This window comes from Streptomyces sp. NPDC058279, assembly GCF_042881255.1.
Taxonomy (GTDB): Bacteria; Actinomycetota; Actinomycetes; order Streptomycetales; family Streptomycetaceae; genus Streptomyces.
Genome location: NZ_JBHVYA010000026.1, coordinates 1 through 57,671 on the forward strand (window position 1 = coordinate 1; position 57,671 = coordinate 57,671).

The 57,671-nt window shown below is 70.4% G+C and carries 40 protein-coding genes and 5 pseudogenes; 38 read left to right on the forward strand and 7 right to left on the reverse strand.

The window, feature by feature from the left end; genetic code table 11:
- The first annotated feature begins 373 nt into the window (after positions 1 to 373).
- Together ACFVXJ_RS29725 and ACFVXJ_RS29730 are read left to right on the forward strand one after the other, a co-directional pair.
- Positions 374 to 1,276, forward strand: coding sequence for an LLM class flavin-dependent oxidoreductase (locus ACFVXJ_RS29725; RefSeq protein WP_389666379.1), 903 nt, complete (start codon positions 374 to 376; stop codon positions 1,274 to 1,276).
- Positions 1,277 to 1,428: 152 nt separating this feature from the next.
- Positions 1,429 to 1,929, forward strand: a complete 501-nt coding sequence (locus ACFVXJ_RS29730; protein ID WP_389666471.1) for a GNAT family N-acetyltransferase — start codon at positions 1,429 to 1,431, stop codon at positions 1,927 to 1,929.
- 28 nt (positions 1,930 to 1,957) lie between these two features.
- Here ACFVXJ_RS29730 and ACFVXJ_RS29735 read toward each other — a convergent pair.
- Positions 1,958 to 2,641 (reverse strand): annotated as a pseudogene (locus tag ACFVXJ_RS29735) (transposase); the annotation flags it as partial.
- A pseudogene (locus ACFVXJ_RS29740) lies at positions 2,633 to 3,297 on the reverse strand (IS5 family transposase); the annotation flags it as partial. The pseudogenes ACFVXJ_RS29740 and ACFVXJ_RS29735, both read right to left, overlap by 9 nt.
- Positions 3,298 to 3,649: 352 nt before the next feature.
- Between ACFVXJ_RS29740 and ACFVXJ_RS29745 the strand changes: the two are divergent.
- The 10 genes from ACFVXJ_RS29745 to ACFVXJ_RS29790 all read left to right on the forward strand — a co-directional run bounded on the left by ACFVXJ_RS29745 (position 3,650) and on the right by ACFVXJ_RS29790 (position 15,692).
- A complete protein-coding gene (locus ACFVXJ_RS29745; RefSeq protein ID WP_389666381.1) occupies positions 3,650 to 3,844 on the forward strand; it encodes a hypothetical protein in 195 nt (64 codons plus the stop codon).
- 117 nt (positions 3,845 to 3,961) lie between these two features.
- Positions 3,962 to 4,168 carry a hypothetical protein gene (locus tag ACFVXJ_RS29750; protein WP_389666383.1) on the forward strand — a complete coding sequence of 69 codons (207 nt, stop codon included), beginning with the start codon at positions 3,962 to 3,964 and terminating at the stop codon, positions 4,166 to 4,168.
- Between the two features lie 77 nt (positions 4,169 to 4,245).
- Positions 4,246 to 5,277 (forward strand): winged helix-turn-helix transcriptional regulator, encoded by a 1,032-nt coding sequence (locus tag ACFVXJ_RS29755; protein ID WP_389666385.1) that lies wholly within the window; start codon positions 4,246 to 4,248, stop codon positions 5,275 to 5,277.
- A 106-nt stretch (positions 5,278 to 5,383) separates the two neighbouring features.
- Positions 5,384 to 6,487, forward strand: a complete 1,104-nt coding sequence (locus tag ACFVXJ_RS29760) for a DUF6421 family protein (protein ID WP_389666387.1) — start codon at positions 5,384 to 5,386, stop codon at positions 6,485 to 6,487.
- A 119-nt stretch (positions 6,488 to 6,606) separates the two neighbouring features.
- Positions 6,607 to 8,721, forward strand: coding sequence for a SidA/IucD/PvdA family monooxygenase (locus ACFVXJ_RS29765; RefSeq protein WP_389666389.1), 2,115 nt, complete (start codon positions 6,607 to 6,609; stop codon positions 8,719 to 8,721).
- Positions 8,714 to 8,935, forward strand: a complete 222-nt coding sequence (locus ACFVXJ_RS29770; RefSeq protein WP_389666391.1) for an MbtH family protein — start codon at positions 8,714 to 8,716, stop codon at positions 8,933 to 8,935. The genes ACFVXJ_RS29765 and ACFVXJ_RS29770 overlap by 8 nt, the downstream gene beginning before the upstream one ends.
- A complete protein-coding gene (locus ACFVXJ_RS29775) occupies positions 8,928 to 9,752 on the forward strand; it encodes a putative 2OG-Fe(II) oxygenase (protein ID WP_389666392.1) in 825 nt (274 codons plus the stop codon). The genes ACFVXJ_RS29770 and ACFVXJ_RS29775 overlap by 8 nt, the downstream gene beginning before the upstream one ends.
- A gap of 29 nt (positions 9,753 to 9,781) precedes the next feature.
- Positions 9,782 to 10,594 (forward strand): phytanoyl-CoA dioxygenase family protein, encoded by an 813-nt coding sequence (locus tag ACFVXJ_RS29780; RefSeq protein WP_389666394.1) that lies wholly within the window; start codon positions 9,782 to 9,784, stop codon positions 10,592 to 10,594.
- Positions 10,591 to 11,694: a zinc-binding dehydrogenase gene (locus ACFVXJ_RS29785; RefSeq protein WP_389666396.1), complete on the forward strand. Its 1,104-nt coding sequence runs from the start codon at positions 10,591 to 10,593 to the stop codon at positions 11,692 to 11,694. The genes ACFVXJ_RS29780 and ACFVXJ_RS29785 overlap by 4 nt, the downstream gene beginning before the upstream one ends.
- 104 nt (positions 11,695 to 11,798) lie before the next feature.
- Entirely contained in the window at positions 11,799 to 15,692 is a 3,894-nt protein-coding gene (locus ACFVXJ_RS29790) for an amino acid adenylation domain-containing protein (protein WP_389666398.1), read from the forward strand.
- A gap of 92 nt (positions 15,693 to 15,784) precedes the next feature.
- Here ACFVXJ_RS29790 and ACFVXJ_RS29795 read toward each other — a convergent pair whose 3' ends face one another.
- Positions 15,785 to 16,705 (reverse strand): thioesterase II family protein, encoded by a 921-nt coding sequence (locus ACFVXJ_RS29795; RefSeq protein WP_389666400.1) that lies wholly within the window; start codon positions 16,703 to 16,705, stop codon positions 15,785 to 15,787.
- A gap of 46 nt (positions 16,706 to 16,751) precedes the next feature.
- The gene (locus ACFVXJ_RS29800) at positions 16,752 to 18,005 is read right to left on the reverse strand and encodes an MFS transporter (protein ID WP_389666401.1); all 1,254 of its coding nucleotides are present in this window, start codon (positions 18,003 to 18,005) and stop codon (positions 16,752 to 16,754) included.
- A gap of 184 nt (positions 18,006 to 18,189) precedes the next feature.
- On the opposite strand from ACFVXJ_RS29800, the gene ACFVXJ_RS29805 reads away from it, so the two are divergent.
- The 20 genes and pseudogenes from ACFVXJ_RS29805 to ACFVXJ_RS29900 all read left to right on the forward strand — a co-directional run bounded on the left by ACFVXJ_RS29805 (position 18,190) and on the right by ACFVXJ_RS29900 (position 49,172).
- Entirely contained in the window at positions 18,190 to 19,383 is a 1,194-nt protein-coding gene (locus tag ACFVXJ_RS29805; protein WP_389666403.1) for a cytochrome P450, read from the forward strand.
- A gap of 32 nt (positions 19,384 to 19,415) precedes the next feature.
- A complete protein-coding gene (locus ACFVXJ_RS29810) occupies positions 19,416 to 25,964 on the forward strand; it encodes an amino acid adenylation domain-containing protein (protein WP_389666405.1) in 6,549 nt (2,182 codons plus the stop codon).
- Between the two features lie 50 nt (positions 25,965 to 26,014).
- A complete protein-coding gene (locus tag ACFVXJ_RS29815) occupies positions 26,015 to 28,429 on the forward strand; it encodes an amino acid adenylation domain-containing protein (RefSeq protein ID WP_389666407.1) in 2,415 nt (804 codons plus the stop codon).
- Between the two features lie 57 nt (positions 28,430 to 28,486).
- Positions 28,487 to 33,235, forward strand: a complete 4,749-nt coding sequence (locus ACFVXJ_RS29820) for a hypothetical protein (RefSeq protein WP_389666408.1) — start codon at positions 28,487 to 28,489, stop codon at positions 33,233 to 33,235.
- A complete protein-coding gene (locus ACFVXJ_RS29825; RefSeq protein ID WP_389666410.1) occupies positions 33,232 to 34,203 on the forward strand; it encodes a hypothetical protein in 972 nt (323 codons plus the stop codon). Before ACFVXJ_RS29820 ends, ACFVXJ_RS29825 begins: the two co-directional genes overlap by 4 nt.
- Positions 34,204 to 34,421: 218 nt before the next feature.
- A complete protein-coding gene (locus ACFVXJ_RS29830; RefSeq protein ID WP_389666411.1) occupies positions 34,422 to 38,309 on the forward strand; it encodes an amino acid adenylation domain-containing protein in 3,888 nt (1,295 codons plus the stop codon).
- A gap of 15 nt (positions 38,310 to 38,324) precedes the next feature.
- Complete coding sequence (locus tag ACFVXJ_RS29835; protein WP_389666413.1) at positions 38,325 to 39,167, forward strand: DUF6202 family protein; 843 nt, start codon at positions 38,325 to 38,327, stop codon at positions 39,165 to 39,167.
- A gap of 2 nt (positions 39,168 to 39,169) precedes the next feature.
- Positions 39,170 to 39,994 (forward strand): aspartyl/asparaginyl beta-hydroxylase domain-containing protein, encoded by an 825-nt coding sequence (locus tag ACFVXJ_RS29840; RefSeq protein WP_389666415.1) that lies wholly within the window; start codon positions 39,170 to 39,172, stop codon positions 39,992 to 39,994.
- 46 nt (positions 39,995 to 40,040) lie between these two features.
- Positions 40,041 to 41,087, forward strand: coding sequence for a ketoacyl-ACP synthase III family protein (locus tag ACFVXJ_RS29845; RefSeq protein ID WP_389666417.1), 1,047 nt, complete (start codon positions 40,041 to 40,043; stop codon positions 41,085 to 41,087).
- Positions 41,066 to 43,027: an HAD-IIIC family phosphatase gene (locus ACFVXJ_RS29850; protein ID WP_389666419.1), complete on the forward strand. Its 1,962-nt coding sequence runs from the start codon at positions 41,066 to 41,068 to the stop codon at positions 43,025 to 43,027. The genes ACFVXJ_RS29845 and ACFVXJ_RS29850 overlap by 22 nt, the downstream gene beginning before the upstream one ends.
- A complete protein-coding gene (locus tag ACFVXJ_RS29855; protein WP_389666421.1) occupies positions 43,015 to 43,275 on the forward strand; it encodes an acyl carrier protein in 261 nt (86 codons plus the stop codon). Before ACFVXJ_RS29850 ends, ACFVXJ_RS29855 begins: the two co-directional genes overlap by 13 nt.
- 30 nt (positions 43,276 to 43,305) lie before the next feature.
- Positions 43,306 to 43,755, forward strand: a complete 450-nt coding sequence (locus ACFVXJ_RS29860) for a VOC family protein (protein WP_389666422.1) — start codon at positions 43,306 to 43,308, stop codon at positions 43,753 to 43,755.
- A gap of 41 nt (positions 43,756 to 43,796) precedes the next feature.
- Positions 43,797 to 44,636, forward strand: coding sequence for a dimethylargininase (gene ddaH, locus ACFVXJ_RS29865; RefSeq protein ID WP_389666423.1), 840 nt, complete (start codon positions 43,797 to 43,799; stop codon positions 44,634 to 44,636).
- A 41-nt stretch (positions 44,637 to 44,677) separates the two neighbouring features.
- Entirely contained in the window at positions 44,678 to 45,265 is a 588-nt protein-coding gene (locus ACFVXJ_RS29870) for a nitroreductase (RefSeq protein ID WP_389666473.1), read from the forward strand.
- Positions 45,266 to 45,286: 21 nt separating this feature from the next.
- A complete protein-coding gene (locus tag ACFVXJ_RS29875; protein WP_389666424.1) occupies positions 45,287 to 46,000 on the forward strand; it encodes a 4'-phosphopantetheinyl transferase family protein in 714 nt (237 codons plus the stop codon).
- Between the two features lie 172 nt (positions 46,001 to 46,172).
- Positions 46,173 to 47,150 (forward strand): LuxR C-terminal-related transcriptional regulator, encoded by a 978-nt coding sequence (locus tag ACFVXJ_RS29880; protein WP_389666426.1) that lies wholly within the window; start codon positions 46,173 to 46,175, stop codon positions 47,148 to 47,150.
- 410 nt (positions 47,151 to 47,560) lie between these two features.
- Positions 47,561 to 47,812, forward strand: a pseudogene (locus tag ACFVXJ_RS29885) (IS1380 family transposase); the annotation flags it as partial.
- Positions 47,809 to 48,024, forward strand: a pseudogene (locus tag ACFVXJ_RS29890) (YnfA family protein); the annotation flags it as partial. The pseudogenes ACFVXJ_RS29885 and ACFVXJ_RS29890, both read left to right, overlap by 4 nt.
- 323 nt (positions 48,025 to 48,347) lie before the next feature.
- Positions 48,348 to 48,557 (forward strand): cold-shock protein, encoded by a 210-nt coding sequence (locus ACFVXJ_RS29895; protein WP_389666475.1) that lies wholly within the window; start codon positions 48,348 to 48,350, stop codon positions 48,555 to 48,557.
- A gap of 180 nt (positions 48,558 to 48,737) precedes the next feature.
- Positions 48,738 to 49,172 (forward strand): hypothetical protein, encoded by a 435-nt coding sequence (locus tag ACFVXJ_RS29900; protein WP_389666428.1) that lies wholly within the window; start codon positions 48,738 to 48,740, stop codon positions 49,170 to 49,172.
- A 99-nt stretch (positions 49,173 to 49,271) separates the two neighbouring features.
- On the opposite strand, the gene ACFVXJ_RS29905 is transcribed toward ACFVXJ_RS29900, so the two are convergent.
- On the reverse strand, positions 49,272 to 50,603 hold the full coding sequence (locus ACFVXJ_RS29905; protein ID WP_389666430.1) for a hypothetical protein: 1,332 nt from the start codon (positions 50,601 to 50,603) through the stop codon (positions 49,272 to 49,274).
- Between the two features lie 253 nt (positions 50,604 to 50,856).
- Between ACFVXJ_RS29905 and ACFVXJ_RS29910 the strand changes: the two genes are divergently transcribed.
- From ACFVXJ_RS29910 to ACFVXJ_RS29925, 4 genes are all read left to right on the forward strand, one after another.
- Positions 50,857 to 51,888 (forward strand): RNA ligase family protein, encoded by a 1,032-nt coding sequence (locus ACFVXJ_RS29910; RefSeq protein WP_389666432.1) that lies wholly within the window; start codon positions 50,857 to 50,859, stop codon positions 51,886 to 51,888.
- Between the two features lie 38 nt (positions 51,889 to 51,926).
- Complete coding sequence (locus tag ACFVXJ_RS29915; RefSeq protein WP_355414658.1) at positions 51,927 to 52,184, forward strand: hypothetical protein; 258 nt, start codon at positions 51,927 to 51,929, stop codon at positions 52,182 to 52,184.
- Between the two features lie 304 nt (positions 52,185 to 52,488).
- Positions 52,489 to 53,229 carry a hypothetical protein gene (locus ACFVXJ_RS29920; RefSeq protein ID WP_389666434.1) on the forward strand — a complete coding sequence of 247 codons (741 nt, stop codon included), beginning with the start codon at positions 52,489 to 52,491 and terminating at the stop codon, positions 53,227 to 53,229.
- Positions 53,175 to 53,855, forward strand: coding sequence for a hypothetical protein (locus ACFVXJ_RS29925; protein ID WP_389666435.1), 681 nt, complete (start codon positions 53,175 to 53,177; stop codon positions 53,853 to 53,855). Before ACFVXJ_RS29920 ends, ACFVXJ_RS29925 begins: the two co-directional genes overlap by 55 nt.
- Before the next feature lie 228 nt (positions 53,856 to 54,083).
- On the opposite strand, the gene ACFVXJ_RS29930 is transcribed toward ACFVXJ_RS29925, so the two are convergent.
- Together ACFVXJ_RS29930 and ACFVXJ_RS29935 are read right to left on the reverse strand one after the other, a co-directional pair.
- Entirely contained in the window at positions 54,084 to 54,389 is a 306-nt protein-coding gene (locus ACFVXJ_RS29930) for a chaplin (RefSeq protein WP_389666437.1), read from the reverse strand.
- Positions 54,390 to 54,498: 109 nt separating this feature from the next.
- A pseudogene (locus ACFVXJ_RS29935) lies at positions 54,499 to 54,795 on the reverse strand (helix-turn-helix domain-containing protein); the annotation flags it as partial.
- Positions 54,796 to 56,362: 1,567 nt separating this feature from the next.
- Between ACFVXJ_RS29935 and ACFVXJ_RS29940 the strand changes: the two are divergent.
- Both ACFVXJ_RS29940 and ACFVXJ_RS29945 read left to right on the forward strand, forming a co-directional pair.
- A complete protein-coding gene (locus ACFVXJ_RS29940) occupies positions 56,363 to 56,533 on the forward strand; it encodes a hypothetical protein (protein ID WP_389666439.1) in 171 nt (56 codons plus the stop codon).
- A gap of 402 nt (positions 56,534 to 56,935) precedes the next feature.
- Positions 56,936 to 57,169: a hypothetical protein gene (locus ACFVXJ_RS29945; protein ID WP_389666441.1), complete on the forward strand. Its 234-nt coding sequence runs from the start codon at positions 56,936 to 56,938 to the stop codon at positions 57,167 to 57,169.
- Positions 57,170 to 57,671: the final 502 nt, after the last annotated feature.

Sequence of the window (57,671 nt, forward strand, 5' to 3'; positions counted from 1 at the left end):
AAACCCCCGCAACTACCTGGCCTTTCTCGGCCTCGCCGCCGCCCTCTGCTGCTACAAACGACTCGTCCGCCTCACCACATAGGACACGGTCTTAGAGACGTAAAACGCCGGTTCCTCGCGTACTCCTCTCCATCACGCTTGCCGGACCCGCCCCATCTGGCGGTTCTGGGTACGTCCCGGCTTTGTCAGGGCCGCTCTCGCCCTCCCCGGCATCACCCGGATCAGACTGCCCTCAGCTTCAACCCGACTGCTGCGACAGCGGGTTGGTGCAGGTCTTCCACCTCCACTCGAACCAACAGCGCCTCACGGCGCAAACGAAAATCTTGCCAGAGCCAGAGAAGTCCGTACGCCGACACCCTCTAGAGTCAGGCGCATGCGACTGAGTACTGTGATCCTTCCTGTCCGCCGGTGGAACGATGGCGGCCGTGACCAGTGGGTGCGGGCCGAACGGCTCGGCTTCCACGCCGCGTACACCTATGACCACCTGTCCTGGCGCAACCTGCGCGACCGCACCTGGTTCGGTGCGATACCGACTCTGACCGCCGCTGCGGGCGTTACCGAGCGGCTGCGGCTCGGCACGATGGTGACCTCGCCCAACTTCCGTCACCCGGTGACCATGGCCAAGGAACTGCTCACCCTGGACGACGTTTCTGGGGGCCGGGTCACGCTCGGCGTCGGCGCCGGCGCCGCCGGGTTCGATGCGACCGTGCTGGGCCAGGAGCCGTGGTCGCCGAAGGAACGGGCGGACCGTTTCGCCGAGTTCGTGCCGCTACTCGAACGGCTCCTCACGGAGGACGCCGTCAGTCACGAAGGCACCTTCTACTCCGCCTTTGAGGCGCGTAACATCCCCGGCTGCCTGCAGCGCCCGCGCATTCCCTTCGCGGTCGCCGCCACGGGGCCGCAGGCCATGCGCGTCGCGGCCCGCCACGGTCAGGCGTGGGTCACCTTCGGCGACATGAAGCTCTGGCAGAACGGCGGCACGCCCGAGCAGTCGCTGGAGGCGATCCGTGAGCAGATGGCCCGGTTTGACGACGCGTGCGTGGCGGAGGGACGTGACGTGGCGGCACTCAACCGGATCCTGCTCACCGGAGTCACGCCGGACAGGCCGCTGGAGTCCCTTGATGCGTTCGTGGACTTCGCGGGCAAGTACTACGCCCTCGGGTTCACAGAGATCGTGATCCACGCACCCGTGCCAGACTCGATGTTCGAAGCCTCGGAGGAGGTCTTCGAGCGGATCGCGACCGAGGGTATGGCCCAGCTGACGGGGCATCGCTAGGCCGTGACCGGATTGGTTCACCGAGGTCTCGTGGTCTGCGGGTGCGTGAGTCACCGTTGCTCCCCGGTTTCGGTTGGTCGCAGGGCTGAGCGACCTCGTTTGCATGGTTGTAATCAACTTGCTGTCCGCCCCGGCGGGCGGGCAGGGTCTGGATCACGCTTGAACTGCGCACTTTGGAATCAGACGACTGGCCCCTTTGGCGGGAGTTGCGACTGGCCGCGCTTGCTGAGGCGCCCTACGCGTTCGGGTCGACGCTGGCCCAGTGGCAGGGCTCCGGCGACCGAGAGGAACGCTGGCGTGCCCGTCTGTCGATTCCTGGCGCGCACGATCTCGTCGCGCTCCTCGACGGCTTTCCGGTGGGCATGGCCAGCGGAGTGCCGGGCGAGGGAGCAGGGAACGTGGAGTTGATCTCGATGTGGGTCAATCCCACGGCTCGGGGCAAGGGCGTGGGTGACTGCCTGATCCAGGCGGTCGAGCGGTGGGCGGCGGAGGGCGGTGCCACGATGCTGCGGTTGTCCGTCATGCCGGACAACCGCGAGGCGACCGCGCTCTATGAGCGGCACGGTTTCACGGACACGGGTGAGCCCGGCGATCTTCTGCCCGATGGCGTTGGCAGGAAGCGGGTCATGGCGAAGAGCCTGGCCGCTGTCTGATCTCCACATCCGGGCACGGCGGGATCCCTCACTTGGGTCGGGCTGTGGCGGCGAGGGGGCGTCCGCCCCAGCGAATGCCCTTCTCGATGCGGATGCGGGCGCGTTCGCGGCGCTGTGCGGCCAGGGCGTCGGGGTGGAGGGGGTTCTGGTTGCGCCAGCGCAGATAGCGGTGCAACTGGCGGGCCTGGACGGTGTGGTTGGGGTGGTGGGAGTTGGCCAGGGTGAATTGCCGCAGCGGCCCGAAGTGTGCCTCGATCGGGTTGGCCCAGGACGCGTTCGTCGGGGTGAAGCACAGCTCGACCTTGTTCCTCGTCCCCCAGCGGCGCATACGCCCGTTCTTGTGGGCGGAGAGATTGTCCAGGATCACATAGACCGGGGCGCCGTCCGGCCGGGCCGCACGGATGCTCTTGAGCGCGGCCCAAGTCGGGCCGATGCCCTTGCGGCGTCTGTTGACGCCCCACAGGGTGTCGTCGCCGACCGAGCAGCAGCCATGGAAGTAGCGGGTGCCGTGACCGTGAGTGCGGTGATAGGTCGCCGGCAACCGGTCCGGCCTGCCAGGCTCGGCCCAGCAGGCCCCGGCGGTCGGGCGGATGCCCAGCGGCCCGAACTCGTCGAAGGCGAAGGTCCGGTCCGGGCGCTCGTGGAGCACGTACTCGATGCGGTCCAGCTTGGCGTCGAAGTCCGGGTCAGTGGACTCCTTCCAGGTCTGGCTGTAGGCCTTGTCGGCCGCGACGCTGTCCGGCTTCTTACGGGGCCTTCCAGGCCCGGGCTTCGGGACGCGGATCTTCTCCAGCACCGGCTCGAACTGGGTGCAGTCCGCCCGCTGCCCTGGCGTGACAATCAGAGACAGTGGCCGGCAGCGGCCGTCGGCGCTCAGGTGGAGCTTGGTGGTGAACCCGCCGCGCGAGCGGCCCAGGCCCTCGCCTCGCGCACCACCTCCACCAGGCGGGCGTGCAGGCTCTGCCACGGTGTTTCGTCCTGATGTTCTGGTCCTTCGGCCCCCTTTGATGCGGGAGCCGGCGGTGGGTCGGTGCGGGCACCCGCTGCATGCTGGTGCGCCCGCACGATGGTGGAGTCGACCGAGATGTCCCAGTCGATCTCACCCGCCGCGTCCGCGGCGGCCTGGACCTGCTGGAGCAGGCGCTCCCACGTCCCGTCGGCCGACCACAGCCGGTGGCGTTCGTAGACGGTCTTCCACGGGCCGAACCGTTCGGGCAGATCACGCCACTGCACGCCGGTCCGCACCCGGTGCAAAATCCCGTCGATCACCTGCCGGTGATCCCGCCACCTGCCACAACGCCTGTTGCTGACCGGCAGGAACGGTCGCAGCCGTTCCCACCCAGCATCTGTCAGATCACCCCGCCCCATGTCCACATCAACGACCCGGACACGGAGTAGTCACATGATCGGCCGGACAACTCCTAGCCGAGGACGCCGAGGGCCGGGCCGCTTCGTGCGGCCCGGCCCTCGGCGGAGCGCCCTCAGGGGGTGGCACGAATGTGCATGGCCGGGTGTGGCCAGCCCCGCAACATGCAAGGTCGGCAGGGGGATGCCCCCTGTCTCGGTGCGGCCCGATCCGGCCTGGCCTCATGCTGCAACCTGTCATGTACTGACAGCAGCGTGGGCGGCGGACAAGATTCTTCACGAGCGGACGTCAGAGCGGCTGAATTTCCCGGCGGCCGACTGTTCATTGGACCGTCAGAACCCCAGAAGGAAAATCGTGAAGAGCTTGCAGCCCATCGCCGTCCGTGCCCTCGTCGCCGCCGCCGCGGTCGCCGGAACCCTGGTTCCCACCGTGGCCGCCGTGGCCGCCGTCGACGTTGTCGCCGCCGGCACAGTCCCGGCGGCCGTCGTCGCCGACGGCAAGGGCATAGCGACCGTGACGTCCCCCGAGCCCGGCTTCGGCTGGGGCTGAGCGACCCCGCCGCTGATCGAAGACCACCCCATGTACGCGGTCATGGTCGTCTTCAAAGAAGGCGCTGAACAGGTAAAACCCTCCGTTGACAGTGCCTCGCTGACTGATGCGTTCTGGGTGCACGCGCAGGTGGGCGAGGGCTTGGAGCACGTGCGGATCGCCGACACAGCGGACGGCTTCTCGGCGGTCCTCTTCATGGGCGCGGGCGACGAGACACAGGCGGCGACATCCGCGCTAGTCCTGTGCTGGCGCCTCGTGCTGGTCGTGCCGTACCTGGCGGGCTGGCACGTCGACTCCTGCTTCGTGCACGGCGCCAAGCGATAAACGGCACCAAACGAGCTGCGAAATTGCATCTACAGGTGCGTGATGTCGCAGTGGAATTGCCCGGAAGAACGGAACACGTGAGCATCTCCCTGAACCTGCCGGAATCCCTGTCAGACGACGTCCTCGATGCGGACACGGATGACACCCCGACCGTCTCCGTCCCGATCTGTTCGCTGCGCTTTGGCGACTCGCCGCGCGGCGGCGGCCTCAACGAGGCGCACTGTCGCATGCTGGCGACCGCCGCCGACAGCCTGCCCCCGATCGTTGTGGACGCGCGCACCATGCAAGTCGTGGACGGAAACCACCGGGTGCGCGCCGCCATCCTCCGCGGCCGCTCCGAGATCACCGCCCGACTGTTCGAGGGCAGTACCGACGAGGCGTTCGTGCTCGCGGTCCGGCTGAACACCATGCACGGCTGCGGACTGCTGCTCTCGCATGCCGACCGCACCGCCGCGGCCGCGCGGCTCGTCGTCTCCCACGCCCACTGGTCGAACCGCGTGATCGCTTCCGTGACCGGTCTGTCGGCCGGCACCATCGGGCGGATTCGGGGCCCGCTGACGGCGGAGACGGGATCGGTCGGCGTCCGGGTCGGCAAGGACGGCCGCGCACGGCCCGTCGACGGCTCCAGCGGCCGGATGAAGGTGTACGAGCTGCTGAAGAGCGACCCGACCGCGTCCATACGTGAGATCGCGCAGCGGGTTGGGGTGTCGCCGTCGACCGTGCACGACGTGCGCAAGCGGGTCCTGGCGGGCCAGGAACCGGTGTCCCGGCGTCGTCGGGTACAGGCGGAGACGGACTTCGAGACCGGCGTGCCGGACCGCATGGTCCCGCCACGGCAGCTGCCCGAACCGGAACGGGAGGCTCCCGCCGATCCCGCCGCGATCATCGCGACCCTGACCAAGGACCCGTCGCTGCGCTATAACAACATCGGCCGGCGGCTGATCCGCTGGCTCGACGGCTGCCGGCGTGGCGTGGCCGCATGCCCCGAGGTCGCCGAGCGGATCCCCTTCCACAACATTGACCCGGTGGCGGCGCTCGCCCGTGAGTACGCCTACGCCTGGCTGGACTTCGCCACCGCGTTGGAAGAGCGCAACCGCGACGCCTGCTGATTCCGTGCCGTACGCGCAACAGCTGCGGAAGCCATTCACCATCCCCGTGGTCGGTCCGTTCGGGAGACCGCTGGGGTGCATTCCCGGAAGGTTTTTCATGGGTGACATGACCGAGGTATTCGCCGAAGTAGAGGGCATCAGGGCGACCTTGCCCGAACGACAGTTCCTGCGGGACGAGAGAGAGATCAAGGAACTCTCGCGCAAGCTCGGTGCCAGCCGGGCATTGCGCAGCCTGCCGGCGGTCCAGGCCCTTCTCGACGACTTGGACGTCTTCGTTCCGGGAAACCGTATCGAGGCCACCAAGGCTCACATTAATAAGCAGCGGGACAACGTCATATTCTCACTGTTCGACGCGTCTTACTTCCCGAGGCTGAACCTCGACTGCCTAACGTACGAAACGCTGCCGACGGACCCGTACCTGGCGGAGCGCTACGCGAGTAACACCATGCCTGTGAACATCACGGGGAAGACTAGCGGATTCGATTCCCGGGTCGTCGTGGCGCTCTTCCCGGAGAACCACATCGACGGCATCCAGCAGCCGGACGACCTCATCTTCTACTTCATCGACAAGTTCCTGGAGCGGCACAACCGGATCACCCGCCTCCTCATCGACGAGGTGATGGAGCCGGGCAGCTTCCCACTGATCCAGGGTGCTTCCGACACGAAGGTCGAGCAGGCCTCGTCCTGGTGGGTGCGGCTGCACGAGTACCACCACCGGCAGGGCGACATGCCGATTCCGGATTACCTGGCGGCGAAGAAGCTGAAGCCGCTGGCCGGCCTGGAGGAGCTGCGGGTCGACGTTTCCGGCATGCTCGTGTGCCTCAACGACATGAAGCTGCCACGCGAAGAGGCGAAGGCTGCGTACGAGTTCATTCTCGCCGAGCGGCTGCTCCGTTACGCAGTGGAGGGAATTCCGCGGCCGAACTACGACGCGGTTGCCTCCCAGCTGCTTTTCAACTACCTCGAAGGAAACGGCGGCATCGGGATCGTGAACGGCCGGATCCAGCTCGCCGAGAGGCTGCCGGAAGTGCTGCGCGACTTCCTTTCGGAGATCGAGAGCATCGAATCCAGAATCCATCAGGATCCGGTGGACGTCATAAAGCAGCGCCTTCTCGAATTCACGAACCGGTACACCGACTATGACGCCGAGTCCCGCGACTACCGGCACATTCCCTATTTCGCCGAGGTGAAGAGCCGCCTAGGCGTCTGAGAACGGCAGTCAGTTGTGGTGTTCGACCATGCAGCACAGTCGAACACGCCGGCCGAGTGGTGCGGGCATCATCAGGAAATCGCTCCCTGTGTAAGCGGACTGGTCTAGAGGAGAAAGTTGTGAGAAATGAAGGCACGACCCACGGGGGCGAGGCGCTGGTGGGAACCAGCGCGGAACGCCCCTACGATCTCCTGGGCATAGGTTTCGGCCCTTCGAACCTGGCTCTCGCCGTGTGCGCGCGGGAGCAGAAGCTGCCTCTGTCGTGCCTGTTCCTGGAGCGCCGCGAGGGTGTCGCCTGGCACCCGGGCATGCTCATTGACGGTGCGCGGATGCAGATCTCGTTCCTCAAGGACCTCGTGTCGCTGCGGAACCCTGCCAGCCCGTACTCGTTCCTCCAGTACACCAAGGCGAAGGGCCGCTTGGAGCGGTTCGTCAACCTCAACGAGTTCCGCCCGACCCGGATCGAGTACGACGACTACCTGAAGTGGGTCGCCGAGGACTTCACCGACCAGGTCCGCTTCGGCACGCAGGTGAACAAGGTGACGCCGGTGACGGCGGGCGGCAGCACCCTGTCGCTGTTCCGTGTCGACACGCGGGACGTAGTCACCGGTGACTGCGTGACCTACTACGCCCGCAACGTGGTACACGCCGGCGGCGGCCGGGCCGGCCGCCCCGACGGTGTCGTCGACGTGCCGGAGGTCATCCACTCCAGCGAGTTCCTCACCCGCTTCCCCGAGCAGTTCAAGGACCGGGACGCGCCGCACCGCTTCGTGATCGTCGGCGGCGGGCAGAGCGCGGGCGAGATCGCCGAGTACATCCTCGGCCAATACGACCGGGCCGAGGTGCACGTTGTCGTCTCCGGCTACGCCCTCGAACCGACAGACAACAGCCCATTTGTGAACGAGCAGTTCTACTCCGGCAGCGCCGACACGTTCTACCGGATGGCACCGGAGCAGCGTGCGATCGTCACGAAGCAACTGCGGGACGCGAACTACGGCGTGGTCCGCGAGGACCTGCTGGAGCGCCTCTTCAACACCGACTATCTTGACGCGGTCAAGGGCCGGCGCCGGCTGCACATGCACTCTTTCTCCCGGCTCGGCTCGGTTCGGGAGGACGCCGAGGGCCTGGTCGCTACCCTCGAAGGGCGGCTCGACGAGCGTCCGGACGAGCTGCTGTACTGCGACGGCGTGGTGCTCGCGACCGGTTACGACCGCTCGCTCGACCCCGAGATCTTCGCCGACGTTCTGCCGTACCTGGTGGGTGAGCAGGGCGGCTCCGGCGTCTCCCTCAACCGCGCCTACCGGGCGCGTACCACCTCTGACCTGCGGGCCGGGCTCTACCTGCAGGGCTTTGGCGAGGCACAGTTCGGCCTCGGCGACACGTTGCTGTCGTTGCTGCCGTTCCGGTCCAAGGAGATCGTGGACGACATCGCCGACCGTGTACCGACCCGCATCGGCGGCTGCCCGGTGATGTCGCCGCCCACGGCAGATCCGGTCGACGCCTCGGCCGCGCACGGCGTGCAGGCCGCGCACGTCGCATCCGGTGTTGCCGTGTATCCGCCGAGCTGGTATCTGGAGCACGACCAGGAGAAGCTCTACGCGCTGATGGAACGCTTCCGGTTCGCCACGCTGATCTCGGCGCGCTCCGGCGACGAGCCCTTCGCCACCCACCTCCCGCTGATCCTGGACCGGTCCCGCGGCTCGAAGGGCGTCCTCTTTGGCCACCTGGACCGGTTGAACGAGCATGCCGCGCTCATCGACGGCCGTCGTATGCTCGCCGTCTTCCACGGCCCCAATGCCTACATGCCGCCAGCCCTGTTCGAGAGCGACCCGCTGCCCACCTGGAACTCCATGTCGGTGCATGTCCGCGGCCGGGTCCGGGTGATCGAGGACCGCGCCGAGCTAGTCCGCGGCCTGATCGGGATCGCCGAGCACTCCGAACCGGACAACCGGCTGCGCGCCGAGGACCCGCGCATCGACCGGATCATCGGCGGCATCGTCGGGTTCGAGTTCGAGATCGACGAGATCGTGGGCCGCTTCAAGCTGTCGCAGGACCGCGACGACACCGACCGCAGGAACGCCGCCGTGGCCCTGGCCCGCGCGACGGAGCACGGCGAGCGCGACTTTATCGAGTACGTGGCAGGGCTCAGCCTGATCACCGAGGACGACCCCCGCGGCCTCTCCGACGCCGACCGTCCCCTCTTCCCCCTTTCCATTGGAGCCATTCATGAGTGACACGACCCTGACGCAAGAGCAGTATTTCGTGGTCCTCAACCACGAGGAGCAGTACTCGATCTGGCGGGCCGACCGCGAGCTCCCGCCCGGCTGGGAGTCCGTCGGCGAGGCCGCCGCGAAGGAGGAGTGCCTGAGCCGGATCGAGGCACTGTGGACGGACATGCGTCCGCTCAGCCTCCGTACCTTCATGCAGAAGCAGGTGCAGGATGCCTGACCTCGACCTCCAGGACGTCAGCACCAACGCGTCGCCGATCTTCACCCTCTTCGACGCCGAGACGGTCGACGAGCTGACCCGTGACCACATCCTCCGCCTAGCCGTCGGCGTGCTCGGTGCGGTCCGGATCCGCGGCTTCTCCACGCGGGAGGAGTGTGTCGACATCATGGAGGGCCTGGACCACCGCGAGTTCGGCGCCTACGACGAGAACCTGATCTTCCCGCCCATCGCCAAGATTGGCCCGGCTGCTTACGACTTCTACGGCGCGCACACGCTGACTGAGGACTACTGGAAGATCGCAGACGAGGCGCGCAGGTTGCGCGGCAAGCTCTACCACGGGTCCGACCCGATGGACCTGGCCGTGGACCGGGTCGGCTGGGCCTGGGGCGACGAGATCGTGCCCGCCCGTTCGAAGGGCCGCGACATGTTCGCCGGCATGATCCGCGAGATCCCGAACGGCGCCAAGCTCCACTTCGACGAGATCGTCCGGGAGTTCCCGGATATCCTCGACGAGACCCCGGCCAGCTTCCTGACCCTCAACTGGTACCTCTCCATGCCCGAGCAGGGCGGCGAGACCAGGGTCTACCGGCGCCGCTGGCGGCCGGCCGACGAGTCCTTCCGTGACGGCTACGGCTATGACGAGAAGGTCGTCGAGGAGGAGCCGGTGGCGGTGGTCCGCCCGCAGACCGGTGACGCGGTGATCTTCGACTCCCGCAACCTTCACGCGGTCAACGAGATCGGCGGCGAGGGCCGCCGGGTGAGTCTTTCGTTCTTCCTGGGCGTGACCGGGCGCGGCCCGCTCCAGATCTGGTCCTGACACCCCCAACCCGTGAGCAGAGTGATCACATGCAACTCAGCCAAGAGCAGGTACAGCAATTCCGGACTCAGGGTTATCTGATTCTCGACCAGCTGTTCACCCCGGAGGAGACCGAGGCCCTGCAGGACGCCTTCCAGCGGGACGCTCTCGTACCGGGTGAGCAGCGCGTGGTTGAGCGGGACGGCGGCGAGGTCCGAGCCGTGTACGCCTCCCACGTGCGCCAGCCCGAGTTCGCCGCCCTGATCCGTTCCCCGAGGGTCCTGGGGCCGGTGCGGCAGCTCCTCGGCAGCGAGGCATACATCTACCAGTTCAAGATCAATTCCAAGGCGGCCTTCTCCGGCGCCGGCTGGTCCTGGCACCAGGACTTCGCCGCGTGGCAGATGGCCGACAACCTCCAAGAGCCGCGGCTTGTCAACGTCGGCGTCTTCCTCGACGAGGTCAACGAGTTCAACGGGCCTGTGATCTTCTGCCCCGGCTCGCACCGCGACGGTCTGCTGAAGAAGGGCCGCGGCGACAGCCCGGCCGCCTCCGAGCAGCACGTCGACCCGGAGGACATCGCCCTCACCCAGGCGGACATGACCGGCCTGGTGGACCGCCATGGCCTGATCAGCGCCAAGGGCACGGCCGGCACGGTCGTCCTGTTCGACCCGGAGATCGTGCACGGCTCCGCGCCCAACATGGCCCCGTTCCGGCGGCGGCTGCTGATCGTGACGTACAACGCTGTCGACAACACGCCGCAGCCGCTGGGAGAGCCCCGCCCCGAGTACGTGGTCGGGCGGGACACCGCGCCACTGGAGATGACCTCCCAGGTGATCATCCCGGCCGTGGAGGTGATGGCGTGAGCGCCACCGGACGCGCCGTCGTCCTCACCGAGTTCGCCCGGCCGCTGGAACTGCAGAAGTTCCCGGTCCCGCCGGCACCGGAGGGCGGGATGATCGTCGCGAGCCGTTACGGCGGGGTCTGCGGCACGGACCTCCACCTGCAGCAGGGGCACTTGGACGTGCCCACGCCGCTGGTGCTCGGCCACGAGGGCCTCGGCACTGTGCACGAGCTGGGGGCGCGGGCCGGATACGACGTCCACGGCGCGCCTCTGAAGGCCGGCGACACAGTGATGTGGGCCTCCTCGATCGCCTGCGGCGAGTGCGTGCCCTGCCGGATCCACCGTGAGCCCACCCTGTGCGAGCGCCGCCGCACGTACGGCGTGAACCGGCCCACGGACCAGGAACCGGGTCTGTCGGGCTCCTGGGCGGAGTACATCTGCCTGCGGCCTGGCACGACCGTGGTGAAGGTCCCGGATGGGATCGACCCGGTGGCCGCGATGGCCTTCGCCTGCGCGGGCCCGACCATGGTCCACGCCCTGTACGAGCGCCGCCCGGTCCGGGTCGGCGAGACGGTTGTGGTCCAGGGCAGCGGGCCGGTCGGCCTGGCCGCGGCGGCCCTCGCCCAGCTCTCCGGCGCCGCTCGGGTGATCCTGGTCGGCGGCCCCGAGCCGAGGCTCCAGGCCGCGGCCGAGGCGGGCATCGGCGACCACCACGTCAACATCGTGGCGGCGGCCGACCAGGCCGCCGTCCTGGCAGAGGTCACCGAGTTGACCGGCGGCCGGGGCGCCGACCTGGTCATCGAGGCCACCGGGGTGCCCGGCGCGATCGATCAGGGCCTCCGCTTGGCCCGGCGGGGCGGCTCGTACCTGGTCGTCGGCCAGTACACCGACAGCGGTGACACCACGATCAACCCGCACCAGATCGTCCTGCGCCAGCTGGACGTGGTCGGTTCCTGGGCGTTCACCGGCGCCCACTTGGTGCAGTACGTCTCGCTGCTGGCCGCCCTGACGAAGCGGTTCGACCTGGCGAGCCTGGTGACTAGCTACCCGCTGGAGGACCACGGCCAGGCGCTGGCCGACGTCGCCGCCGGCGACGTGATGAAGGCCGTCCTCGTCAGCTGAGCCGGCCCCGGTGATCCGGCCCCCGAGCCGGGCCGCACCCACCCACACGCAGCCCACCCACGGCCGCGGCGCGGTGCCGCGGCCCGGAACGAGGGAAGTACCGCATGGCGACCCCGCCGAGTCACCCCCAACCCTGGCACGAGGCCCTGGCCGACCTGCCGGAGAAGAGCGAGATACCCGGCCTGCGCCGGTCCGGCGAGACCGACCCGCCGGGGACGGCCACCGTCGAATGCCGGCTCGACCACTTTGCGGGCGGCGCCATGGCCAGCCTCGTGGAGAACGCGGAGCCCGACGAGGACATCACCGTCGCCACCGTGTTCACGGCCAGCGTCGCCGCACTGCTCACCCTGCTGCGCGCCGGCGCCGACCTGCCGCTCGGCACCGCGGTACCGGGCACGCCCACCGGCGTGCGGGTGCTGCGGGTCGCCGGCTCGGCGGACCTCGACTTCCACGCGCTCGTGGCGACGGTCCGCTCCGCCGAGCGGGCCGCCGCCGACCAGGACGGCATCCCGTTCGAGGAGCTCGCGGCCACCGTTAACACCGCCCGCGGCACGCACCGCCTGCCGCTCTTCCAGGTCGGCGCGGCCGTGGACAGCGTGCCGTCGCCAGCCCCGGGACGTGGCGAGGAACTGTGGTTCTCTCTGCACCCGGCGCCGGCCGCCGGCGCCGAGGCGCAACGGTCCCTGGTGCGGCTCACCTACCCCGCCGCTGCGCTCGACTGCGACAATGCCCAGGCCCTGTGTGACCGCTTGGTGCGGGTGCTCACCCGCGCGGTGCGCACGCCGGACGCCCGGCTCGACACCATCGACTGCCTGCTGCCCGGCGAGGCCGCCGGCCTGATCGGCGAAGGCTTCGCGGGCGCCGTACCGGAGGGCACCCTCGCCGAGTGGTTCGAGAGGCGGGCGGCGCTGTCAGCCGACGCCGTCGCCGTCGTCGACGGCCCGCGGCGGCGGACGTACGCGAAGCTGAACGCGCGGGCCAACCGGCTGGCGCGCACGCTGACGGCGGCCGGAGCGGGGCCCGAGCGCGTGGTCGCGATCGTGCTTCCGCGTTCGGAGCTGTCGGTGACGGCGTTCCTCGCCGTCCTCAAGACCGGCGCCACCTATCTGCCGATCGACCCGGAACTCCCGCCCGAGCGGGTGGCCCTGATGCTAGCCGACGCCGCACCGGTGGTGACGGTCGTGGACGCCCCGAGCGCGGAGCTCCTGCCCGCCGGTAGCCCCGCGCCGCTCGTGCTCGACGAGGGCCTGTCGGCCTGCGCCGGGCAGAGCCCGGAGAACCTGTCCGCCGCTGAGCTGACGGCCCCGGTGGGCGGTGGCACACCGGCGTATCTGCTCTACACATCGGGATCCACGGGCCGCCCCAAGGGCGTCCTCATGACGCAGGCCGCCGTCCTCAACCTGATGGCCTGGCACCTCGATGAGCTGCCCAGCGAACCCGGCCGCGTCACCGTCCAGTTCACTTCCGTCAGTTTCGACATCTCCGTGCAGGAGCTGCTGTCCGCGCTGCTGTCCGGCGCGACGCTGGCCATCGCCCCCGAGGATGTGCGACGCAGCCCGCAGGACTTCGTGCCGTGGCTGGAGGAGTACGGGGTCACCGACCTGTTCGCGCCGAACGTCGTCATCGAGCTGATCTGCCAGGCCGCGCTGGAGCAGGGCCGCGCCCTGCCGGCGCTCACCCATGTCGCGCAGGCCGGCGAGGCGCTCGTGCTGAGCGAGGCGCTCCGGGAGTTCTTCCGGCTGAGGCCCGGGCGCCGGCTGCACAATCACTACGGCCCCACCGAGACGCACGCCGTGACCTCCTATGTCCTGCCGGAGGACGTGGCCGCCTGGCCGGCGACCGCCCCGGTCGGACAGGCGGTGTGGAACACATCCGTGTACGTGATGGACGAGGCGCTCCGGCTGGTCCCGTCCGGCGTCGCGGGGGAGCTGTACGCCTCCGGCGTTTGCCTGGCGCGCGGCTACTTCGACCGCCCCGGCCTCACGGCCGACCGTTTCCTGCCCGACCCGTACGGTCCGCCCGGCAGTCGGATGTATCGGACCGGAGACCTGGTGCGCCGACGGGCCGACGGGGCCATCGAGTACCTCGGCCGCACCGACCACCAGATCAAGATCCGCGGGATGCGCGTCGAACTCGGCGAGATCGAGGCGGCCCTGCGTGCCGCGCCCGGCGTCCGCGACGTCGTCCTGGTCACCGCCGGAGAGGCCGGCAACCGGCGCATTGACGCCTATCTGGTCCCCGCGCCCGGCGCGGACGCCGGGGTCCTCGGCGCCGCGGCCCGCGCCGAGCTGCGCAGGACGCTGCCGCCCGCGATGGTCCCAGCCTCCTTCACGGTGGTTCCGGAGTTCCCGCTCAACTCCAACGGCAAAGTGGACCGACGGGCGCTCCCCGAACCGGTGTTCACCGGCCCCGACGATGCCGACCGGCCTCGTACCGCCGAACAGGAGCGGCTCGCCCGGATCTTCGCGGAGGTGCTCGGCGTGCCCGCCGTGGGCGTCCGCGACAACTTCTACGACGTCGGCGGACACTCCCTGCTGGCCGCCGAACTCACCGTCCGCGTCCGCAAGGAGTTCCAGGTCGAGCTGCCCCTCGGCGACGTCCTCGGAAACCCATCGGTCGAGGAACTCGATGCGCTGCTGACTCGGGTCGAGCCGGCCCGCCCGCCGGTCGCCCCGCGCGTCGGCGACGAGCCCGCGCCCGCCTCCTTCGCCCAGCAGAGCCTTTGGGTCCTCGACCAGTTGGAGGGACCGAGCCCCCGCTACAACGAGCCGCTCGCGCTGCGCCTGACCGGGGACGTCCACGTCCCCGCGCTGCGCGCCGCCCTCGCCGACGTCCTCGACCGCCACCAGGTGCTGCGCACCGTCCTCGCCATGGAGGACGGGCAGATCCGGCAGCGGGTGCTCGACGGCCCGGACGCGGTGCCGCGGTTCGACGAGACCACCGTGGCGCCAGCCAACCTGGATGCCGCGCTGTGCGCCGCCGCCCGGGTGCCGTTCGACCTGGCGACAGACCTGCCGGTGCGGGGCACACTGTTCCACCTCGGCGACGACACGCATGTCCTGCTCGTCGTCATCCACCACATCGCCTGCGACGGCGTCTCTCTCGCCCCGTTCCTGCGCGACCTGGCCGCCGCATACAGCGCCCGGAGGGCCGGCCGCGCCCCCGACCGGGCGCCGCTGCCCGTGCAGTACGCCGACTACGCCGTCTGGCAGCGCGACCTCTTCGCGTCGCCGGAGACCGGGCCCGATGGGCTGCTGCGTCGGCAGTACCGCTACTGGGAGGAGAAGCTCGCCGGTCTGCCGGCCGCGATCCCGCTGCCGATGGACCGTGAACGCCCCGGCATCCGCTCGGGGGCCGGGGCAGCCGTGCCGTTCTCGGTGAGCCCCGCCCTGCACGGCGCCGTCCGCGCCCTCGCGCAGAGCCGGCGCACCACGACCTTCACCGTCGTGCACGCCGCCCTGAGCGCGCTGCTCGCGGACCGGGGCGCAGGGGACGACATCGTGGTGGCGGCGGTGGTGTCCGACCGGGGCGACCCGGCGCTGGACGAACTCGTGGGCTTCTTCGTCAGGACGCTGGTGCTGCGCGTCGACGCCTCGGGCGACCCGGACTTCACGACGCTGCTGGACCGGGCGCGGGAGACCGACCTGGGCGCCTTCGCGCACCAAGACCTGCCTTTCGAGCACGTGGTGGAACTGGTCAATCCGGCCCGTTCCCTCAACTGTCACCCGCTGGCCCAGGTGATGCTGGCCTTCCAGGTGGAGGAGGCGGAGCCGCCTCTGCTGGACGGCCTGACCGTCCAGAACGTGCCGGTGGAGCTAGGCGTTGCCAAGTTCGACCTGTGCTACAAGATGGTCGAGCGGTTCACTCCGGCGGGAGAACCCGCCGGAGTGGAGGGGCTCCTGGAGTACGCGACCGACGTCTTCGACGCGGGTACGGCCGAGGCACTGGTGGCGGACCTCGTGGGCTTCCTAGAGACGGGCGCGGCGCGGCCGGCCTGAAGCATCGGCAGGGCATGACAGAGGGCCACGGTTACAAGCCGTGGCCCTCTTCTCTGTGCCTCGGGGGAGGCGGTACGCGCCTCCGGGCGGGCTCAGCCCGCGGGGACGCCGAGCTCGCGGGAGACCTCCGCGAGGACCTCCGGGGCAGCGGTGACGGGGAAGAAGTGGCCGCCCTCCACCATCCGTACGGAGAACCGGCCGGTCACCCAGGGCCGCCATGCCTCGCAGTGACCTGGGGGTGCCGTCTCGTCCTGGAGCCCGCCGAACGCCGTCATCGGTACGGCGACCCGCTCGGCCGGGGAGACCGTGCGGCGGCACGAGTGGAACAGCCGCAGGTCCGCGCGCAGGGTGGGCAGGAAGGTCCGGAGGAAGGCGGGGTCGGCGAGGAGTTCGGGAGGGGTGCCCTGCCAGGCGTTCAGGTAGCCGAGCAGTTCCTCCTCGGACGGCTCGGGTCCCGGTTCGTCCACCATGTGCGGGGGCAGCGCCCCGGCCACGAACAGTGCCCGCTGCCCGGTGGTGGAGCCGACGAGCCGGCGGGTGACCTCGCGGGCGACCAACGCGCCGGTGCTGTGTCCGAAGATGCCGAAGGGGCGGTCCGCGTGCCCGAGGATCCGCTCGGCGATCCGGTCGGCGAGGGCGGCGACATCCGTGAACGGCGCCTCGGCGAAGCGTTCCTCGCGACCGGGGGTGAGGACGGCCTCGATCCGCAGCCCGGCTGGGGCCTCAGCGGACCAGGGTCGGTAGCTGTTCGGGCCGGCGCCTGCGGCCGGGATCAGGTAGAGCAGCGCGTTGCCGTCGTCGCCGTGGTCGGTGAGGCGCCGGAACCAGCGATCCTGGCGCCCGACGCCTATCTTGGCGGCGATGGGCTGAGCCTGCGTGCGCAGCAGCATGACGAACCGGTCGTCCAGTGCCGGGGCGTCCCCGGCGAACTGGAGCCGGCCTGTCGAGTCCACCCAGAGCCGCACCTGACGGCGCCGGGCTTCGCCGATCAGCTGGTCGGCGAGGAATGACATGAGGGCCCCTCTTCTCGTTCGGTTGTCGCGGTTCGCTGGTTGCCGTTCACTCGGCTTGGTCGGGCAGCTCGCGCATCCGGGCCAGGGGAGCGAACAGCAGCGGAATGCAGCTCAGTACGCCGCCAATGACGGCCAGCCAGAGCGCGGGCCGTAGGCCTACAAGGGTGCCGAGGCCGCCGGCGACGAGCGCGCCGGCCGTCCGTACGCCGTTGATGAGGCCCAGGTAGGCGCCCTGCACACGGGAGCGGAAACGATCCGGTGTCAGGGCCTGCTGGATCGACGAGCCGGAGATGTCGCACAGCATCAGGCCCATTCCGGAGAGGAACTCGGCCGCGACGACCAGGCCGAAGGCCACCCACTTGTCGTCGGTCGCGAACGGGACCAGCGCCAGCGCCCCGGGGAATACGACCGAGCCGAGCAGGAAGGTCGGACCGATGCCGATACGCCGGTTGATCCGGCCGGTGACGAAGGAACCCGCCAGCGCGCCCACCGCGCCGAGCCCGAGCGCGACGCCGATCATTCCGGGCGTCAGCTTCAGCTCACGGGCGATGAAGAGCAGGAAGAGCGTGAAGTAGACCGTATAGAACAGGTTGAGAAGTCCGCCGCCGAGGAACTTTGCACGCAGCACCGGCGTACGGCGGACGAAGTTCACCCCGTCCCTGATGTGAGACTTCGACGCGTGCGGTTCCGGCTTCGGCTCCTCGACCGAGACCGACCGCAGCAGGAACGCCGAGCCGAGGAAGGACACCACGTCGATGACGAGGGCCACGGGCGCGGAAAGGATCTGCACCAACGTGCCACCGATGCCCGGGCCGGCCACCCAGGAAAAGGAGAAGCTGCCCCGAGTCAGCGAGGTGGCCTGGACGTAGTCGTCGCGGCGCACGATCGCGGCGAACAGGCTGTTGCTGGACACGTTGAACACCATGGCCAGGGTGCCTGTCGCGAAGGCCACCACCCACAGGTGGGTGAGCGTCAGCGCGTCGAGTGAGTAGGCGATTGGCACGGTCACGAGCACGGCGGCCCGCCCTAGGTCACACAGGATCATCGTGCGGCGGAGCCGGCCGTGGCGGTCGACGAAGCCGCCCACGTGCAGCGCGAAGAGCAGGTTCGGCAGTGAGGCCAGGGCACCGAGGAAGCCCATCTCGGCGGCGGACGCGTCAAGGGCGAGCACCGCGGTCAGCGGGAGCGCGATGGTGGAGACCTGGTCGCCGAGGTAGGAGATGGTCTGTGCGGTCCAGAACCTACGAAACGTAACCTGGTGCAGCAGCCGTGGTATACGGCCTATCAGCTGAGTGGCCATCGATAACCATTTCGGTCGTGGGGGTGGCGGCCACCTCGTCGTCGGTACGGCCGCGCCGGCTCGGTCAATCTACCGGCAGGGAACTTGCCGTACATCCTGGCGTTCGACTGCGCAGATTGCGTCATCGAACAGCGGATATTGTATTTCTGGAGGCAGATGGAACACCGACGAATTTGAGGCGCTCGTGCTGCAGAACATGCCCGCACTTACAGATCCGCTGCTCTACTCCGAGGGCGACCCGTACGAGGTGTGGCGGCGGCTGCGGCAGGAAAGCCCGGTCTCCTGGCACGAGTATGGCGAGCACGGCGGCTACTGGGCCGTCACCACGCATGCCGCAGGACTCGAAGTGCTCACCGACTGGGAGCGTTTCACGTCCACCAAGGGAATCTTCCTGCGGTCAAATTTCAAGGACCCGTACCCGGGCGCCGGCAAGATGATGGCGCTCAGCGACCCGCCGCGGCATGACCAGTTGCGCAAGGCGCTCATGGGTCTTTTCACCGTACGGGCCATCGCGAAAATGGAGGAGCGGACCCGGGACGTCGTCAGGTCCGCGCTGCACGGTGTGGTCGAGGCTGGCCACTGCGACTTCGTCAAGGACATCGCGGCACGCATACCGCTGGCCGTTTCCGCAGAACTCCTCAGTATTTCAATGGGTGATGTGGAAATGTTGGCGAAGGTCACCACGGAAGCCGCCGAGAATTCCAGTGATATCGATGGGATCGAAGCGCAGCAGGCGCATTTCGAGATTCTCAACCACTATTCGCAGATCATCGACGAGAAGCGCCGCAATCCCGGCCGCGACATCGTGTCGGCCCTGACCACCGCGCAGGCCGATGGCCTCGACATCACCGACGACGAGGTGATCCTCACCTGTGACAACGTCATCGTGGCGGCGAACGAGACCACCCGGCAGGCAGTCGGCGCTGGCATGCTCGCGCTCCTGCAGAGCCCGGAGCAGTGGCAGGCGCTGCGGGTCGGCGACCTCAAGCTCAAGACCGCCGTCGAGGAGTTCCTGCGCTGGACCGCGCCGGTCACCCACATCCTGCGCACCGCCCAGCACGACACGGTGCTCGAAAGCGTCGAGATCCGCGCGGGCGACGCCGTCACGGTCTGGCTGCCCTCTCTCAACCGCGACGAGAAGGTCTTCGACCAGCCCGAACGCTTCCTGCTCGACCGCCAGTCCAACCACCACGTGTCATTCGGCGGCGGCGGACACTTCTGCATCGGCGCGAACCTGGCGCGCCTGACCATCCGGATCATGCTCGAGGAACTGGCCCAGCTGCCCGTGGAGATCGAGGTGAGCGGACAACCCAAGCGGATCGCTTCCTACATCCTCGGGGGTCTCACCTCGCTCCCGCTTGAGTTCCGTCCGCACTGACCACAGACGCCATTGGGGAGATTGGGCCGAACATGACCGCAGCGCGAGAACTGCTGGACCGGCTGACCACGGACGGCATACAACTCTGGGTTCAGGACGGACGCTTGCGCTTCCGGCCCTCGGGAGCCCTGACACCCGACAAGGTCGCCGAACTACGCACCCATAAGGACGAGGTTGTCCGCCTCCTGTCGCAGCCGGCCGACGCCGAGCCCGACGAGCTCTTCGACGGCCCGCGCCCAGACACCCTGCCGCTGTCCTACGGGCAGGAGAGCCTCTGGTTCCTCGACCGGCTCGGGCTCCAGGACAGCTACAACGTCGGCACGACGTTCCGCATCGAGGGCGAGCTCGACGTCCACGCCCTGCTGCGAGCCCTCGACGAGGTCGTGCGCCGGCACGAGGTGCTCCGCACCCGCTTCCGGGAGACCGACGGAGTGGTCGCGCAGATCGTCGACCCCCCCGAGCGGGTCCAAGTGAACCGGGTCGACCTGAGCACGGTGCCCGCCGAGGAGCGGGAGGCACGGACCAAGGAACACCTCGCCCGGCACTTCGCCACGCACTTCGACCTGGCCGAGGACCGGCTCGTCGCCGTCCAGTTGCTGAAGCTGGGCGCCACTTCGCACGTCCTCGCCGTTAACGCCCAGCACATCGTTGTGGACGGCCCGTCCATCGGCAGGATCTTCGAGGAGATCAAAGCCCTGTACGAGGCGTTCCGGGCCGGTCTGCCCTCCCCGCTGCCCGAACCGGCCGCCCACTTCGCCGACTACGCGGTGTGGCAGCGCGGACCCGCCGCCGCCGAGGAGCACGCCCGCCAGCTGGAGTACTGGCGCGAACGGCTCGCTGGCGCCGCCGAGGGCCTCGACCTGCCGCTCGACCGGCCCCGGGGCGAGGCCCTCGACTTCGCTGGCGGCAACGTGAGCTTCACCCTCCCCCCCGGGCTCTTCGAGGACCTGCGCGAGGTCGCCGCCCGCTGCTCGGCCACCCCGTTCATGGTCGTCCTCGCCGCCTTCCACGTCCTCATGGGCCGCTGGTCCCGGCAGGACGACGTGTCCGTGGGCACGCCCGTCGACTGCCGCGCCCACGAAGAGACCGCCGACATGATCGGCTACTTCGCCAACACCGTGGTGATCCGCGCTGACCTCTCCGGTAACCCCGCCTTCACCCGGCTGCTCGACCGGCTGCGCGAGACCGTCATCAGCGCCTACGACCACCGCCAGCTGCCGTTCGACCGGTTGGTGGCCGCGCTGCGGCCAGGCCGCAGCCAGGTCCGCCAGCCACTGTTCGACGTCATGTTCTCGTACCAGGGCAAGCAGAACTTCACCCTGGAGGGCCTCGACGTCAGCTTCGTCGACGAGCCCAGCACCACCGCAAAGTTCGACCTCTCGCTCTTCGTGTCTGAGACCGAGGACGGCCTCTACGGGAGTTTCGAGTACGCCACCGCTCTGTTCGACGCCACGACCGTCCAGGAGCTGTCCCGGCTGTTCGTGCGCCTCCTCGAAGGCATCGCCGCCGACCCGAAGGCGCGCATCCTCGACCTCCCGCTGCTCACCCCCGCCGACCGGCCCGAGCTGGTGACCGGCGGCGTCACCGGTCTGCTGCGCGAGGGCTCACTGGCCGGCTGGTTTGAGGAGCGGGCCGCCGCTGCGCACTCCGCGCCCGCCGTTCTGGACGGCGAGCTGACCCGTACGTACGGCGAACTGAACGAGCGGGCCAACCGGCTCGCACACGCGCTGATCCGGCGCGGTGTCGGCCCCGAGCAGGTCGGCGCCGTGTTGCTGCCCCGCTCGGACCTGGCCGTGACCGCTTTTCTAGCGGTGCTCAAAACCGGCGGCGTCTACCTGCCGGTCGACCCCGTCCTGCCCGTCGAGCGCTGCCTCCTGCTCCTCGCCGACGCGCGGCCCGCCGTCGTGGTCACCGACGCGGCCGGCGCGGAGCTGCTGGCCGACCGCGACGACCTCCAGGTGTTGGTTCTCGACGACGAGCTGTCGGCCTGCGTGGAGGAGAGCACGGCGAACCCGTCCGCCACGGGCCACGCCGCCCCGGTCACCGCCGCTACCCCGGCCTACCTGCTCTACACCTCGGGCTCGACCGGACGCCCCAAGGGCGTCGTCATGACCACCGGCGTCATGCTGAACATGATGGAGTGGCACTTCACGACGCTCCCGACCGGACCCGGCCGGGTTACCGCCCAGTTCACCGCCCTCAGCTTCGACGTCTCCGTCCAGGAGATGCTCTTCACTCTGCTTTCCGGCGCGGCCCTGGCGATCGTCCCCGAGGACCTGCGGCGCAGCCCCGAGCACTTCGTGGTCTGGCTCGACGAGCGCGGTGTCACGGACCTGTTCGCGCCGAACGTTGTCGTCGAGCTGACCGTCCGCGCCGCGCTCGAGACCGGCCGCACCCTGCCCGCCCTCGTCCACGTCGTCCAGGTCGGCGAGGCCCTCGTCCTCAGCGACGCCCTGCGCCGCTTCACCGGCGCCGCCCCCGGACGCCGGCTGCACAACCACTACGGATCCACCGAGGTCCAGGTCGTCACCTCGTACGACATGGCCCCCGGCATCGACGGCTGGCCGGAGGTCGCCCCGCTCGGCCAGTCCGTGCGGAACACCGCCGCCTACGTGCTCGACGAGGGGCTCAACCTCGTACCCCACGGCGTGCCCGGCGAGCTGTACGTCTCCGGCGCCTGCCTGGCCCGCGGCTACTTCGGCCGCCCCGATCTGACCGCCGATCGCTTCCTGCCCGACCCGTACGGCCCGCCCGGGACGCGCATGTACCGGACCGGGGACCTGGTCCGCCGCCGCCGCGACGGCAGCCTCGACTACCTCGGCAGGACCGACCACCTGGTTAAGATCCGCGGCATGCGCGTGGAGCTCGGCGAGACCGAGTCGACCCTGCGGCTGCACGAGTCGATCGCCGACGCCGTGGTCCTCGCGCACCCCGACGCGCTGGGCTCCTCGCAACTCACTGCCTATGTCGTCCCGACTGTCCCGGGCGGCGCGCGCTCCTCGGCGGAGCTGCGCGACTGGCTGCTGGAGCGGCTGCCCTCGCACGCCGTGCCCTCCCGTTACGCGTTCCTCGACGCCCTGCCCGTCAACCGGCACGGCAAGACCGACCGAGCAGCCCTGCCGTCTCCGCAGGACCTCGCCGTCGATTCGGGTGCCGAGTACGTCGCGCGGCGCACGGGCGGGGAGCAGGTCGTCGCCGCGATCTGGCAGGAGGTCCTGCGCGTCGAGCGGGTCGGCGCCCTCGACGACTTCTTCACGCTCGGCGGCCACTCGCTGCTCGTCGCCCAGGTCCTGGCCCGGATCCGGCAGCGCACCGGGGCGGAGATCTCGGTGCGTGAGTTCTACGGGCGGCCGACCGTCGCCCGGCTCGCCGAGCTGATCGCCGAGAGCGACGCCGTGTCAGACACGGTCGCCCCGCGCCCGGCCGGCGCGCCCGCCGAGGCATCGTACGCACAACAGCGCATGGTCTTCCTGCACCTCCTCCAGCCCGAGGGCGGCCTCTACAACGTCCAGATCCCGCTGGCCCTTAGCGGGCCGCTGGACCGCGAGGTCCTCGGCGCCGCGCTCGACGAGATCGCCCGGCGGCACGAGGTGCTGCGCACCACCTTCGACCTGATGGGCGAGAACATCGTCCCGGTCCTCTCCGACAAGGCCGTTTTCCCGCTGGAGTTCCTCGACCTCAGCGGCGCGGCGGACCCGGACGACGAGGTGCGGGCCCTGCTGCTCAGCGAGGGCCGGACCGACTTCGACATCATGACCGGCCCCGTCGTGCGCGCCATCGCCGCCCGGACGGCACCCGACGAGCACGTCCTCGTCCTCACGGCGCACCACATCGTCATAGACGGCTACTCCGTGGCCGTCCTGATCGAGGAACTCGGCGCCCTGTACGAGGCGTTCCTGCGCGGTGAGCCCTCGCCGCTGCCGGAGCCGGAGCTGCAGTACGCCGACTACGCGGCCTGGCAGCGCCGCCGTCTTGAAGGCCCCGTGCTGCGTGACCACCTCTTCTACTGGAAGCAGTACCTGGCCGGCACTCCCCACACCATCGAGCTGCCCGCTGACCGGCCGCGGCCGACCGTCCCGGACTTCGCCGGCGACGCCGTCGGATTCACCGTGGGCACCGCGCTGACCGCGAAGCTGCGCGCCCTCTCGGGCCGCGAGCGGTCCACACTGTTCATGACCACAATGGCCGCGTACAGCGCCTTGATGCACCGGCTCAGCGGCCAGGACGACGTGTGCGTCGGCTACTTCTCGGGCTCCCGGCCGACCGTGGAGACCGAGCCTCTGATCGGGCTCTTCGTGAACACGGTCCCGGTCCGGTCCCGCGTTGTCAGCGGCCAGACCTTCGGCGACCACCTGAAGCGCGTCCGCGAGTCCGTGCTGCTCGGCGACGCCCACCGCGAGCTGCCGTTCGAGCTGCTCGTGGACGAGGTCCAGCCCGAACGCGACGTGTCCCGGCACCCGATCTTCCAGGTGGCCTTCAGCTACTACGCGGCGGCCCCGCAGGAGACCGTCGACACCGAGGCCGGTCTGCGGATCTCCCCGTCCTCCGCATCGTCGGGTACCTGGGCGGCCAAGTTCGACCTGACCCTGTACCTGCGGGAGTCCGAGGACGGGCAGCTCCTCGGCGACCTGGAGTACTCCACCGCCCTCTTCGACCGCGCCACCGTCGAGCGCTTCGCCGAGTACTACGTACGGCTCCTCGAAGGCATCGCCGAGGCACCGGGCACCGCCCTGGAGGCCCTGCCCATGCTCGGTGACACCGAGCGGCGGCGGGTGCTGGAGGACTGGAACGACACCACCGCCCCGGTCTCCGAAGCCACCCTGCCCGCGCTGTTCCAGAAGCGGGCCGCCCTCGCACCGGCCGCCTCAGCCGTCCACTTCGCTGACACGACCCTCGCCTACGGCGAGCTGAACGCGGCCGCCAACCGGCTGGCCCATCACCTGGTGGCGCTCGGCGTCGGCCCCGGTGACTTCGCCGCCATCGCCCTGCCGCGCACCGAGCGGATCATGGTCGCCGTCCTTGCCGTCCTGAAGGCGGGCGCCGCCTATGTGCCGGTCGACCCCGGCTACCCGGCCGACCGGATCGCGCTGATGCTGGACGACGCCGAGCCGGCGATCGTGCTCACCTCGACGCGGGTCCAGGACCGGATCCCGGACGGCGGCCCGGCCCACCTCGTCCTGGACGCCCCCGACACGCTCGCCGCCGTCGCCGCGCGGCCCGCGCACGACCCGACCGACGCGGACCGCACCGCCCCGCTGGACCAGCTGCACCCCGCGTACGCCATCTACACCTCCGGTTCCACGGGACGGCCCAAGGGCGTCGTCGTCGCCCACCGCAGCGTCGCCAACCTGGCGGCCTGGGCGGGCGAGACCTTCGCACCCGAGCAGCTGTCCCGGCTGCTGGCCGCGACCTCGCTCAACTTCGACGTTTCCGTCTTCGAGATGTTCGGCCCGCTCCTCAACGGCGGCTCCGTCGAGATCGTGCCCTCACTGCTCAGCCTCGCCGACCCGCCTGCGGGCCGGCAGTACACCGGCTCGCTGCTCAGCGGCGTGCCCTCGGCCCTGGCTCAGATTCACGGCACCGGCGGCCTGCACGCCGAAGCCGGCACGGTGGTCATGGCCGGTGAGCCGCTGTCCGCGAAGGCCGCCAACGACATCTCCGGCGCCGTCGGCGCCGGGCTCGTCGGCAATCTCTACGGACCCACCGAGTCCACCGTGTACGCCACCGCGTGGTTCACCCGGGAGCCCATCGAAGGACTCCCGCCGATCGGCCGCCCGATGCGCAACACCCGAACCTACGTCCTGGATGCGGCGCACCAGCCGGTGCCGGTGGGCGTGGTGGGCGAGCTGTACCTGGCCGGTGAGGGCCTGGCCCACGGCTATCTGAACCGTCCCGACCTCACCGCCGACCGCTTCGTGCCCGACCCGTACGGTCGGGCCGGCGGCCGCATGTACCGCACCGGCGACCTGGTCCGCTGGACCTCCGAGGGCGAGCTGGTCTGCCTCGGCCGCGCCGACGACCAGGTGAAGGTGCGCGGCCACCGCATCGAACTCGGCGAGATCGAGGCACATCTGACCGCCCACCCCGACGTGGAGCAGGCCGTCGTCGGCGTGCAGGTCCTGGGCTCCGGCGACAAGCGGCTCGTCGCCCACCTGGTGTGCCGCGTGCCGGTGTTCGCCGACGCGCTGCGTGAGCACCTGGAGGGCAGGCTGCCGGGCTACATGGTCCCCGGCGCGTTCGTCCCCGTCGACGCCCTCCCGCTGAACGTCAACGGCAAGGTGGACCGCTCCGCCCTGCCGGAACCCGAGGACGACGGCGGCCCGGACGGCGACCACGTGCCCCCGGTCACCCCGCTGGAGAAGGAACTGGCCCAGATCTGGGCCGACGTCCTGTCGTGCGACCGGGTCGGCCTGAACGACAACTTCTTCGCCCTCGGCGGCCACTCTCTCCTCGTCACCCAGATGAGCATCCGCATCAGGCAGCGCCTGGGCGTGGAGATCAGCCTGCTCGACGTCTACACCACCGAGAACCTGGGCGAACTCGCCCTGACCATCGCCCGCCTGAACGGCATGACGCAGTGACTCACCCGTCACGAAAGGGGAACGCAGTGTCCAATGAAGGAACTCCGGATGTGACGCCCGGCGACGACCTCGCCGCGGTGGCCTTCCGGCTCCGCACGGAGCTCCGCGAGCAGGTGGCGGAGACGGCGCACCGTTACGGAACGGGCGAGCGTGCCGTCCTGCTCACGGCCCTGCTGGCCGCGCGGTTCCGGCACGTCCGTCGGGAGAGCGCCGAGATCCTCCTGTCGCCCGGCGACGAGCGGATCGTCCCGCTGACCGTCAGCGGCGACCTGAGCTTCGCGGAGCTGCTCCGCGCGGCCGACAAGGGCCTCGTCGACGGGCCCGTGGCCGAGCCGGCCGATGACACCGCGTCCGACGGCTCCGTCGAGCGCTTCGTCTTCCGGTATGCCGAAGGCGAGGACGGCCCGGGGCCGGCCGCGCCCCCGGGTGCGGCCGGCCGCGTCCACTGCGTCGTTGAGTCCATGGACCCGGAGGTCACCGGTCGGCTCTCGGCGGGCTCGCTCCCCTCCGGGTGCACCGCCGAGGAGTGGACCGCGCGCTTCCTGACCCTCCTGGAGGACGCCGTCCTGCGTCCGGAGACTGCGGTCGACGAACTGGCCCTTCTGCCGCGCGAGCGGCAGGCGGAGCTGGCCGCCGCAGTCAACGCGGAGTACGAGGAGTACCGCGAACTGCGCACCCTGCACGGAGCCTTCGAGGATACCGTCCGCCACCACCCCGGCGCGGTGGCGATCGAGGCGGGGGGTCGCGCGACGACCTACGCCGAGCTCGACGGCCGGGCCAACCTGCTCGCCCACACGTTGGCCGAGGCCGGTGTCGGTGCCGAGAGCCTGGTCGCCGTCTGCGTCGAGCGCTCTGCAAACCTGGTGGTGGCCCTGCTCGCCGTACTCAAGCTAGGGGCCGCTTTCGTCCCGCTGGAGCCCTCCCTGCCGGCCGAGCGGGTGGCCGTGATCACCGGCGACGCGCGGGTGGCGGCCGTGGTCGTCCAGGAGTCCCGTACCGAACGCCTCGAAGGGCTCGGCGTCCCACTGGTCCCGGTGCCGGCCGACGGCTCGGCGCCGTCCGCGCCGGAGGCGGCCGTCACCCTGGATCACGCGGCGTACGTCTACTACACGTCGGGATCGACCGGCACCCCGAAGGGCGTGGTCATCGACCACCGCTGTGCGGCTGGCCGCCTGGAGTGGCTGGGCCGCCGCTACGGCCTCACGCCGGGCGACCGGGTCATCCACAAGACGCCCCTCATCTTCGACGTGGCGATCTGGGAGATCTTCGGCCCGCTGAGCGCCGGGGCGACGGTCCTGATGGCCGACCCGGGAGCCGAGTCCGACGTGGTGCACCTGAGCCGGCTGCTCTCCACCGAGCGGACCGTCTTCGTGCACTTCGTCCCCTCGATGCTGAACGCCTATCTCAACCTCGCCCCCGAGGTGGAGTGCCCCGACCTGCGCTGGGTGCAGCTGTCCGGCGAGGCGGCCGGGGTCCGACTGCTGGAACGATTCGCCGAGCGCTTCCCGGCCGAGCTCCACAACCTGTACGGGCAGACCGAGACCTCCGAGGTGGCTGGCTGGGAGGGCCGCTCCTACGACGGCCAGGGCGGCCTGCCCATCGGGCGCCAGATCGGCATCTACCGCCTCTTCGTGCTCGACGAGGCCCTGCGGCCCGTACCGCCCGGGGTCCCCGGAGAGCTGTGCGTGTCCGGTGACGGCGGCCTGTCCCGCGGCTACCTCGGCCGCTCGAGCCTCACCGCCGAGCGCTTCATCCCGCACCCCTACCCGGTGGCACCGGGCGAGCGGCTTTACCGTACCGGCGACCTGGTCTCCGTCGACGCCGACGGGCAGATCCAGTACCTGGGGCGGGTCGACAACCAGGTCAAGATCCGCGGCTGCCGCGTCGAGACCGGCGAGGTCGAGGCCGTGCTCGCTAACCACCCCGGCGTCCGCGAGTGCGCCGTCACCGTCTTCAAGGGCGAAGAGGGCGACAACCAGCTCGCCGCCTACGCCGTGGGCGACGCCTGGAACGTCGACGCGCTGGGCGCCTATGCCGAGGAGAGGCTGCCCGGCTTCATGCTGCCCGCCGTCTACATCCGGCTCGACGAACTGCCCCACACACCCTCTGGCAAGCTCGATCGGCTTCGGCTGCCCGCGCCGAGCCTCGACGACCTCCAGGCCCGGGCCGGCGGCGACGCGCCGCAGGGCCCGCTGGAGGAGCAGGTCGCCGAACTGTGGCGGGAGCTCCTCGGCGTGGACCGGATCGGCCGTGCCGACGCCTTCTTCGCCGTCGGCGGCAACTCGCTGAAGTCTCTACAGCTGCTGAACCGGGTCCAGGCGACCTTCGGCGTGCAGGTCTCCGTACGTGACTTCTTCGCCATGCCGACCATCGAGGGCGTGGCCGGAGCCGTCGAGAGGGCTCTGACCGACCTCGTCGCCGGGCTGTCCGACGAGGAGGCGGCTAGGCTGCTCGCCAGGCTCTGAGCCGCCCCGGCGGGCAGACGGAAGAGCAGCGGACGGGACGGCCGGGAGGGCTTTGTCGTGACGGCACAGGGGATCGGGGTGCGCATCGAGGGCGCGACGGAGAACAATCTCCGCGACGTCGACGCGACCCTGTCAGAAGGCATCACCGCGGTGGTCGGGGCATCCGGCTCCGGCAAGTCCTCCCTGGTCTTCGACACCCTGCACAGGGAGGCCAGGCACCGTTTCCTGGCCACCCTCGCGGGCGCCCCGGCCACCGTGCGGGCGGCCCGGGTCAGGGCCGTCCACGGCCTGCGTCCGGCCGTCGCCATCGGCCAGAACGTGCTCAACCGCAACCCGCACTCCACCGTCGCGAGCGCCGCCGGAGTTCACCCCTTCCTGCGCGTGCTCTTCGCCCGGTTCGCCGTGCTGCGCTGTACGCGCTGCGCGGAGGTGACAGAGTCGGTGTCGGCCGAGGGACAGCTGTCCGCGCTGCGGGCGGCCGCCGCGGCCGGCCCCGTCGACGTCATCGCTCCGCTGGTGCGCGGGGCCCTCGGCACCCACGGACGCCTGCTCGCCCGGCTCGGCGAGCGGTTCGGTCACGGCGCCGTCACCGTGGACGGCGGGCCCTGGTCCGGCCAGCCCCTGGACCCGGACCGGCCACACACCGTCGCGGTCCTGGTCGGCGCCCTCACCGTCGGGGGCGACGTGAAGGCGGCCCGCCGACTGCTCGACGAGGTCGCCGCCCTCGGCTGCGCCCAAGTCGAGTTCCGTACGGAGTCGGGCTCGCGGGTGCTGTCCCGGGCCCGGCTGTGCACCGCCTGCGGCGCGCCGCTGCCGTCGGTCCGGCCGCAGGACTTCCGCACCGAGAGCCCCGACACCGCTGGCCACGAACTGGCCGGGCTGAACCTGCCCGCGTTGCTCCGGCACGACGTGAGCCGGGCCCGGGAAGTGCTGGCCGGCGCCGAACTCCCCCCGCACGCCGGCACCCCGCTGCGCAACGTCCTGCGCAGGCTCGACGCGCTCGACTCCCTCGGCCTCGGCTACCTTGCGCTCGACCGCTCCTCGCCCACCCTCTCCCGCGGCGAGGCGCAACGCCTGCGCATCGCCGTCCTCCTCGCCAACGACGTCGAGGACTTACTGCACATCCTCGACGAACCCACCATCGGCCTCGGCGCCGACCAGGTCCGGCGGCTGATGGTCGAACTTGGGAAGCTCGCGGGCCCTGTGGTGCTCGTGGAGCACGACCGCACCGCGGTGGCGAGCGCCGACCGGGTCGTCGAGATCGGACCCGCGGCCGGATCCGGCGGCGGACGGGCCGTGTTCCAAGGTACCCCCGCCGAACTTTGGGAGGCCGACACCGTCTCCGGACGCTGGTTCTCCGGCCGCGAACGCCTCACGGCCCCCGCGGGCTCGGGGACCGGCGACCGATGGCTCACGGTCAGGAACGCCCGTCACCACAACCTCGCCAGCTTTGACTGCGCCTTCCCGGTCGGCGCGCTCACCGTCGTCACCGGTCCCTCAGGAGCAGGCAAGAGCACCCTCGTCCGCGACGTTCTCGTCGCCTCCCTGGAGGCAGGCGAAGCCCGCGGCTGCACCGCCCTCGAAGGGGAGGCGCTCGTGCCGCTGACGGTCGACCAGTCGCCCATCGGGGTCAACCCCCGCTCCAATCCCGCGACGTACACCGGCCTCGCCGACCGCGTCCGCGCGGTGCTCGCCGCCGCCACTGGGCTGCCCGCCGGCACCTTCTCCTTCAACCGCTCCGAAGGCGCCTGCCCCACCTGCGCGGGCATGGGAGCCGTCGAGGTCAAACTGCGCTTCCTGCCCTCCGAGTGGGTGGCCTGCGAGGCCTGCGGCGGGCGCCGGTTCAGCGCAGAAGCCCTGGCCGTACGCGCCGAACTCCCCGACGGGAACAGCTACTCCGTCGACGAGATCCACGACCTCAGCGTCCGCGAGGCCCTGCCGCTCTTCCAACACGATGCCCGCGCCCGCCGGATCATCCAGGCCCTGCTCGATGTCGGCCTCGGCTACCTGCGGCTCGGCCAGCCCTCGCCGACCCTCTCCGGCGGCGAGGCCCAGCGCGTCAAGCTCGCCAAGCAGATTGCTGCCACCCGGCCCGCCCAGCTGGTCTACCTCGACGAACCCAGCACCGGCCTCCACCCGGCCGACGTGCCTCTGCTCGCCGCCCTGCTGCGCCGCCTCACCGACCGCGGCTGCACGGTCGTCGTCGTCGAACACAACCAGGACATCGCGGCCATGGCGGACTGGACCCTGCGGATAGGCCCCGGCAGCGGCCCCGACGGCGGCCGGCTGCTGCACGCCGGGCCGCCCGAGCCGCGCTCCGCCGAACCGGTCCGTCCGGCCACCGCGCTCCGCGCCCCGCGCCCCGCGCGTACCGCCGTGGAGATCCGCGGCGCCGCCGCCAACAACCTCCGTGACGTGTCGGTGGACATCCCCAAGGGCGCCATGACCGCCGTCGTCGGAGTCTCCGGCTCCGGCAAGTCCTCCCTCGTTCGCGACGTCCTCGAAGCGGAGGCCACCCGCCGGCTGCTCGAATCGCTCTCCCTGTACGAACGCCAGTCCGTGCGTGAAGGACCGGAGTCCGGGGCCGCCTCCCTCACCGGACTCGGCCCCACCCTCGTCATCGGCGCCGACGGCCGGGCGCCCGGCCTGCGTAGCACCGTCGGCTCGCTCACCGAGCTCAGCCCGCACCTCGGCGTCCTTCTCGCCTACGCCGGCGTCCGCCGTTGCCCCGACTGCCAGGCCGAGCAACGGCGTTCCGGCCACCGGCCGGGCAGCCCCTGGAGCTGCGCCGGCTGCGGACGGTTCGGCCCGCCAGCCGAACCGGCGGACTTCTCGCCGCTGCGCTACGAGTCGGCCTGTCTGCGCTGCCACGGCATGGGAACCGTGGCCGTCCCCCTCGTGGAACGGCTGATCCACCGGCCCGAACGGCCGCTGTGCGACGGCGCAATGTACTCGCCGGGCTTCTATCCGCGCTCCTACCTGTCGAAGCCCGCCAACGGTGGCTACTGGCAGCTGCTCGCCCTCGGTGAGCGCCACGGCTTCGACCCCGAGCGAACCCCCTGGCGGGAGATGAGCTCAGCAGCCCAGGAAGCGTTCCTCTTCGGCGAGGAGGAGGTCACCCTGTCGCCCGAGGCCCGGGTCACCCCGTCCGCGACGGTCGTCTGGCGCGGCGTCTTCCGCATCATGGACGGCTGGGACGTCGGCGGCCTCTACACCGAACGCGTGCCCTGCTCCTCGTGCGCTGGCGGGCGGCTGCGCCCCGAGTTCCTCGACCAGCGGGTCGCCGGCCTCAACCGCCATGACCTGCACCGCGAGACGGTCGACGCGGTGCGCGAAGCACTCGCCGGGCTCCGGCTCCCCGACGGGGCGCCGGGCTGGGCCGTCCGGTCGCACGCCGTCGCCCTGCGCCGTCTCGGCTTCCTCGGCCGTGTCGGCATCGGCCACCTGCACCTGGACCGGATGTCCAACACCCTGTCCGCCGGAGAGCTCCAGCGGGTCCGGCTTACCGCTCTGCTCGGCGCCGAGCTCACCGGCATGACCGTCCTCCTCGACGAACCGGCACGCGGCCTGCACCCGAGAGAGGTCGACGTCCTCGGCACGGTCCTCGAGGAGCTTCGCGACCACGGGAACACCGTCGTCCTCGTCGACCACGACACGCGCTTGGTCGCGCGCGCCGACCACTGGATCGTGATGGGCCCCGGAGCCGGCTGGCGCGGCGGCACCGTCGTCGCGGCCGGCAGCGCGGAGCAGGTGCGCGCCGACCCTGTGGCGCGGGCCCTCCTCGACCGCCCCCTGCCCGCCCGGGCCGCCGGACGGCGGGCCGAGCCCACTGGCTGGATGACCGTCCACAAGGCGGTCGAGAACAACCTCGACGGTCAGGACGTACGGATCCCGCTCGGCGTGCTCACCGGCATCTGCGGCGTGTCCGGCTCCGGCAAGTCAACCCTGGCCATCGACATCCTGGCGCGCGCCCTCGCTCCGAAGAAGCTCACCACCTCGGCCGCCGCCACCCCCGTCGCCCCCGGCGACCACGAACGCATCGACGGCGCGCCCAAACAAGTCAAGCACACCGATCAGAGTAGCGTCGGCATCACCTCGCCCGGCGCGTTCCTGAAGGTGCTTGGTCCGCTCCGGGAGGCGTACGCCGACTCTGCCCCCGCCCGCGAGCTCGGGCTAGGCCCCGCCGACCTCCAGCCCCGCTGCGACGGTTGCAAGGGCAAGGGCACGGTTGCCGAGGATATGGGCTTCATGCCCACCGTCCATCGGCCCTGCGATGCCTGCGGCGCCACCGGCTACCGCGCGGAGGCACGGGAACTCACCGTGCGCGGACACAGCCTCCCCGCGCTGGAACGGCTCGACATCGAGGAGGTCCTCGCCCTGTGGGAGGACAACGAGGCGGTCGCCGCCCCACTGCGCGGCGCCATCCGACTCGGTCTCGGCTACCTGTCGCTCGGGCAGGGGGCTGGCACGCTCTCAGGCGGCGAGCGCCAGCGCCTCAAGCTCGTGCGCGAGATCGTCGGGCAGGGCGGCCGCCCTGCCCTCCACATCCTCGACGAGCCCACCACCGGGCTGCACGACGCGGACGTTGAACGCCTGGTCCAAGCCCTCGACGGCCTGGTCGCCCAAGGCCACAGCGTCCTCGTCGTCGACCACGACCCCCGGCTCCTCGCCTGCTGCGACCGGCTGATCGAACTCGGCCCCGGCGGCGGGCCCGACGGCGGTCGGATCGTCGCCGAAGGCACCCCCGAGGAGCTGGCCGCCGGAGACACCGCGACCGCCCCGTACCTGCGTGAGGTTCTGTCATGACCGGATCCGCCTGGCTGCTCCTGAGCGACGCCTCGCCCGCGCTGCGCTGCCGCGTGCTCGCCGAACTGCTCGACGTACCGGAAGACGACCCGGAACTCGCCGATCTACTTATCCGGCGCGTCGACGACCCGGAGGCGCTCGCCCTCCTGCACGCCGAACCCGACGGGCTCCAGGAACTGGGCCATCTGCTGTGTCGGCTCGGCCGGCTCGGCTTCGACCGCCACCACCCGCGAGTGGCCGAGCTGGTTGAACGGCTCTTCGCCTACCAGCGGGACGACGGCTCCTTCCCGCTCGCGGAGTTCCGCACCGACGACCGCTACACCATGATCCCGCTCCAGGTCTCGCTGCCGTTGAGAGGCGCCGGTTCCGTCGGCGCGGCCATCGACCCGCGTGCCGAACGGGCCTACGACTGGCTGGTCGCCCAGCGCGTCGAGGACGGCTCGTGGCCGACCGGCCTCGTCGCGGGACAGCCCGGCAGCGTCCCCGGCTACCGCAGGCTGCCCGGCTCACCCGGCTGCCGTGCCAACACGGAGGCGGCCCTGTCCGCCCTAGTGCTCCACCCGGACCGGGCCCGCTCCGAGCCGGCCCGTAGGGCCGCCGACCTGCTGCTGCGACGCGAGACCCGGGACGAATGGGCGCTGGGCACCGAGATCGCCCGGCTGCACGGCCGGGAACGCGCCGCGGGCTTCATCTCGCTGCACTCCCGCTTCGATCTCGCCTTCGTCCTGGACCTGGTGTCCCGCACGGGCGTCTCCACCCAGGACGCACGGGTGGCGGACCTGGTCGGCTTTCTGGACGGGCTGCGCGGCCCGGCCGGGCTGTGGGAGCATCCCGCCCATCCGGATCTGAGCCGCTGGCTCACCCTCGACCTGCTGGCCGGCCTGCGCCGGCTGGAGGCCGGCGACTGGGCCGGTGAGGGCCCGCGGCTGCGCTTCCGGCCGGACGATGGGCCCGTGAAACACCACTGACGCCCCAACGCCACCGGACCCGCCCCACCGCCGTGTTCGACTGAAAACCTTGCCCAGTCGAATTCCATCGGCGATCGGATAGATTCATTCTCGTCTTCAAGAAGTCTTCCGTTTCCGTGGGGTGTGGACAGGTGAGTCAGCTCGGTGCCGGACAAGCGCAGCTTCTCGAAATACTTCGCCGTCGGAAAGCGGAAAAGGCTGCGGTCAACATTCCGAAGGTGGAGGAGGGTGTCAGAGTTCCGCTGCTTCCTGCACAGGCTCGTATCTGGTATTTCACTAGGCGATTCCCGGAGAGCGCGGAATACAACCTCTTCGACGCGGTCACCCTCCCCAAGGCACCGGACCGGGAGCTGCTGACCTCGGCCGCCCGCACCCTGACCGAGCGTCACGGCGCCCTGCGGCTGCGCATCCTCGAAGTCGACGGCGAGCCGATGCAGGAGGACTCCGGCCCGGTCGAGCCGCCGGTCGACTGGCACGACCTGCGCTATCTCGACCAGGAGGCCGCCGAGGCCCGCGCCGCCGCCATCGTCGAGGAGGCCGCGTCCAGCCCGCTGCCCACCGACCGGGCGCCGCTCTTCCGCCTCCTCGCCCTGCTGCTCCCCGACGAGCGGACCGTGCTGGCCCTCGGTTTCCACCACGTGATCATCGACCACTGGTCGGTCAGCCAGGTCATGGACGAGCTACACCGCCTGCTGGACGGGGCCGAGCTGCCGCCCGCCCACGAAGTGGGATACCTGGACTATGCCGCCGCCCACGCGCGGACCCTGGACGAGGCCCGGGTGGACCGCGAGCTGACCTACTGGAAGAGCCAGCTCGGCGGCGAACTGCCAGTGCTCGACCTGCCCAAGGACCGGCCCCGGCCCACCACCGAGACCCGCAACGGCGAGATGGTCGGCTTCCACGTTGAGGCCGAGCTCGCCGAGCGCGTGCGCCAGTTCGCCGCCGAGGAGCACACCTCGACGTTCGTCGTCCTGCTCTCGGCCTACCAGACGCTGCTCTCCCGGCTCACCGGACAGACCGACATCGTCGTCGGATCGCCCCTCGCGGGCCGCGACGACGAGACCGCCGAAAAGATCGTGGGCTGCTTCGTCAAGCCGGTCGCGCTGCGCGGCGATCTTTCCGGGGCGCCGAGTTTCCGCACCCTGACCCAGCAGACCCAGCAGACCCTGCTGGAGGCGCAGGACCACCAGATGGTCCCCTTCGAGCGCATCGTCGCCGAGCTGGGCATGGCCCGCACCCCCGGCGTCAACCCGGTCTTCCAGACCATCTTCGGCTTCGTGGCCGGTATCGGCGTCGACACCGACAGCGAGGGCGGCTCGCTCATCGCGCTCGACACCAAGTCCGCGCGCACCGACCTGACGGTCTCCTTCTCCGACGAGGGCGACCGCCTGTACGGCCTCATGGAGTACTCCTCGGACCTGTTCAACCGCTCCACCGTCGAACGCTTCGCACAGCTGTACCTGGACCTCCTGGACACCCTGATCGGCGGCCCCGAGACGCCCGTCAGCGAGGTGGCGCTGCTCCACGAGGCTGGTCGGCAGCAGGTGTTGCACGAGCTCAACGCGTACCAGAAGCCCGACATCCGCTACCGGACGCTGGCCGAGCCCTTCGAGGAGCAGGTCCTGCGCACCCCCGACGCCGTGGCCCTCGTGGGGGAGGAGGGCGAGCTGACCTACGCGGAGATGAACGCGCGGGCCAACCGGCTCGCCCACCACCTGCGCGACCAGGGTGTTGAGCCTGGCGGCAAGGTCGCCGTCTGCATGGACCGCTCCTTCGCCATGGTCATCGCGCTGTACGCGGTCGCCAAGGCCGGCGCCGCCTACGTACCGATGGACCCGGACCTGCCGGACGGCCGCATGGAGTTCATGCTCGCCGACACCGAGCCTCAGCTGGTGCTCGCCGACGACCGGGGCTCCGCCCAGCTTCCCGCGGGCCCCTGGACCGTCCTGCGACTCACCGCCGACCAGCAGCCCTGGGAGCAGTGCCCCGCGGACAACCTCCCGATCTCCACCCCACCGAACGCCCTCGCCTTCCTGCTCTACACCTCCGGCTCGACCGGCCGCCCGAAGGCCGTCGCCTACCCGGTGGACGGCGCTCTCGCCAACATCTTCTGGCTGCAGCGCCACTACCCCTTCGGCCCGGGCGACGCGAACATCCTCAAGACGTCGTACGGCTTCGACGTCTCCACCTGGGAGCTGTACTGGCCGCTGTACTACGGCGCCCGCCTCGTCGTCGCCCGCCCCGGAGGCCACCGCGACCCCGAGTACCTGCACCGGCTGACCGAGCAATACCAGGTCACCACCCTCTTCTTCGTCCCGACGATGATGGAGATGTTCCTGGCCGCCGCCCCGGCCGGCAGTTGCCGCTCCCTGCGCCGGGTGGTCATCGGCGGCGAGGAGGTCAAGCCCCGCCTGCGCGACGCCTTCCACGCCCACTTCGACGCCGAGCTCGTCAACTGCTGCGGTCCCACCGAGGCCGGCACTGTCGTCGAGGGCGTCATCCCCCGCGAGCCGGGAGTCCCGGTCCTGCCGCTCGGCCGGCCCTGCGGGAACTTCCGGATCTACATCCTCGGCCCCGACCTCGAAGTGCTCCCAGTCGGCGTCCCCGGCGAGATGTACATCGGCGGCGAGACCGGCCTCGCGCACGGCTACCACAACCGGCCCAGCATGACCGCCGAGCGCTTTCTCCCGGACCCCTTCGGCCCGTTCGGCGAACGGATGTACCGCACTGGTGACCTGTGCCGTTACCGTGAGGACGGGGTGATCGAGCACTTGGGCCGCATCGACCGCCAGGTGAAGGTCAGGGGCCTGCGCATCGAGCTGTCCGAGATCGAGTCGGTGCTCCGCGACCACCACGACGTCCAGGCCTGCGTCGCCCTGGCGCCCGCGAGCTTCGACGGCCGCATCGCCGCCTTCGTGGTGCCCGAGGAGGGCCGCGAGCCCGCCGCACAGGAGCTGGAGCGGCACGCCCGGCACCAGCTGCCGACCCACATGGTCCCCGCGGCCGTTGTCACCGTCGGACACATCCCGTACAACGTCAACGGCAAGATCGACGAGAAGGTGCTGCTCGACCAGCTCGGGAACGAGGCCGCCGGCGTCTCGGCGGAACTCGTCGAGCCCGAGGGCGAGACGGAGACACGGCTCGCCGCGGTCTTCCGGGAGGTGCTCGGCATCGAGCGGCTCAGCGTCACCGACGGCTTCTTCACGCTCGGTGGCCACTCCCTCCTTGTCTTCAAGCTCATCGCGGCCTGCACCCGGGAACTGGGCGTCAAGCCCACCGTCGGCGACGTGTTCGCCGCCCCGTCCGTCCGCGAGCTGGCCGCCCGTCTCGGCGTGGCCGCCGAGGAACGCGACGACGTCCTCGTCCCGCTCGTCCGCCCCGAGGGCAGGCCCATGGTGCTGTTCGTGCACGGCGCCGGCGGCTCTGTCCTGCCCTTCCACGCGGTCGGACGGCAGCTCGGCGACCGGTACGACGTGTACGGCCTCCAGGCCGTGGACGCCGAGGGGTCCGAGTCCATCGCCGACATGGCGGCCCGCTACGTCGCCGCCGTCGACGCCGTCCGCGGCACCCGCCCGCTGTTCCTGGCCGGCTGGTCCGTCGGCGGCTGCGTGGCACTGGAGATGGCCCGGGAGTGGCAGGCCTGCGACGTGGAACTCGTCGGAGTCACCCTGCTCGACTCGTGGCTGCCGCCCGCGGCCATCCCCGACCCGGTGGCCGTCGAGCAGGCCCGCGCGGCGTTCGCCGCCATGGACCTGCTGGGCGGCGAGGGCGAGGCCACCGCCGGCCTGGCGGGACTCTCCGAGGAGGCCGCGCGCATCCCGGTCCTCATGGAACGGCACCGTGCCGCATTCCTCGCCTACGCACCAGAGCCCTATCCGGGCGAGGTGTGCCTGCTGCGGGCGGCCGAGCCTTACCCCGACCCCCGCATCGCATTTCCCGCAATCCTCCGGGAGATCGACCACGGATGGCGGGAGCGTATCTCGGGTCTCTCCTCTCGGGAGATTCCCGGGAACCATTTCAGCCTCATCTCCGAGGAGAATTCGGTGTACCTCGCCGGAGCCATCCACGAAATCGTCGACGAGATGCTCTCGTTCAGCGAAATCTAGGAATCTGGAGTAGTCGTGACTGATATCGCATTCACCGCCGACGCGCGCAGCGCTCTCGACGAGCTCGTCGACCGGGAGATCCTCGAAGCCGGACTCGGCCGCGCGGACAACCGCTTCTTCGGCTTCGCCCGGGGCTTCGAGACGGGCGACTTCACCGGTCCGCTCGCCGTCGCCCACCAGTGGCGCGCGATGACCAAGGCATTCATGTTCACCACCCTGTCCGGCCTGGGGGCGACGGCCCGCACCCTCAACGCCCAGCAGTCGCCGTCCCACGACGTCCTGGCGGCCTTCCAGACGATCTTCCGGGTCATCGGCGACGACCTGGACAACCTCGCGCCGGTGTTCAGCGCGGTCTCCCCGAAGGGGCCCGCCGGAGCGCACTACGTGTGGTGGGAGAACTCCATCATCGCGCCGCTGGCCGAACACGTCGACGAGGCCGGCCGCGCCTTCGCCGAGCAGCTTCCCGAGGGCGTCGTGCGCCTCATCGAGAACATGGAGCGCTACGCGGACCACCCGCTCGGCGCCGCCGTGCAGCTGCGGGTCGTCGAGACCATCGCCCTCGACATCGCCGTCGGCTTCCGCCGCGTCTACGGCAAGTTGGAGGTCGACGGCGAGCGCCTCTTCCCGAACACTGAGGACCTCGCCTGGATCGACTCGCACATCAAGGCCGAGACGATGCACGCCGCCCAGGTCAGCGACGACGAGACCGGCATGACCTTCCTCGTCACCACCGAGGACGAAGCCCGCGCCTTCGCCGAGATGACCACCGAGTACTCCGCCAGCTGGGCCGGCGCGCTTGACGCCTTCGCCGACTCACTCGGTCTGCCGCCCACCGGATCCGCAGCCCAGGCGGCCTGACCATGCGCTCTCACCGCATAGCCGCGCTCCAGCTCGACGAGGAGCGCCTCGCCGCCGACCTCGCGGTCTCCGAGGACTTCGCGTACAACGACTCGTACGCTGACTTCGTCAGTACCGGCCTGCTCCGCAGCACCATGCTGTGGAACCAGACCGGCGACCTGGCCGAGTCCTCACTCGGCGACTACGAGGGCTCGGCGCGGTCCACGCCCCACGGCGAGGCGCTGTCCTACGTCCGCGAGCTGATCGGCCGCTGCTTCCGCACCGAGTATCTCAAGTACGCCCGCTTCATGCGGCTCGCACCCGGCAGTGTCTACGTGCCGCACCGCGACTTCCTGGAGCTCAAGGCCGACATGGTGCGGGTCCACCTCCCGCTGCAGACCGACGACCGGGTCTTCGCCTCCGAGGACAACACCGTCTTCCGGATGCGCCGCGGCGAACTGTGGTACCTCGACGCCACACGGACGCACTCCGTCGGCTCCTTCTCGGACCGCGACCGCGTCCACATCGTCTGTGACTTCACCGCCGACAGCCTCCAGCAGGTTCTCGCCGACGACGTCCTGCTGCGGCCTGACGTCCCGGCGAGCAACATCGCCGAACGCCCGCGGCTCGACGAGCAGGGCCGGCAGGCCCTGCTCGGCCTGGCCAACGTCCTCGACGAGCACAACTACCAGGAGATCCAGACCCTCCTGATCAAGCAGCACTTCGTCTCCGACATCTCCGGCGACGACGTCTTCACGCTGCTGAAGGAGATCGCGGCCGGCAGCGGCCGAGCCGATCTGCTGCACCGTGCCACCGCGCACGAGGAGTACTGCATGGTCCGCCGCTAGGACCGTGACGCGCACCACGCTGCCCTACGAAAGGAGACCGCACACGATGCGGTGGAACGGAATATATCTCAACGCCTGCGGAACCGTCCTGGGCCGCCGCGAGGAGATCTCGGCCGCCGTGGCCGAGGGACGCTACGACCAGGCCGAGGCCGAGGCCGACGGCTATCTGTCCATCAGCGTGGTCGACGGCGGACCCGCCGTCGACCTCGCGGTGAAGGCCGCCGACGTCACCATGGCCCGCAGCACCGTCGCGCCCGAGGACATCGACCTGGTCGTCCACTCCAGCTGCAACAACCAGGGCCTCGACCACTTCGCCCCGGCCTCCTACGTCCAGGGGCGCACCATCGGCGGCCGCGCCGCCGCCGTGGAGGTCAAGCAGTACTCCAACGGCGGCCTGGCCGCCCTGGAGATCGCGGCGGCCTATCTGACCACCCGGTCCAAGACCTCCGCCGCCCTGCTCACCACAAGCGACATTTTCACCCTCCCTGGCTTCGACCGCTACCGCTCTGACAAGGGAGTGGTTTTCGGCGACGGCGGCACCGGGCTAGTGCTCTCCCGCCAGGGCGGCGTGGCCCGACTGCTGTCCACGGCCGTCATCAGCGACGGCACCTACGGCGCCGTGTACCTCGGCAACAAGCCCTTCGAGGAGGCCGCGAACGACAGCGACGGACCGGTCGACCTGCGGTCCCGCCGCGACGAGTACCTCCTGGAGAACGGCGAACTCCTCCTGAAGATCGTCCAGTCGCTCACCGAGCGTCAGCAGGAGAGCGTGTCGGTCGCCCTCGCGGACGCCGGGCTCACCCCCCGGGACATCGACTGCTGGGTGCTCACCAACGTGGGCCGCACTCTCGACGACGTCGACTTCCGGGCCATGTTCGGCATCGAAGACGACCGCACCACCTACGAGTGGGGTCGTCGGGTCGGGCACATCGGCGCCGCCGACCAGATCGCCGGACTTACGCACCTCCTGGAGACCGGGCAGGTCAGCCCCGGCGACCGGGTGGCGCTGTGCGGCATCGGCATGGGATTCACCTACGCCTGCGCAGTCGTCGAGATCCTGGAGCAGCCCGAGTGGACGGCCGACGCGTCGTGACCGGATCGCTGCCCACCGCGGTGGCTCTGCCGGGGACCGAGCTGATCGACCGGATCCACGCCCTGCACGCCTCGCCCGAGGCGACCGACCCGGCACTCGCGGAGGATCTCGGCGCCGTCGACGACGCCCTGCTCCTCCACGAGGCTGGCCTGCTCCTCGACGGGATCATGGCGGCCCGGCTGTCCGGGTCGCCCGCCGCCCGCACCACCACTTTGCGGGTGGCCGTCGTCGCCACCTTCACCGCCGACGACGTCGTGCCGATGCTGAGGGCGGCGCTGCTGGCCGCCGGCGTCGACGTGGAGCTCCACCTCTGCCCGTACGACCAGCTCGGCGTCCAGCTGACCGATCCCGGCTCCGCCCTCACAGAGTTCGCCCCCCAGGTGACGCTGTGCCTGCAGGACGCCGGGGCGTTGCTCCCGCGCGACTGGGACCCGTCCGACCTGGAGGGCGTCCACACTGCCGTACGGGGCCGTGTCGAGGCGCACACGGCGGCCGCGGCCGCCTTCGCCGCCCGCACCGGCTCGGCCGTCCTGTTACACACCGTGCCGCTGCCCCGGCCGGACCGCAGGAGCGTCATCAGCTTCCGCGGCGGTGCGGCCCTCGGCCGGATCTGGCGCGAGGCCAACATCGCGCTCCTCGACGCGGGCGAGACCCGAGACGGGGTCTACACCGTCGATCTGGAGGCGCTGCTCACCGACGCCCCCGGGCCGGTGCGCGACGAACGGCAGTACCGCTTCGGCCGGAAGGCGTGGACGCCCGCCGCCGAACTGGCTTACGTCCGCGAGGCCGTGACCTTCTGCCGGGCCGTGGCCGGCCTCGGTCGTAAGGTCCTGGTCCTCGACCTCGACAACACCCTGTGGGGCGGGGTCGTGGGCGACGACGGCCCGGCCGGCATCGAGCTGGGCACGCTCTACCCCGGCGACTGCTACACCGACCTGCAGCGCCGGGCCCTGGCTCTGCGCCGGCAGGGCGTGCTCCTCGCGGTGTGCAGCAAGAACGAGAAGACCCTGGTCGACGAGGTCCTGGCAGGCCACCCGGACATGGTGCTCCGCCCGGACGACTTTGTCGCCGTGGTCGCTGACTGGCAGCGCAAAGACCTGCACGTCGCCGCCTTGGCCCAGGAGTTGAACCTGGGGCTTGACGCCTTCGTCTTCGCTGACGACAGCCCGTTCGAGTGCGGCATGGTGGCGGACTCCCTGCCGCAGGTCGATGTCGTGCGGCTGGAGGGCGACCCCGCGTGCCACTCGGAGAAGGTCCTCGACGGCGCCCGCTTCGCGCAGCTCGGTGCCACCGCCACCGATGCCGAGCGCACCGCGCTGTACCGCGGCCGCCGCGAACGGCACCGACTCAGCACCACCCACGCCACCGCCGAGGACTATCTGCGGGCGCTCGGCATCCGGGTGACGGTCGGCGCCGCCGACGAGTTCACCCTGCCTCGGCTCGTCCAGCTCGAGCAGCGCACGAACCAGTTCAACATGACCGGCCGCGCGCACGGCGAGGCCCTCACCCGGCGGCTTGCTCAGTCACCCGACCACCTCGTCCTCGCGGTCGAGGCAGCCGACGGCTACGGTGCCGAGGGCGTGGTCGGCGGCGTCTGGCTGGACTGCGGACCGGATCGCTGGACCGTGCGGAATCTGGTGCTCAGCTGCCGGGTGTTGTCGCGCGGCGTCGAGAGGGCCGTGCTCCAGTACGTCGTCGACGCTGCCCGCGAGGCTGCGGCGGGTGTCCTGGAAGCGCGCTTCCGCCCGACCGCGCGCAACGCGCCCGCCGCCACGCTCTACCCCTCCGCAGGCTTCACCCGCTTGAACGAAGCCGCCGACGTCGTATCCGATGTCGCCGACGAAACGGTCCGCTACGAGGTCCGGCTCGACCGACTCCCCACCCTGACCCCCGACTGGATCACCCTGGTCGCCAAGGAGGCACTGGAATGTCTGACGTGATGAGCACCCTGCGACCCCTCGTGGCACGTGTGTCCCAGCACCCTGTGGACGACATCGCTGCGGACACGCGGTTCATCGGCCTCGGCCGCTGGGGAAGCCTCGCCGCCATGCGGCTCCTCGCCGCAGTCGAACAGACCTACGGAGTGCAGCTCGACCTGCGCTCGTACATGAAGCTTGAAACCGTCGGCGGATTGGCCGATGAGATCACGCAGTACCTCAGCGCGACCTCCGGCACCCATGCGCGCTGAGGCCGCCATAGGGGCGGAAGGAGCGCGGCTGTGATTCTCGGCGTTGACCACGTCGGCCTCGCGACCGCAGACCCGGCCGGGGCCGGTGCCCAGCTAACCGCGCTCGGCCTGATCCTGACGGACCACGGCGAGGCCGACGCCTACGGAGTGGCCTGTGAGTTCTGGCAGCTGCCTGGCGACCGGGCGGGCACCGCCGTCGAGCTCGTCTCCCCGACCCGCGCCGGCTCGGCCGTCGACGGTCGGCTGGCCGGTACGGGTCCGGGTCTTTACCACCTCGCCTTCGTCGTGGACGACCTCGCCGAGGAGACTGCCAGACTGCGCCGCGCCGGATTCCTCGCCCTCGACGCCGAGCCGTGCCGGGGCGCCCGGCCGGGCATGAGCGTCACCTTCCTCTACCAGCCCGAGCCGGCCGAGCTTCTGGTCGAACTGGTCCACTACGCGCCCGCCCGACCGCAGCACGCAGCACACGTCCATCGCTAATGTCCGCCACCACCCCGTGGCGCTCACACCCTGGGATTCACATGTCCTTCGACACGACCGCTCCCGCCGCGAAGACCCGCGTCCAGCGCCGTCGGCACTACCTGATGTGTAAGCCGACCCACTTCGAGGTCGTCTACGCCATCAACCCGTGGATGGACCCGGCCAAGCCGGTCGACACCGAGCTCGCCGTCCTCCAGTGGGAGCGGCTGCGTGAGCTCTACCTGGAGCTCGGCCACACCGTCGACCTGATCGACCCTGTGCCCGGCCTGCCCGACATGGTGTACGCGGCCAACGGTGCCACCGTCGTCGACGGACGTGTGCTCGGTGCGAGCTTCCGCAACGAGGAGCGCCGCCCTGAGGGCCCCGCTTACCTGGAGTGGTTCCGGGCCAACGGCTTCACCGAGAGCCACGACCCGGAGTACGTCAACGAAGGTGAGGGGGACTTCCTCGTCACCGGCCGGTTCGTCCTGGCCGGCTACGGCTTCCGCAGCGACGCGCGCAGCCACCGTGAGGCGCAGTCCGTCTTCGGCCGCCCCGTCATCAGCCTCGAACTGATCGACCCGCGTTACTACCACCTCGACACGGCACTCGCCGTCCTCGACGGCGAAGAGATCATGTACAACCCCGAGGCGTTCTCGCGGAGCAGCCTCGAGGTGCTGCGGACGCTGTTCCCGGACGCGCTCGAGGTGTCCGCCGAGGACGCGGCCGTCTTCGGCCTGAACGCGGTTTCCGACGGCCTGAACGTCGTCCTCCCGGAGGCCGCGAGCGGCCTCGCCGAGCAGCTGCGCGCCCGCGGCTTCCACCCCATCGGCATGGACTTGTCCGAACTGCTCAAGGGTGGCGGCAGCGTGAAGTGCTGCACCCTCGAGATCCGCCACTGAGCCTTGTGACCGACCCAGGAAGGGATTCCCCCGTGGACGTGATGACGGCGGTACTGACCCGACGCAGCGAGCAGACGCTGTACAACCCGGCACCCAGCGACGAGGAGTTCACCTACCTGCTGCGCGGCGCGAGCACCGCGCCCGACCACGGACGGCTGCGCCCCTGGCGCTGGGTGCTGCTCCGAGGCAACGACCGTGACGTCCTGGGAGACAGCCTGGCTGAGGAGGCGGACGCCCGTGGGGTGGAGGCGGAGCGGATCCGGGCCAAGGTGCGCCGGGCGCCGCTGGTCGCCGGCCTCGTCTTCTCCCCGCGCGAGGGCAGGATTCCGGAGTGGGAGCAGCTGGCCGCCGCCACCTGCATGTCGTACTCGCTGATGCTGCTGCTGCACGCACGCGGTTACGGCAGCATCTGGCGGACCGGCGCCCTGGCGCGCAGCGCCGCCGTCAGTGAACTCCTCGGCCTGGCGCCGGGGGAGCGGCTGCTCGGTTCCCTGGATATCGGCACGCCGGACCCGGCGGCGATCCGCAACAGACTGCCGCTGGAGGACGTGTCCGGGCGGATCACGGCCTTCGCGGACATCCGAGGCAGGTCCGCCGACCTGGTCCCGGCCGCCCACGGGACAGCCTGAGGCAAGCGAAGCGAAGGCGACATGTCCTACTCCGTGCTGGCCACCATGATTCCCCGCCCCATTGGGGAGGGCCTCCCGCCCACAGGGCTCGACCTCCCGGAGGCGGGCCGCCCACCGCACCTGTGGTTGGCGCGCGCCGACGAGTATCACGTCGGCCCGGCAGTCCTGGCCCTGCTCTCCCCGGAGGAGGCCCGGCGGCGGGCGCAGTTCGTGCGCGAGACTGACCGGCACCGCTTCACCGTCGCCCACGTGGTGCTGCGCCAGCTCGTCGGCGCCTATCTCGGGCAGGATCCCGCCGAAGTGGCAATCGTCCGCCGACCGTGTCCGCGCTGCGGCCAGCCTGACGGGCGGCCGACACTGCACGGTTCCAATCTGCACTTCTCTTTGTCGCACAGTGACGACCTGTCCCTGTACGCCTTCGCGCGCAGTCCGGTCGGCGTGGACATCGAAGCGATGCCCGCGCGTGAGACAAGTGACGAACTTCACAGCTCTCTCCATCCCTTGGAGCAGGTCGAGCTGGCCGTTCTGCCGGAGGCAGAACGGACCGACGCCTTCCTGCGTTGCTGGACCCGCAAGGAGGCATGTCTCAAGGGCATGGGAACTGGCCTGGCTCACGGCATCAAGCTTCCCTACGTGGGGAGTTGGAGTCTTCCGCGTCCCGTCGAGGGGTGGCTGGTGTCGGATGTGGGGGTCGAGGGCGGGTATCGCGCCGCCGTCGCCGAGTCGCTGCTATGACGTCTTGATGGCAGCGGACATCCAGCAAAGCGGAAAGTATGCTTCTGTGTTGAGGTGATAGCGTTACTGACCAGTAATCCGACATCTCGAAGCAACAGTTCTGGAGGCCGGAAGCGGCACCCTGTTGCGAGCTGACAGGCGGCGTACGGAAAATCTTGGAGAGGAATGGCTGGTGCTGCAGATACTCGGCCTTGAACCTGATGTCGAGGCAGTTTACCGGTTGTTGCTGGAGCGGCCCGACTTGGGAGTAGGGCAGATGGCTGCCCTACTGGGCTTTCAGGAAGAGAGTGTCCGCAACGGGCTCGACGAACTCGCCGACCTGCGCCTCCTCCGTCAAGGTGAGAGCGATGAGCAGTTCCTCACGGTGAGTCCGGAAGTCGGCCTGGGTGTCCTCCTCAGCCGAATTGAGCTCGAACTCAGCGCGAGACAGTACCAGTTGGAGTCCGCCCGGACCGCCGTTGCGTCACTCATTGCGCGGCACGGTCAGCAGCGGCACGCGCCGGAGATCGTGCAGCAGCTCTTCGGCCTGGAGGCCGTCCGGCTCCGCCTGGAGCAGCTCGCGGCGACCGCCCGTACGGAATGCCTTTCCTTCTTCCCCGGCGGCGCCCAGCGTCCCGACGTGATGAACTCGAGTAAACCGCTCGATCAAATGGCTCTGGAGCGCGGCGTTTCTCTGCGCACGATCTACCAGGATAGTTTCCGGAACGACTCGAGCACACGGGATTACGTCCAATGGTTGTCCACCCTGGGCGGTGAGACGCGCACTGTACCGAGCCTCCCCATGCTGATGGTCATCGTCGACCGGGAGGTGGCTCTCGTACCCCTCGACCCCGAGGACGGCAGGCAGGGTGCCCTGGAAGTGCGCAGCCGCGGAGTCGTCGAGGCGCTCCACGTGCTCTTCGAGCGGTTCTGGGACGCCGGGGTCGCCTGGTATGAACAGGATGGGCCCGACAGCGCCGGCCTCAGTCGCCGGGAGCGCGAGCTCATGTACCTCCTGGCAAGCGGCCACACGGACGAGGCGATCAGCAAGAAGTTGGGCATCTCGCTCCGAACAGTCCGGCGCACGGTGTCCAACCTGATGGCCCTTCTGGAGGCGCGCAGCCGCTTCGAGGCCGGCGTCCTGGCCGCCCGAGCGGGCTGGCTCTCGTAGCGTCAGACGACCTCGAAGGAGATCGTGTGGCGGCGAGCTCGGGCAAGGCACCTACGGAAACTTGTGGGGACCACCCTGGTGACCTGAAGCAATCCGCTCGGCGTTCCCGGATTGGGGACGGTGCTTTCAGGGCCGATCGGCGGTAGCAGGAAGGCGCAAGCAGCACGATGGCTCGCCGCCACGCGACACAACGTCGAGGCTCAGCCTCTGTGTAAAGCGACACGACCTGTGAGGGACACGGCCGCTGCCGGAACAAGCTGGGGCCAGCCGTCTTCCTTGATCGCGCTGACGGCCGCTCCAACAGGAGCAAGGCGGCCTAGCCTCGCCGTTTCACTTGGGTACGGCTGACTGTGGGGCGGAAACGCGAAAGTGCCTTCCTGACCTGGAACGATGAACCTTGCTGAGGGGTTCTGTCGGTCCAGGCGGAGGGCACTTTCTACGTGCAGGCTATCGGGTTGCGTCCCAAGGTCCACGTCAGCGCCGATGGTTCGGGGGTGGTCGGGCATGCCGGGGCACGGTTGCTGGCCGATCTCGCTGACGCCACCGGGCTGACTGCCGCTTACTCCGCCGCGCTCAGGCCGCTTCGGCCGCGCGGGACCGGCCATGATCCGGGACGGATCGCTACCGACCTGGCGGTGATGCTCGCCGACGGCGGCGAATCATCGCGCTGGGCCTGTACGGCGTGGTGGCCACCTTCCAGTCCGACGACAACTTCGGGCGCATCCTCGCCGCGTACGGCGGCATCTTCGTGGCCGGGTCGATCGCCTGGGGCATGGTCGCCGACGGCTACCGACCCGACCGCTACGACGTCATCGGCGCCCTGGTCTGCCTCGCCGGAATGGCCGTGACCATGTATGCCCCCCGCTCGCACTGACTCCGTTCCAGCCCCGAAGTACCAGCTCAGCTGGCCCCGGACGCCTGGAACGAGCGCGTCGAAGGCGTACCGAAAATCTGAGCGCCGCAGCTGGCCAGACTGGCCAACTGTGGCGCTCAGTCGCACCAGCTCTGCTCCCCTGCTCGTCGAGCGGCTGTGACTGAGCGCGCCAGTTGGCCCGTTCTCTGCTCCACACGATTGCTTTTCGCCCGCGATCGCCCTGCGGGAATCTGCCGATCTTCGCTCTTGTGTTTGCGCTCCACGCTTGTGCACCAAGATCAGTCCGACGGCACAAGGCCGTCAGGAGTCCCCTTGGGGTGGACATGAGCGATCGGCAGACCGGAACCGTGAAGTGGTTCAACGACGAGAAGGGCTTCGGCTTCATCACGCCGCAGAGTGGCGATGACCTCTTCGTGCACTTCAAGGCCATCCAGTCGGACGGATTCAAGTCCCTGAAGGAAGGCCAGCAAGTCTCGTTCATCGCTACCCGCGGGCAGAAGGGCATGCAGGCGGAGGAGGTGCAGGTCATCTAACGCCTCTCCCTGAACCGCGACCTGTGACTGAGCGCGCCAGTTGGCCAGACCGGCCAACTGACGCGCTCAGTCACAGCGGCTCGGGTTCGTCGGGTTCCGCCGTCCGGCGTTCTCGCCGGGCCGTGTGTATGGGCGCGGGTCAGGCTGGCGCCGGCGTCGAGGGTGAGGAAGGCATCGGGGATGGTGTTGCGTCCGCCGGTGGAGCCGATGTTGGCGCGGGCTGCCGAGGTGATGCCGCCTGTGCGTCCGCTCGCTTCGGGGGTGGCGTATGGGCAGAAGTTCGACGGTTATCGGGTGCTGGTGTTCACTCCGGCGGGGCCGGGTGGGCGGGTGCTGCTGCAGACCCGCTGCGGCGCCTTGGTCCAGGGTGCGTTTCCCGATCTTGTGGCGGCTGGTGAGGCGCAGCTCCCGGCCGGTCTGGTCCTGGACGGCGAGCTGCTCGTGGGGGACGCCGAGGCGGGCGCCTTGTCGTTCAAGCCGGCCGAAGCGGGAGCCGGCGGTGTCGGCCGGTTCGTGTGGCGCGGCGACGTCCCGTTACGACGCTCGGTCAGAGCTGTTCAGGGCGCGGACGGTACGGCCCGGCGTCGGGAGATCTGGTCGATGTCTGGGGTGTGATCGCAGCGGTGGAGCCGGCAGTCGAAGAGCTGTTGCGGGCGCCCGAGGCCCGGTTTTGGGTTTCGGGCGCCTGCTTTCGTGCTGGGGGTTGTGCGGTGGTCAGCTGGTGGCGCTCTCGGTGGTGATGTCGGGGGTGTCGCTGGCGTTGTCGGGGTTGCTTTTGGTGCCGAAGCCGCGGTGGACGCACATCAGCTGGTCTTCGGTGCCGTATGGGTCGCGGTAGACGATGAGGGCGGGTCCGGCGCCGCTGGCGTGTTGGGGAAATTCGGTGTCCCGGCTCCAGCTGCTGCCGTTGAACGTCGTCCACCAAAGGCTCTGGTCGTGATTGCCGCGGTGGACGACGTACAGCTTGCCCTTGAAGACGGCTACGGCCGGTCCGGCGACGGTCGCCACGTTCGGGATGAGGGTGTCCCGGCTCCAGCTGCTGCCGTCGAAGGTCGTGTACCACATGCTCGCGTCGCCGTTGCCGCGGTGGACGCAGTACAGCTTGTTGTTGTAGACGGCCAGGGCCGGGTTGGAGGAGGTAGCTGCTCCCGGGATCGCCTGATCGTTGTTCCAGCCCCGGCCGTCCTGCCCGATGGAGGTGTACCAGAGGTTGGCATCGCTGCCCGAGCCGCGGTGGACGCAGTAGAGCCGGCCTTGGAAGGTGGCCAGGGCCGGTCCCGTGCTGGTGGCGTGGCGGGGGAATGTCGCGTCGGGGAGCCAGTCCGTTCCGGCCCTCCTGCCGGTGCCCCACAGGTTGGTGTCGCCGTTGCCTTTGTGGACGCAGTGCAGCATGTCGCCGTACACGGCTGCGGCGGGGCCCGCGTCACTGGCGTGGCGGGGGAAGGAGCGGTCGGTACTCCAGCCCTGTCCGGGGGTGTAGTAGGTCTCCCACAGGCTCTTGTCGGAACCGCCGCCGCGGTGGATGGCCCACAGTTTGTTGTCGAAGACCGCCAGGGCCGGGTTGTCCTGACTGGCGTGGGCGGGGAACCGCTCGTCCTGACTCCAGCCCTTGCCTTCCTGGAAGACCGTCCACCACAGGCTGGTGTCCTTGTCGGGCGCCTTGCTGACCGGGATGAGCATGCCCGGCGCGAACCACGGCGAGACGAGCCGGCAGCCGTAGCCGGCGGACACGGCCTTGATCACAGCGGCCTTGATCTTGCAGTAGGCCTCCACGATCTTGTTGAAGGGCGCCGGCAGGATGCCGCCGGCGACCTCGCCGATCAGTTCGCTGATGTCCGCGGCCTTGTCGGCGGCCTCGGCGTTGAGGTGAAGCTGGAAGCCCCACCAGTGCGTGGTGGGCCTGACATCGGCCCCGCGGGCGGCCAGTTCCTTGCGGGCGTGCTCGGCGCGCTCCATGTCCTGCGCGGTCGGGACCGCGTGGTCATGACCCAGCCGGTGTTCAGGGGCTGCTTCTGCTTCCTCCGGGAATGCTTCATCAGTGGCCACGTGGACTCCTGCCTGTTGTCGGGAGAGCTGAGGACGCTCGGGCGCCCCCAGCGGCAGCCTGAGATCAAGGCCGCTTCCGCAACCACACCATGCAACCGGCATATACCGAAAGTAACTACCAAGACACGTGCTGTAGCTGAAAGCGGGCGGTCTGCCGTTGCCCTCGACGGGTGAGGGGCGGCCGGATGTCCGCCGGGCGGCCTGTCGGCGGGCCCACCCTGGAGGAGGGGTGAGGGCGAGGAGGTGTAGGGACGTGGTGCTCAGGCCGCCGGTGGAGCCGATGTTGGCGCAGGCCGCCGAGGTGATGCCGCCCGTGCGTCCGCTCGCTTCCGGGGTGGCGTATGAGCAGAAGTTCGACGGTTATCGGGTGCTGGTGTTCACTCCGGCCGGGCCGGGTGGGCGGGTGCTGCTCCAGACCCGCCGCGGCGCCCTGGTCCAGGGCGCGTTCCCCGATCTCGTCGCGGCCGCCCAGGCGCAGCTCCCCGCCGGCCTGGTCCTGGACGGCGAACTGCTCGTGTGGGACGCCGAGGCGGGCGCCCTGTCGTTCGAGGGGTTGCAGCGTCGGGCCGCCGCCCGCACCCGCAGCGCTCCCGCGCTGGCCGCGAGGATGCCGGCCTTTTTCGTGGTGTTCGACGTCTTGCAGATCGACGGCCGGGAGCTGCTGCACCTGCCGTATGTGGAGCGCCGTGCCCGCTTGGAGGCCCTGTTCGCCGACCACGCCCTGACAGCCCCCTGGACCCTGTGTCCGATGACGACGGATGCGGCCGAGGCCCGCGAATGGCTGGAGTCGTGGACGGACGTGTCCGGCGTCGAAGGCATCGTGGTCAAGCCCCAGACCAGCCGCTACACGCCCGGTCACAGGGGGGCGTGGACCAAGGTTCGTCGCCGGGACACCACCGAGGCGATCATCGGCGCCACCACCGGCACCCTCACCCGCCCGCAGCTCCTCGTCCTGGGCCGCCACGACCAGGACGGCAGGCTGCGCGCGGTCGGCCGCACCGTCCCGCTGCGCACGGAGGCCGCCCGCCTGGTTGCCGGGCACCTGACGGCCGCCGACCCAGGACACCCGTGGGAGTGTGTCACGTTCGCCGCGACGTGGGGGTCCCGTGACGTCCTGGACGTGCGCCTGGTCCGCCCCGACCTGGTGGCCGAGATCAGCGCCGACCGGGCGATCGACCGGGGCGGCGTCTGGCGCCACCCGCTCCGCTTCAAACGGCTGCGCCTGGACGTGACCGTGGACGACGTCCCGCGGTTCGGGGAGGGTCCGGCCGCTGCGGCCGGCTGACCGGCGCACCCTGCTGCCGGTCTCCTCGTTGGCCGGGCATGAAGATTCTCGCTTCCTCCACACTCGCTGTCGCGGCCCTGCTCCTGGCCGCCGTTCCAGCCTCAGCCGACGACACCCCCGGCGCAAACAAGGGCGCCATCGGGCAAGGCAGCTCATCGCTCGGCTTCGGCGCCGACGGCACGGACGGGGACAGCGGTGGCGGTCACGCGTCATCGAACCGCCACCTCGTGAAGACGGGTGACCCGGGGGCCCTCTCCGACCTGGTCAACAACCTGTCGAACCCGCAGCCTCAGTGAACACGCTCTGAGCCGGCCGACGGCCTCGACCGTCGTCCTGCGGCCCGGCTGAGCGGGCGCCTCCGACGGCCCCAGCGCGGGTCGCCACCACCTGGTGGCGGCCCCGCGCTGTCGTGTGTCGGGGGCCGGCCCCGGGCTCGCCCGCAGGGGTGAATTTTTTCCCTCGCGTACGCGTAGGCGGCTTGTGCGGTGTGCTCCCAACTTGCCCCGGAATCATGGCTATTGACAACAAGCGGGATTTTTCGGCATGTTTCCGGCGCGTCCCGATCGTCGGGCCGGTCGATGTGCGATTGGGGTGCGTTTCATGGGGTGGTCGGTGCGTGAGGAGTACGACGAGTACGCGGCTGCGGGCCGGTTGCGGGTTCCGGTGGCGGCCTGGCGGTGGGCGACCGGCTGCGGTCTGGTCCCGCCGGCGGACGCCGGTACCCGCCTGTGGTCGCGAGCGGTGGTGGAGGCCGCCGACCCCGAGGCGGTGCGTGCGGCGCTGCGCGGCCCGGTGGGTGCGGGGTGGGCGGCGGACCGGCTGACCGAGGCCCTGGGGGTGCCGCTCCCGATCCTCCGGCCGAGGGTGAGGGCCTCGGCGGTCGGCCGCCTCGTCAAAGCTGGTCTCCTGGTCTACCTCGGCGGGGACGTCGAGTTCCCCGACGTCCACCCGGACCAGGTGGCCGCCCTGGCGCGCCGCCGGGACCTGCCCGCCCTCCTCGACCGCCACGTGCCGCTGGGCCCGGACCAGGCCGCGGTACGCCTCGGCGTCCGCCGAACGGACTTCGACCAGGTGGTGCGCCTGGGCTGGCTGTCCCCGGTCGCCTCGGTGGAGGTGGACTACAAACACCACGGCGGGGTGACCACGGTCCCCCTGTACGACGCCCGCGACATCGCGCTCTTGGAGGTGGTCCGGCCCTCGGTGGACTGGCGGGCGGTGCGGACCGTCGCGGCGGGCCGTCGTTCCCCGCTCGCCGCCCTCACTCCCATCACCCCGGGGGCGACCGGGTGTTCCTGGCGGAGGTGGCGCGGATCGCCCGGGTGGGCCGGGCGGCGGTGGTGAACTGGCGCCGCCGGCATGACGACTTCCCCGACCCGGTGGCCGGCACGGACGTGCACCCGCAGTTCGACCGCTCCCGGGTGGTCGCCTGGCTGCTGGCCCACGACAAGATCGGGATTCCCACGGGGCCGACGGTCGCCTCGCTGGTGCTGGCCGGCCCCGAGGGCGCCACGCATCGGTTGCGGCTCGATGACCCGTGGCTGACCCTGGCCGACGACCCGGCGGGGGAGGACGTGTTGTCCGGCTGGTCCACCGACACGGACGCCGACACGGTGGCCGAGCTGGCGGCCGGGGAGTTCGGGGCGTCGCTGCGCCGGATGACCGCGCCTGGTACCGGTCCGTTGGCGGTGCTGGGGGAGGTGCGGGTGATCGAGCGGTTCCGGTCGGGCTCGGGTGGTCTGCGCCTCACCCTGGCCTGGCCGGCTGGCCTGCGGGGCGCCGCCTCGGTGGGGTCGGTCGGTGTGGAGCGCCACGCGGTGGCGTACGCGGGCCCGGGGGAAGCGTGCGCGTGCAAGCGGCACGACCGCGGCGAGAGTCGTCCCCGTGGGCTGGTGGCGGGAGCACGGGCGGGAGGTCGGGCCGGTGATGGAGTGGCATCCCGGCGGTCGGAATCCGCTGCACCGAGCTGACCCGCCGCCGTACCGGCTCCACGATGGCGGCCGCCCCGGCGGGCGGCGTCCGGTGAGCCGGCCGTACGGGCGCCACCGCGGGTTGCGGGGCTTGCCCATAGCCGGCCAGGCGTGCAAGAGGCGGGCGACCAACCGGTCGCCCGCCTCTGTGCTGTGCGGCTGGTTTAGAGGATCGCGTGCTCTGTCGGCTTTGGCACTGTGGCTCGGCAGGCCCGGGGCCTGTGGTGCTCAGTACTCGCCGTGCTGGTCCATGTGGTGGTGCTCGGCCTTGTAGTGGTCTTCCTTGTCATCGCCGCTCTTGTTGATGCAGACGTTGCCGAAGGCCGGGTTGAGAGCACCGACGACGTTGACGGTGTTGCCGCAGATGTTGATCGGGATGTGGATGGGTACCTGGACGACGTTGCCGGACAGGACGCCGGGGGAGCCGATGGCAGCGCCCTCGGCGGTGGCGTCCGCGGCCGCCAGGCCGGCGCCGCCGGCGAGGATGGCGGCGGCTGAGGCGGTGACCGCTACGGCCTTTGCGATACGCGACATCAAAATCTCCTAGTGAAGGTGGACCCGCCGTGGGGAGAACGGCACGTGCGACCCTTCAAACAGCAGAGGCAGGGAGCCGGTTACGACGGTTGGGCCGGATCGGTGACCCGGGCCACCACCTCTTCAGTCCTGTCGGCGGGCGGGGCGGGGCGCGGTGCGGTCGGGGACTGTGGTGCGGGCGCAAGGACCCCGGTCGCTCATGGCTGCCTCGCCGAAGGCGCGGTAACGGGCGGCCCACCGCTCGCCGGTGGTGGGTGAGGCCTGGAAGCGTTCGGCGGCCCGGCGCAGCGGCCGGCCGTCCTCGATCACGCAGCGCGGCAAGGCGCAGCCGTCCGGTCTCGGTCAGGGCCGGGTTACGGTGTGCCGCGAGGGCCTTTCCGATCGGTGTAGAGGTCGCACTCCACACGAACCCGGAGGGGCCCTCACCCGTTCGAGATCCCTCAGCCGAGACCTGCATCACCCGTCCACAACCTCCCCGGACACAACACCCGCCGCATCACCGCCACGCTGCGCACAGGCCACACCGCATGGCCTGTTCCGGGGGCCCGGAGTCGAGGCGCGTCCTGCGCCGGGTCGAGCGCACCAGGCCCCTGGATCCGTGTCTACTCGACGCGCCCCGCTGGACCGGCTCCCATCCCTTGGCTTCGTCACTGGTTTCGAGGGACCCGGGCAGCAGCACACGGCAACGGGCGTTGTGGGTTGTCAACGGCTGCGGCCCGGGGGGGCACCCCCTCGTTTCCGAAGCGGGTGATCACCCAAATCGGGGGGACTACCGGCCGCCCTCCACCGTGCCGGTACCCGTGGTTCGGTGGAAGGGCGCCCCCTTGGGGGCCCGTGCCGGGCCCGATGAGGGCTGGTGTCGGTGGGTCCGTGAGGTGCACGGCCGATAGCGGCACAGCTCCCCGCTGCGCGCTGCGTCTTCTGGGCCCCGGGTGCGGCAAAAGCTGTCCGGGTGGGCGTGGGGAACCGATGGTGTCTTTGTGGTGTGTGAGCCGTTAGAGCTACGCCGGAGCGGTTCGCCTACCCGGGCCGTCCCGCTCCGGCCCTCGACACTGCCTGTCTGGAGACAGCCTCACGAACACCGATCCGCTCCCGAATCACCGACGCCATCACGGACGCCATCACGGACCGCTCTTACCCGGCCCCCAACTCCTCCTCGGCCGCCACCCGTTCTGGGCCACCCGCCCCTGAAGGTGTCGGAATGTGAAGAGAAGGGCTCTTGGGAGTGCTGCGTAGGCGTCCTGGACAGCCGACGGCGGGCGTGGCGCTCTCCGAGGGGCGACCGACGAGGGGGTCGCACCACCCCGCCGTGCCCCCATGGCCTCCGGTGTCAGCGTCGGTCGTCAACGCGCCCCCGTGCTGGTCACACAGGACGCCGAACGCTGTGCTTTTGCCGCTGGGCGCCGGCTGGGCGCGGCTAGGGTCGGGCGCAGTCCGCGCCGATAGGGCGTGCGCGGGCAAGGCCCGGTGACCAGAGCGCTCTGGCGGCAGTAACACCGGGCCGCCCACCCACCCCCTGGGACCGAACAGCCGCCGGCGTCGCCACGCCTGGCGCGCGTGCTGTTCGGCTTGCCGCACGATCCAGTGCTCAGCCGGCATGATCCCCAGGTCGGTCCTCCTCGGGCTTGTCGAAGGCGCGATGCGGTGCCAGGACCGGCGGGCGCTGTCGATACCGCGCTCGATCAGCCACGCGGCGGGCGCCGAGGCGCGGCGAAGCCCCTGTGGCCAACCTCGGCGGGGGCCGCCCGCCATCGAGTGGCGGTCCGGCGCCACGTGTGTGTGGTGAGTGCATCGACACCCGTGCTCCCGCAACGGTCCGGTCCGGTAGCGCGCCTAGAGCCGGCGGGGACGCCGTCGAGTGCCGACCTGGGTGAAGCCGTCGTGTTCGGCGCCGGACATCTGGTGCGGGCGGATGTGGTCACTGGCTTCCGGTGGCGTGTGTGAAGTGCTGTTCACCGGTCAAGACTTCTCGCATGTCTGTGGACCCTGACCAGCTTGTTGATGCCATCGCTGCCGCCGTGCGCGAAGGAGATGATCATCGTATCGGTCTCCTTCTCGACCGGTTCAAAGTCGTGGCGGAGCTTTCCCACCTGATCCGGCTTCGCCACCGGCTTGGCGGAGCGGGCGCTGTGCGTGGTTCGTGAGCGCCCGACGTCGATCGGCCGCCCGGCGCGCCAGTGTGCCGCCCGCGATCTCCCCGGAAGGCGTCTTCGGGGATGGGGATGCCGGCATTCGCCTACCCCACGGGTCGACGCATGGGAAGCCGGGTGCGCGGGATCGCGCCGATGCCCCCTGTCGGGGCGCGGTGTTGGGCGTAGTGTCGTGGGGGAGTGGGCGCGGAGGATGCGATGAACGCACGTGGGGATGGTGGGGGCGGGGGACCGGACTTGCTCGGCACCTATTTGGAGGGTCTGCGGGCACGGATGGGTGCGAGGGGGTTCGAGGCGGTCGTCCGGGCTGCTGACGCGACGTGCGCGCTGTTGGCCGGCGGGCATCCCGCTGTGTTGGCCGGCCCCGACGGGGAGGCTGACGGGTTCGGTTCCGACTTGCAGCGTGAGTACCTGGCGTTGCTGGCCGTGTTGATCACCGGCCGTAGTGATCACCGCCTGGTGCGCCTGCCGGGCGTGGACGGGTTGCCGGGTTGGGCGGTGGTCGAGGCGCACGTCGCGGACGACGGGGCGGCGTTGGACGCGCTGTGCCGGCAGATCACGGTCCGGGCCAGGGCGGGCGCCCAGAGCGCGTTCGCGTTGGAGAGCCTGTGGGATCAGGATCGCGGCTGACGGGGAGCATGGGCCCCACCCCGACGGGTGGGGCTTCGAGGGAAACCCAAGACCGGGGCGGGGCCGGCTCGGGAACGGCCTCGCGAGTGATGTGCCCGTTTCAACGCTGCCGGCTCGGTGCGGCAGTGCCGCCGTGTGGGGGGAGCGCCGGCGGGTTCTGTCGGGGGAGGACGGCGCGTACGGTCTTGCCGCCGGACGGTCGGTGGGTGACCGAGGTGGCGCGGGCGAGGCGGTTGACCATGGGCCGGCCAAAGCCGCCGATTTGACGCTGGGGGTTGCGGTCCCACGGCATCGAGACCGAACTGGTCGGCGAACTCCGCCCTGGGGAAGGACCCGGAGCTCGCGGTGACCCTGGCGGAGCAGCTGGAGGCTGTTGCCCCGTAGAGCCAACAGCCAAGAACGCTGAGCCTGACCGGAGAGGCTTCTCCCTATACTTTCGGCCGACAGCCCAGAACAACTACGCCTCAGGCCCCGCCCCGTAAGCGGGATATCCGAATCTCGC

What these genes read in the sequence shown, in the direction of transcription:
- ACFVXJ_RS29725 (WP_389666379.1), top strand. Translation starts at nt 374, where the DNA reads ATGCGACTGAGTACTGTGATCCTTCCTGTCCGCCGGTGGAACGATGGC.
- ACFVXJ_RS29760 (WP_389666387.1), top strand. Translation starts at nt 5,384, where the DNA reads ATGACCGAGGTATTCGCCGAAGTAGAGGGCATCAGGGCGACCTTGCCC.
- ACFVXJ_RS29770 (WP_389666391.1), top strand. Translation starts at nt 8,714, where the DNA reads ATGAGTGACACGACCCTGACGCAAGAGCAGTATTTCGTGGTCCTCAAC.
- ACFVXJ_RS29775 (WP_389666392.1), top strand. Translation starts at nt 8,928, where the DNA reads ATGCCTGACCTCGACCTCCAGGACGTCAGCACCAACGCGTCGCCGATC.
- ACFVXJ_RS29780 (WP_389666394.1), top strand. Translation starts at nt 9,782, where the DNA reads ATGCAACTCAGCCAAGAGCAGGTACAGCAATTCCGGACTCAGGGTTAT.
- ACFVXJ_RS29790 (WP_389666398.1), top strand. Translation starts at nt 11,799, where the DNA reads ATGGCGACCCCGCCGAGTCACCCCCAACCCTGGCACGAGGCCCTGGCC.
- ACFVXJ_RS29795 (WP_389666400.1), bottom strand. Translation starts at nt 16,705, where the DNA reads ATGTCATTCCTCGCCGACCAGCTGATCGGCGAAGCCCGGCGCCGTCAG.
- ACFVXJ_RS29800 (WP_389666401.1), bottom strand. Translation starts at nt 18,005, where the DNA reads ATGGCCACTCAGCTGATAGGCCGTATACCACGGCTGCTGCACCAGGTT.
- ACFVXJ_RS29810 (WP_389666405.1), top strand. Translation starts at nt 19,416, where the DNA reads ATGACCGCAGCGCGAGAACTGCTGGACCGGCTGACCACGGACGGCATA.
- ACFVXJ_RS29825 (WP_389666410.1), top strand. Translation starts at nt 33,232, where the DNA reads ATGACCGGATCCGCCTGGCTGCTCCTGAGCGACGCCTCGCCCGCGCTG.
- ACFVXJ_RS29840 (WP_389666415.1), top strand. Translation starts at nt 39,170, where the DNA reads ATGCGCTCTCACCGCATAGCCGCGCTCCAGCTCGACGAGGAGCGCCTC.
- ACFVXJ_RS29845 (WP_389666417.1), top strand. Translation starts at nt 40,041, where the DNA reads ATGCGGTGGAACGGAATATATCTCAACGCCTGCGGAACCGTCCTGGGC.
- ACFVXJ_RS29855 (WP_389666421.1), top strand. Translation starts at nt 43,015, where the DNA reads ATGTCTGACGTGATGAGCACCCTGCGACCCCTCGTGGCACGTGTGTCC.
- ddaH (WP_389666423.1), top strand. Translation starts at nt 43,797, where the DNA reads ATGTCCTTCGACACGACCGCTCCCGCCGCGAAGACCCGCGTCCAGCGC.
- ACFVXJ_RS29870 (WP_389666473.1), top strand. Translation starts at nt 44,678, where the DNA reads ATGACGGCGGTACTGACCCGACGCAGCGAGCAGACGCTGTACAACCCG.
- ACFVXJ_RS29875 (WP_389666424.1), top strand. Translation starts at nt 45,287, where the DNA reads ATGTCCTACTCCGTGCTGGCCACCATGATTCCCCGCCCCATTGGGGAG.
- ACFVXJ_RS29895 (WP_389666475.1), top strand. Translation starts at nt 48,348, where the DNA reads ATGAGCGATCGGCAGACCGGAACCGTGAAGTGGTTCAACGACGAGAAG.
- ACFVXJ_RS29900 (WP_389666428.1), top strand. Translation starts at nt 48,738, where the DNA reads ATGGTGTTGCGTCCGCCGGTGGAGCCGATGTTGGCGCGGGCTGCCGAG.
- ACFVXJ_RS29915 (WP_355414658.1), top strand. Translation starts at nt 51,927, where the DNA reads ATGAAGATTCTCGCTTCCTCCACACTCGCTGTCGCGGCCCTGCTCCTG.
- ACFVXJ_RS29920 (WP_389666434.1), top strand. Translation starts at nt 52,489, where the DNA reads ATGGGGTGGTCGGTGCGTGAGGAGTACGACGAGTACGCGGCTGCGGGC.
- ACFVXJ_RS29930 (WP_389666437.1), bottom strand. Translation starts at nt 54,389, where the DNA reads ATGTCGCGTATCGCAAAGGCCGTAGCGGTCACCGCCTCAGCCGCCGCC.
- ACFVXJ_RS29940 (WP_389666439.1), top strand. Translation starts at nt 56,363, where the DNA reads ATGTCTGTGGACCCTGACCAGCTTGTTGATGCCATCGCTGCCGCCGTG.